Below are 55,534 nucleotides of genomic sequence, written 5' to 3'. Positions count from 1 at the left end.
CCTCCCTGTGGTCGCGGCCGACGCCGTGGTGGTGGGAGATCGTGCCCCCGGCCGTGATGATCGCCTCGTTGACCGACCGCTTGGCCGCATCCCACTGCGCGAGAGGGTCGGCGGTCTGGGCCGTGACGACCGTGAAGTAGAGCGAGGCGCCGGTGCCGTACACGTGGGAGATGTGGCACATCACCAGCGGTGAGCCGAGGGAGGCGTGCAGCGAGAGCCGTACGGCGTCGTAGAGCCGGGGAAGGTCGGACCAGAACCCCGCCGTCTCCAGCGTCTCCACGGTGGCTCCCTCGGCCAGCAGGGAGTCGCGCAGGTAGGGCGCGGAGTAGCGCCCGTGTGCCCAGGACTCGCCGGGGCCGGCGCCGAGGTGGACGCCGCCGAGCCCGGACAGCACGGCGGAGGCGCGCTCCCGCTGGAGCCCCACCTCCTCCGCGGTGCCCTCGTAGCCCGCGATCACCAGGCAGCCCGCGTCGGCCGCCAGGCCGCCGAGCTCGCCCGGCTTGGCCAGGCCGATCATCGTCTCGGTCTCGTCGGACAGGCGCAGCACGGTGGGCAGCGGGCCGTCCTGGGCGAGCCTGCGCAGCGCGGCCGAGCCCGCCGCGAACGACCCGAACCGCCAGCCCTCGTAGACCCGCTCGGCGGGGGCCCGCCGTACGCGGAGTCTCAGAGAGGTGATCACCCCGAATGCGCCCTCGGAGCCGAGGATCACCTGGCGCAGGTCGGGGCCCGCCGCGGACTTGGGCGCGCGGCCGAGGTCGAGGGTGCCCCGCGGGGTGGCCACGGTCAGGCCGACGACCATGTCGTCGAAGCGGCCGTATCCCGCCGAGGCCTGCCCGCTGGACCGGGCCGCGGCGAAGCCGCCCAGTGTGGCGTATTCGAACGACTGGGGGAAGTGACCCAGGGTGAGCCCGTGTGCGGCGAGGAGTTGCTCGGCCTGCGGCGCGCGCAGACCCGGCTCCATCTCGACCACCATCGACTCGGCGTCCACCGAGATCAGCCGGTTCAGCCGGGCCAGGTCCAGCGCGACGACGCCGGCGAAGCCCTGCCGGGCGGCCACCAGGCCGCCGACGACCGAGGTGCCTCCGCCGAAGGGGACCACCGCGACGCGGTGCTCGGCGCAGATCCGCAGCAGGTCCAGCACCTCGGCGTGAGAACCCGGCAGCACCACGGCGTCGGGGGCGTCGGAGCCGTCTCCCAGGCGCATGCGCAGCAGGTCGGGAGTGGACTTGCCCCGGGTGTGGCGGATGCGGGCCTCGTCGTCGAGACGCACGTGGCCGGCGCCGACGACATCGCTCAGCTCGGCGAGGACGGACGGCGGGAGCGCCACGGCGGGCAGCCTCACCTCGTCGAAGCTCACGGCCGGGGTCTCCGGCGAGCGCACGCCCAGCATGTCCTGCAGCAGCCGGCGGATCGGTTCGGGCAGCTCGGAGGCTTTGGCGGGATCGCCCCACCCTGACCAGAGCATGGGTTCAGCGAGATTCGTCGGAGTTTCCACGTCTACACTGTGACATATGGCGTCTATTCGTCACAATACGGCTATGGACAACAGCGACCCGGTCCTCGACGCCGCCCGCGAGATGGTGCTCGCGGTCGGAGTGAGAAAGACCACGCTCACCGACGTGGCACGGCGAGCGGGGGTGTCCCGGATGACGATCTACCGCCGCTGGCCTGACGTGCGCAGCCTGGTCGCCGACCTGATGACCCGAGAGTGGGTGCTCGTCGCGGACCGGTTCGCCACCGAGGATCCGGTCACCGCGGCCGTCGCGGTGGTGCGGGCGCTGCGCGACCATCCGCTCTGGCGCAAGATCGTCGAAGTCGATCCCGAGCTGCTCCTGCCGTACCTGCTCGAGCGCAGGGGCTCCAGCCACGAGGTCATGCTCGCGCTCGTCGAGTCGGCGATCGCACGAGGCCAGGACCTGGGCACCGTACGGCCCGGCGACCCCGCGGCCCTGGCCAGGGCCGTGCTCCTGACCGCCCAGTCGTTCCTGCTGTCCGGCCCGACCATGCTCGTCCCCCTCACACAGGACGACCTGGACGGCGAACTCACCACACTCCTGGAGAGGTACCTGCAACCTTGAACTCCTCCCTCAACGCCGCCCGCCGCTCGCGCGAGCTCGCCGAGGTCCGCGATCTCGTGGTGGACGTCCTGGTGGTCGGGCTGGGCGCCACCGGCGCCGGAGCGGCGCTCGACGCCGCCTCCCGGGGTCTGTCCGTGGCCGCGATCGACGCCCACGACCTGGCGTTCGGCACCTCCCGATGGAGCTCCAAGATGATCCACGGCGGGCTCCGCTACCTGGCCAAGGGCCAGATCGGGGTGGCGCACGAGAGCGCGGTGGAGCGCGGCATCCTGCTCAGCCACACCGCCCCGCACCTGGTCAGGGCCGCGCCGTACCTGCTGCCGCTGACCCCGGAGGTCTCCAGGGCCCAGGCGGCGACGGTGATGACCGGCTACCGGCTCGGCGACGGGCTGCGGATGGCGGCGGGCACGCCCCGCCGGGTGCTCCCCGGCCCCTCACGGATCTCGGCCCGGCGGGCGCTCGGCCTCGCCGCCCCCCTGAGCCGGGACGGCCTGCGCGGGGCCCTGCTCTCCTGGGACGGGCAGCTGGTCGACGACGCCCGGCTGGTGGTCGCCCTGGCCAGGACGGCCGCCTCGCACGGCGCCAGGATCCTCACCCGCTGCCGCGCGCTGGAGCTGACCGGGGACGGGGCCCAGGTCCGCGACGAGCTCGGCGGGGACACCTTCACGATCCGGGCCAGGGCCGTGATCAACGCCGCCGGGGTGTGGGCGGCCCAGCTCGACCCGGCCATCTCGTTGCGCCCCTCACGCGGCACCCACCTGGTGCTCCGGCCGGAGACCCTTCCCGGGCTCAGGGCGGGGCTGCACGTGCCGATCCCGGGCGAGAGCAACAGGTTCGTCCTGGTGCTCCCCCAGGCCGACGGCCGGATCTACGTCGGGCTCACCGACGAGCCCGTGGAGGGGCCGGTCCCCGACGTCCCGCAGGCGCCGGAGGAGGACGTGACGTTCCTGCTCGGCGTGCTCAACTCGGTCCTGGACGTGACGGTCAGGCGGGAGGAGGTGGCCGGGACCTACGCCGGGCTGCGCCCGCTGCTCGGCGGCGAGGGCCGCACCGCCGATCTGTCCAGGAAGCACGCGTTGCTGGCCTCCCCGGACAAGGTCGTCACGATCGTGGGCGGCAAGCTGACCACCTACCGGCGGATGGCCCAGGACGCGGTCGACCTCGCCGTGCGGCTGCGGGGGCTGGACGCGGGCGGGAGCCGTACGGCGCGGCTGCCCCTGGTCGGGTTCACCCGGGGGAACGCCGAGGCGCCGGGGCGGCTGGTGAGGCGCTACGGGAGCGAGGCACCGGCCGTGCGGGCGCTGACGGCGGAGGATCCCTCGCTGGCCGAGCCTCTGCCGACCGGAGTCACCGGCGCCGAGCTGGTCTGGGCGGTCAGGCACGAGGGCGCGCTGGACGTCGGCGACCTGCTGGACCGCCGGACGCGGATCGGCCTGGTGCCCGAGGACCGGGCGGCGGCTCTCACAATGGCACGGACCGCGCTGACCTGTTGACACCTTGACTCTTGACATCGGGACGCCCGTAAAACCCCGCTGACAGGCCGATCTGCCTATTGACATCGGCCTGTCAGCGGGTTTATGGCTTTACCCGCCCCCGGTCTCCGCCGCCCCCGCACCACACCCTGTGAAGCATTAGGTTAGTCTTACCTAAGTCACAAGAGGGGGAGTGCGTGTCCACGGGAGGCCTTGCGGCTATGGCGGTCAAGGGTTGCGAGCACCCCCTGGGGTGCCACACGGGCGGCCTGCCGACTTTCGCCAGCGCGACCGTGGGCGCCCGGTTCTGGCTGCTCATCGAGCATTCCGGGCCGTGGGCCTCCCACCTGGAAGACTGCAACCTCCCCCAGGAGGTGCACACCCTTATCAAACGGGCCACGAGCCTCGGAATCCGGCCCCAGCTCATCCGCCGTCCGGGGCGGCGAAACCCCGCGGGAACCGGCATTCACGTCATGGTCGCCGACTCCACCGCTGCCGAGCCGTGGCTCGCCGAGGGCGTCATCGCAGGTCCAGACGATCTTGACATGGACGCCTTGATGGCCGGAGTGGTCCCGGAGTCCTGCATACTTGTGAGTGAGCCGGTTTTTCTGGTCTGCACGCATGCCAAGCGCAACGCGTGCTGCGCCCGCATTGGACTACCCCTCGCTCGTTCCCTGGCAGAAGTTTTGCCGGACAGAGTATGGGAAACATCACATGTTGGCGGCGATCGATACGCCGCCAACCTCGTGTGCTTGCCACACGGGCTTTACTACGGCAGCATGTCTCAGGCTGCTGCGATCGCGGCAGCGAATGCGTACCGGTCCGGCGAGGTCATCCTCGACCGTTTCCGGGGACGCGCGGGCATCCCTGAGCCATTGCAAGCCGCTGAGCATTTCGTCCGTGCCCACACGGGTGAACTCTCGGTTGGCGGAGTGGCCGTGGAGTCCTCCAGGTCGGACGGCGACACCACCGAGGCGATCGTGCGCGGTAGTGAAGCTCGTTTTCGGGTAGTGGTTGAACCCATGACGCTCACAACGCCATGTGGTACGGCTTGCGCCGACACGATCACTACCTATCGGCTGGTCGCACTGGACAGGCTCGTGCCTGTGCGGTACGCCACGCCCGCTCTGACCTGATCCGAGGGAACATCACGGCCAATCCAGGCGTTGGACACAGGGACGTCGTAAACGTCCAATGCGGCATCAACCCGAATTACCTCTCACTAAAAGGTGGTTTTCTCATGTCTCAGGTACGTCGGCAGACCGCCCGGCCTCGGCCCAGCTGGGGATGGCAGGACGACGCCGCGTGCCGGGGCGAGGACCTCGTGCTCTTCTTCGGCCCTGACGGCGAGCGTCAGCCCGAGCGCGACATTCGCGAGCGTAAGGCCAAGGCCATCTGCGGCCAGTGCCCCGTCCGCTCCGAGTGTCTCGACTACGCGCTGTCCCGCCCCGAGAAGTACGGCACGTGGGGCGGTCTGAACGAGGACGAGCGCGCCTCCGAGCGTCGCCGTCGCATGCGCCGCGCCGCCAGCGCCGGTATCAGCGCCGTCGCCTGAGCAGTACCTCCACCCGGCTCTCCCCTCGCGTGTGATCTCGCTGTTTCCCCCTGCGAGATCACACGTCGTCGCAGCGCGGTCCGGGAGTCCCGCACGATGTGCGCCACGCCCCAGCCGCGCCGATCATCCGCGGGCGATCAGCCTTGCGGGGGAATCCCCGGAGTGCCCCGTCGGCCGCGCGACGGCAGCGGCTTCACCTGGGACGCCGAGCAGTTCGGGCAGGTCTGGTCCACCCACGGCGGTGTGGTGACCAAACCCTTCCTGCGCCACATGACCGGGCGCCCGTCGTCCGCGTGACAGGCCTCATAGAGGTCTTCCCAGACATACAGGCAGCGCAGGCACTGGAACTCCCAGTCCTCGGCGACGGCATGAATCTCTCGCATGTGCTCTCTCCTCGCATGGGTGCTGTGCTGATCCGGACGGCGAACCGCCGGATCTATATGCGAGAGACACTCAGCAAGATCAGCCGATCGGGTCCTGTCGCCGGCACGACCGGCGAGATCCCGGAATTCCCCTTCCGATTGGGTTGCCCGCTCGCGGGCGGGTTCGTCACGACGACGGCGGGCACCTCGGGCCTGTCGGCCTGAACACGCGGTTCACGCCTGTCCCCGATGTCACGGGGTGCGGGTACGGCGGGCGACTCGTCGAGGGGATGCGCATCGCCCGCGACGGCCTCGACGACGGGTCCGCCGACCAGGCCCGGAACGCCCGAGTCCCACCCCAGGCAGAGCCCGAGACAGACGAGGATCGCGATCCACGACGCCGCCCAGCGGCGCCGGGGCAACCCGCATCCGCGCGAACCGGCGATCACATTCGAAAGATTGCCTACGCAGAGTAGCTAAAACACTACTCACAGCAATATTCACCGGACCGCCGAGCACGCAACCCTCGCTGAACAGGTGAAACGAAAAGCCCCATGGCGGACCGGCGCGGACGCGCACCCGCTCCACGCGGGAGCGGGTGCGCGTCCCGGCGCGCACGGGCGTCACGGGCGGTTACGGACGGTTACGGCCCGGCTTCCGCATCTCCTTGTGGATGACCTTCCACTTGTTCTGCAGCTCCTTGCGGAGCCGCGCGTCGGTTCTGGACGCCATCCAGGTGGCCTCGCGCTGGAGTTTGTTCCAGCTCTCCAGCCGCCGCTCGGGAAGCGTGCCGTCCTCGATCGCGGCGATCACCGCGCAACCGGGCTCGCTGTCGTGGCCGCAGTCGGCGAACCGGCATCGCATGGCGAGGTCCTCGATGTCGGAGAAGACCATGTCCACGCCCTCCCCCATGTCGTACAGGCCGACGCGGCGGATGCCGGGGGTGTCGATGACGAGGCCGCCGCCCTTGAGCGGGATGAGCTCGCGGTGCACCGTGGTGTGGCGGCCCCGGCCGTCATTGGCCCTGACCTGCTGCGTCTCCATCACCGTCTCCCCCGCCAGAGCGTTGACCAGCGTGGATTTGCCCGCACCCGAGGCGCCGAGCACCACGGCGGTGCGCGTGCCCTCCAGGTAGCCGCGCACGATGTCGACGCCCTCGCCGGTGACGGAGCAGATCGCGTGCACGTCCACCCCCGGCGCCGCCGTGGCGACCTCCCCCATCAGGAAGTCGAGACCCTCGCCGATGAGGTCGGACTTGGTGATGAGCACCACCGGCGTGCCCCCGCTCTCCCAGGCCAGCGCGAGCAGCCGCTCGATCCGGCCCAGGTCGGCGGTGTCGGTGGAGTGCAGAGCCGGCTCGGCGACGAACACGACGTCGACGTTGGCGGCGAGAACCTGTCCCTGGGAGTCTCCGGAGAGGCCGCCCCGGGAAAGCCTGCCGACGCCGCCGCGCACGAACGCGGTGCGGCGGGGCAGGAGCGTTTCCAGCTCGAAGCGGCCCTCGGGCAGCCTCCGGAGCGCGGCCCAGTCCCCGACGCAGGGCAGGGCGACGGGATCGGTGGCGGCGGCCCGCCGTACCTGGGCGCTGTAGTGGGCCTGGACGTGACCGTCGGCGGACAGCACCTCGGCGGCACCGCGATCGACGCGGGCCACCCGGGCGGGGATCAGACCGGCGGGAAGCTCGGCGGCGAGAGAGTCGTTCCAGCCGAGCGAGAACAGAACAGAAGAAGCAGAGCCGATTGGCGAAGACAACGTGGGTACACCCTTTTCGAAGGCCGGGTGCCCCGTTGGAAGTCGGTCAGACGGGCACCCGGAGGTTGATGGACGGCAGGTTCGTCAGAACAACCCGCATAGATCCTCACCTCCACAGTTCGGGGTCGCTTGTCTTCGCGACCGGCGTCGTGGGAAAAACTCTAGCGCAGCCCCGCCCACCCCACGCAAACCCATTTATCCGTGTCCCGGCCGCAGTCGCGCGAAGGGCCCCGGAACCTCGCGTCCCGGGGCCCTCGCGGATCAGCTCACAGACCCGGGGCCGGGAAGTGCGAGGTCAGCTCCCTGACCTCGCCGTGAACCCGGGTGATGACGTGCTTGACCTCGTCCTCGTCCTTGGCCAGGGCGGTGACGACCTGGTCGATCCAGGCGCCGATCTGGCGCATCTCGGCCACGCCCATGCCCCGGCTGGTCACACCGGCCGTGCCGATGCGGATGCCGGACGGGTCGAACGGCTTGCGCGTGTCGAACGGCACGGTGTTGTAGTTGGTCTCCAGACCGGCCTTGTCCAGGGCCTGGGCGGCGGGCTTGCCGCCGATGCCCTTGGGGGTCAGGTCGAGCAGGATGAGGTGGTTGTCGGTGCCGCCGGAGACCAGGTCGAACCCGCGGCTGCTGAGCTCCTCGGCCAGCGCCTTGGCGTTCATGACCACCTGGCGGGCGTAGTCCTTGAAGCCGTCGGTCGCCGCTTCCTTCAGCGCCACCGCGATGGCCGCGGTGGTGTGGTTGTGCGGACCGCCCTGCAGACCCGGGAAGACGGCCTTGTTGAGCGCCGTGGCGTGCTCGTCGGAGGTGGCCATGAGCATGGCGCCACGGGGGCCGCGCAGGGTCTTGTGGGTGGTGGTGGAGATGACGTCCGCGTGGCCGACCGGCGACGGGTGGGCGCCACCGGCCACCAGACCGGCGATGTGGGCGATGTCGGCGGCGAGCACGGCGCCGACCTCGCGGGCGATCTCGGCGAAGGCCGGGAAGTCGATCGTGCGCGGGATCGCGGTGCCACCGCAGAAGATCAGCTTGGGCCGCTCGCGGAGAGCCAGCTCACGGACCTCGTCCATGTCGATGCGGCCGGTGTCCTGGCGGACGCCGTACCGGACCGGGTTGAACCACTTGCCGGTGGCCGAGACCGACCAGCCGTGGGTGAGGTGGCCGCCGAACGGCAGGCCCATTCCCATCACGGTCTCGCCCGGGTTCAGGAAGGCCATGTAGATGGCCAGGTTCGCGGGCGAGCCCGAGTAGGGCTGGACGTTGGCGTGGTTCACGCCGAACAGGGACTTGGCCCGATCGATCGCGAGGGTCTCGATCTGGTCGATGACCTGCTGACCCTCGTAGTAGCGCTTGCCGGGATAGCCCTCGGAGTATTTGTTGGTGAGAACGGTGCCGGTGGCTTCGAGAACGGCCTTCGAGACGTAGTTCTCCGACGCGATCAGTTTGACGGTGTCGGACTGACGGCGCTCTTCGGCCTTGATGAGCTCGGCGATCTGCGGATCGACGTTAGAAAGAGAACTCATGGCGCCTTCACTCCCCTGTCATCGTGGACATCGCGCGCGAGACCCAGGCGCACGGCCTTGCGCTATTACGCTCCCCGGTGGTCTCTCCCACCCAATGCGCCAGTCGCGCTTTAGACGATAGCGGACTAGGCGGCCCGGCTGACGCGGCCCGCGCCGTCCGCAGGCCAGAGCCGGTCCACTTCGGCGTTGAGCGTGGCTCCGATAAGCACGGCCAGCGCGGTGATGTAGAGCCACAGGAGCACCGCGATCGGGGCGGCGAGAGAGCCGTAAATGGAGACCGGGGAGAACCACGCGGCGAGCACCGAGCGCAGCACGGCGGCGCAGGCGATCCAGATGACGAACGCGAGCACGGCCCCGGGCAGCTCCCGCCACCAGCGGGTCCGCACCGGCACGCTCACGTGGTACAGCAGGGTGAGGAAGACCACCGAGCCGACGACGACCACCGGCCAGTAGAGGAGGTCCACCAGCACGGCGTAGTCGGGCGGCAGGGCGTCGCGCAGCGCCACGGGCCCGAGGACCAGGACCGGCATGACGAGCAGCCCGATCAGCAGGCCCGCGAGGTAGAGGCCGAAGGACATCAGGCGGGTGCGGATGATGCCGCGCTCCTCGCCGAGCCCGTAGGCGACCGAGATCAGGTCGACGTAGACGAACAGCGCCCGCGAGCCCGACCAGAGCGCCAGCAGGAATCCCAGCGAGATCAGCGAGACCTGGTTCTGCGGTTTCAGCACGTCCTCGACGAGCGGGGTGACGACGGTGTCCACGGCGTTGTCGGTGAACAGCAGGTGGGCCTGGTCGTCGATCCAGGCTCTGACGGTCTGCACCGTCTCGGGACCGAACACGGGGGTGAGCAGGCCGAGCACTCCGACCAGGCCGAGCATGAACGGCGGCAGTGACAGCAGCGCGAAGAAGGCGGCCTCACCGGCCAGGCCGGTGACGCGGTAGGTGACGCCCGCGTTCGTCGTGGCGCTGATCAGCGCCCAGACGTCCGTCCCGCGCACCCAGGACAGCCCGGCGCGCAGCCTGGCCCCGCGCCCGCGTGGTGAGCGCTTCTTGGGCCCTGGCCGGTGCGCCGGGGCATCAGTGGACGTCATGGCACACAACGGTATTCCTACCCGCGCTTGATCACGAGTCCGGTCGGCAACGATCGAATCTCGTGTCCGTTACCCGGGCTACCTGCGATAAAACGCCACCGGGTCGTCCACGTCGACGATCCGGGCGCCCAACGGCAGCAGGGAGACGGGAATCAGCTTGATGTTCGCGATCCCCAGCGGGATGCCGATGATCGACAGGAAGAGCGGAATCGAGGTCAGCAGGTGCCCGATCGCCAGCCAGATCCCGGCCACGACACACCAGATCACATTTCCCAGCGTGGACATGAGACCCGCGTCGGGGTCGCGCACCACGGTCCGCCCGAAAGGCCACAGCGCGTAGGCCGCGATCCGGAACGACGCGATGCCGAAGGGGATCGTGATGATCAGGATGCAGCAGATGACGCCCGCGACGACGTAGCCGAGAGCCAGCCAGATCCCCGCGAACACCAGCCATATGACATTCAAAAGAGTCCGCATGATCTGAGCATGTCAGAGCGGATCAGACCGGTTCTATGGGGTGTTTCCCTGATATGCCCCTGAGCCGAGCGGCGCCCGTCCCTTGCCCGGAGCCCCGGCGAAAGCCTGGGCGACCCGCATCCACGCCCGCGCGGTCTCGCCTTTCACCTCCAGCGAGGTGTCGTCGAGGTGACGGCGCTGGACCACCAGAAGGCAGAAGTCGAGCGCCGGCCCCCTGACCACGTCGGCGGCCTCGGCCGGGCCCGCCGCCCACGGCGACCCGTCGGGCATCGTCAGCTCCACCCGCACCGGATCCGCGGGCGGCGTCAGAGCGCGCATCGCGAAGCCGTACGGCATGGCCCGGACCCCGAGCGTCGCCACGTGCCTGAGCCTGGCGGTCGGGACCCGCACGACGCCGAGCGCGTCCGCCACGTCCTGCCCGTGGGCCCAGGTCTCCATCAACCGCGCGGTGACGAAGGACGCGACCGACATGTCGGGCCCGTACCAGGGCAGCCTGGCCTTTGCGTCCAGCCCGGCGAAGACCTCCAGGCTGCGGGCTCTGGAGGTGCGGAACCAGTCGTAGACCCGGGCGGGCGCGAGGTCGCGCGCGGCGACCGCGAGCTCGTCGACCATGGAGTCCCCGCGGGCGAGGAGGGCCGGCAGCGCGGCGCGGAAACCCTCGGGGTCGGTCGCGGCGGTGACGGCGGCGTCGTCGAACCAGGCGAGATGGCTGATCTGGTCGCGTACCGCCCAGCCCTCGGCGGGGGTCGGCAACTCCCAGGCCTCGGGATCGAGTCCTGGGATCATGGCGTCGAGCTCGGCGCTCTCCGCGCGCAGATCGGCCAGCAACTCGTCCATCAGGCCCACGGCGCCTCCCTCGTCCCGGCTCAGGCAAGGTTAACCGAGCGATGTTCTAGAGGGAACAGCCGCACAATGGAAAGGTGATCTGCGAAGAGTGCAAGGAGCACCGGCACGACAGGTGCCGGGGCGGCTCGTGGTGCGACTGCCAGCACCAGGCCGCCGAGAAGCCCAGGGAGTCTCCTCTGGGCTGGCAACGCCAAGGTTGAGTCTTGGCGGAGTCCAGAGTGTGGACGAGATATTGGACATCTCAGACCATCAAGGTATCGTCAGGGACATGCCAGCGGACCCATTGCTCGTCGTGCGACGCCACGTCGACCTTCTGCGTGTCCGCAGTGCCATCTGTTGTGACGTCCGTTGACCGTCGCCCCCCGCTGATTTCACCCAGCTCGGGCGCGTCGTCAGGCGTCCTCATCTGAGTAAACCGGCCCCCGCACTCAACGATGAGGCGGGAGGTGCCGCCTTGCCTGCGCGCGTCTGGAAATCACCCACCGATCCACAAAGGACGCGCACATGACAACCCCGGCCAGACCGGCTAACCGCCACCACAAGCGCCCGCGTGGCGAAGGCCAGTGGGCACTCGGCTACCGCGAGCCCTTAAACAAGAACGAAGAGAACAAGAAGAACGACGACGGGCTCAACGTCCGTCAGCGGATCATCGACATCTACGCCAAGGGCGGCTTCGACTCCATCGACCCGGCCGACCTGCGGGGCCGGATGCGCTGGTACGGGCTCTACACCCAGCGCAAGCCCGGGATCGACGGCGGCAAGACCGCGATCCTGGACCCGGAGGAGCTCGACGACCGCTACTTCATGCTCCGGGTCCGCATCGACGGCGGCCGGCTCGACCTTGAGCAGCTGCGCACCATCGCCGACATCTCCAACCTGTACGGCAGGGGCACCGCCGACATCACCGACCGGCAGAACGTCCAGTTCCACTGGATCGAGATCGAGGCCGTCCCGGACATCTGGAAGCGGCTGGAGGCGGTGGGCCTGTCCACCACCGAGGCCTGCGGCGACACCCCGCGCGTCATCCTGGGCTGCCCGCTGGCCGGGATCGACAGCGAGGAGGTCATCGACGCCACCGCGCAGATCCGCGAGATCCACGACACCTACATCGGCGACCCGGCGTTCTCGAACCTGCCGCGCAAGTTCAAGTCCGCGGTGAGCGGCTGCCCGGCGCACTGCACCGTGCACGAGATCAACGACGTGGCGTTCGTGGGTGTGGTCAACGAGCGGGGCGAGAGGGGCTTCGACCTGTGGGTGGGCGGCGGCCTGTCGACCAACCCGATGCTGGCCAAGCGGCTGGGCGTCTTCCTCACCCCGGAGCAGGTCGCCCCGGTCTACGGCGGTGTGATCGGCATCTTCCGTGACTACGGCTACCGCCGCCTGCGGCACCGGGCCCGGATCAAGTTCCTCATCAACGACTGGGGCGTCGAGAAGTTCAGGGAAGTTCTCGAAACGGAATATCTCGGCTACACCCTGCCCGACGGACCCGCGCCCGAGCTGCCGCGCGGCGGCCGTAGGGACCACGTGGGCGTCTTCCCGCAGAAGGACGGCAACTTCTACGTCGGCTTCGCTCCCAAGGTCGGCCGCCTCGACGGCGACAGGCTCCACCTGATCGCCGACATCGCCGAGCGGCACGGCTCCAACCGGGTGCACACCACGGTCGAGCAGAAGATGGTCATCCTCGACGTGGCACCCGACCGGGTGGACAGCATCGTCGCCGAGCTGGAGGCCAACGACCTGCGGGTCAACCCCTCCACCTTCCGCCGCCAGACCATGGCCTGCACCGGCATCGAGTTCTGCAAGCTGGCGATCGTCGAGACCAAGGCCACCGCGGCCAACCTGATCGACGAGCTGGAGCGGCGCCTTCCGGACTTCAAGGAGCCGCTGACCATCAACGTCAACGGCTGCCCGAACTCCTGCGCGCGCATCCAGGTGGCCGACATCGGCCTCAAGGGCCAGCTCGTCGTCAACGAGGCGGGCGAGCAGGTCGAGGGCTTCCAGATCCACCTGGGCGGCTCGCTGGGCGTCAACCCGGGCTTCGGCCGCAAGGTCCGCGGCCTGAAGGCCACCGCTGAGGAGCTCCCCGACTACGTGGAACGCGTCGTCAAGAACTTCGAGAAGCAGAAGAACGAGGGCGAGACCTTCGCCGACTGGGTCCAGCGTGCCGACGAGGAGGACCTCAAATGAGGCGGCACGGCGGGCGGGCCGCCGGGCACGGCGCCATCTCGCGAACGGACCCGGCGAACCGCGGGGTGAGGAGGGGCCATGAGTGAGCGAGCGGTTCCCTTCCACTGCCCCTACTGCGGTGAAGAGGACCTCGAACCCTACGAGGGCGACGGCGGCTGGTACTGCCGCTCGTGCGTCCGCGCCTTCAAGCTGAAGTTTCTCGGAATCGGAGTGCGGTTGTGAACCGTAGCGAACTGGGAGTGGTGAGCAACCGATGACACTGGTGGACATCGAGATCGGGCTGCGTCAGCAGCGAAGTGCGTTCGACCTGCAGGACATCGTCGAGTCGGCCTCGCGGTTCCTGGAGGGCGCCCCCGCCCGCGAGATCATCCGCTGGGCGGCGGCCACCTTCGGCGACCGGCTCTGCCTGACCTCCTCGATGAGCGACGCCTTGCTGATCGACCTGGTCAGCAGGGTCAAGCCGGGCGTGGACGTGCTGTTCATCGACACCGGCTACCACTTCGCCGAGACGATCGGCACCCGTGACGCCGTGCGGCAGGTCTACGACGTGAACGTGATCGACGTGAAGCCGTCGCGGACGGTGGACGAGCAGGAGCGCGACCTCGGTCCGCGCCTGTTCGGCCGCAACCCCGACCTGTGCTGCTACCTGCGCAAGGTCGAGCCGCTGAACCGGGCGCTGGAGCCGTACCTCGCCTGGGTCTCCGGCATCCGCCGCGACGAGGCCACCACCCGCGCCGGTGTCAAGGTCGTGGAGTGGGACGCCAAGCGCCAGATGGTCAAGATCAACCCGATCGCCTCCTGGACGCAGGAGGACGTCGACAACTACATGACCGACAACGGCGTGCTCATCAACCCGCTGCACTACGACAACTACCCCTCGATCGGCTGCGCCCCCTGCACCCGCCAGGTGGCCCCGGGCGAGGACCCGCGCAGCGGCCGCTGGGCCGGAATGGCCAAGACGGAATGCGGGCTGCATCTATGACGTGGCACGTCCGCGATGCCGCGTCCGCGCCACCGCTGATCGCGGTGGCGCACGGATCGCGTGATCCGCGCGCCGCCGCGACCGTGGAGGACCTGCTCGACCTGGTACGGCTGGCACGCCCGGAGATCCCCGTGCGCACCGCCTACCTCGACCACGCCCCGCCGACGCTCGCCATGGCGCTGTCCGGGCTGACCGAGGCGGCGGTGCTGCCGCTGCTGCTCACCGAGGCCTACCACAGCCGTGTGGACATCCCCGGCGCGCTGGCCGAGGCGACGGCCCGCCGTCCGCTGCTGCGCGTGCGCAGGGGCGCCACCCTGGGCCCGCACCCCCTGCTGGTCACCGCCCTGGAGCGGCGCCTGGCCGAGGCCGGGGTGGAGCCCGGAGACCCCGGCACCGCCGTGGTGCTGGTCTCGGCCGGTTCCAGCGACCCGCGGGCCAACGCGACGGTCGCCGGGATCGCCGGAGACTGGGCCAGGCGGCGCGGCTGGTGGTCGGTGACCGCCGCCTACGCCTCGGCCGCCGAGCCCACCCCCGAGCAGGAGGTACGGCGGCTCCTCGACGCCGGAGCCCCCCGCGTGGTCGTGGCCCCCTACCTGCTGGCCCCGGGCTACTTCGCCGACAAGATCCGCGCCACCACCCTGGCGGCGGGAGCCGAGGTCGTCGCCGACGTGCTCGGCGCCGCCCCGGAGCTCGCGGCCGTGCTGGTCGAGCGCTACGAGCAGGCCCTGCGCACCGAGGACCGGTCAGCCACCGCCTGACGCCGGGCCGGGGCGAGCCGAGCTCTCATCCGCGAAGCGGCAGTCCGTACCGCTGTCACACGGTTCGTACCGGGTGGCCATGATCACGATTCTCATGTCGGCGCGGCTCTTTCCGGCATCCCTCACGACCTGCCGGGCGTCCCTGTCGTCGATCAACGCCCGGCCCAGCTTCTTGATCGAGCCCGGCGGGACCACCGCGACTTCCAGGCGCCTGGTGTCCGAGTCCACATCCGGCAGGCCGACCACGGAGACCCGTTCCCCTTCCTTCGTCTCCTCCACCACTCCGTCGGTACACGGGCGGGCGGTGTGGTAAACGCCGTCCTCCCAGTAGAGGACCTCTGACTGGAACGGGCAGTAGACAATGACCGACGACATCCACTCGCGCCGCCGTTCAGGGAGGTCGAAGGCGACCCGCTCACCCATGGCCGAGAACCTCTTCACCATGATGGTGTCGGTGATCGCGCGGGCGCCGTACCGCGGCGACGGCTGGGCCATGACCCCGGTCCAGATGTCGTCGGGGACCGCGACGGTGCCGCCCCCGGGCAGGGTGAACGCCGCCGCGACGGCGAGTCCCGCCGCGACCGCTCCCCCCAGTGCCCGGAGGCGGCGGCGCTTGATCCTGCGGACGCGCCGGTCGACGTCGGCGACGGTCACGCCCCTGTGCAGACCGTCTTCGCTCTCCCGGCTCAGGATCTCGCGCAGGTCGGATTCGGTGATCGTCATCTCAGCTCCCCGTGGTGATCGCGGCGATCGCCGCGGGATCGACGCGCAGCCTGGCCAGCGCCCGGCTGGCCTGGCTGCGAACGGTCGCCACCGAACAGCCGAGAACCTCGGCGATCTGCGGGTCGGGCAGGTCGGCGAAGTAGCGCAGGACGATCACGGCCCGCTGCCTGCCGGGCAGTACGGCGAGAGCCTGCCGGACCGCCTCCCGCGTCCCGACCGCGCCCGTCTGGTCCTCTCCCGCCACGTCGGGCAGGGCGCCGGTCGGCACCTCGCCCCGCCACCTGCGCCGCCACCAGGAGGCGTGGGTGTTGGCCAGGATCCGGTAGACGTACGGGTCGGGGTTGTCACCCACCCGCCGCCAGGCGAACCACGCTTTGGCCAGCGCCGTCTGCAGAAGATCCTCCGCCGTACCCCAGTCGCGGCACAGCAGGTAGGCCGTCTGCAGCAGGCGGGCCGAGCGCTGCTCCACATAGCGCTCGAAATCGGCCCGATCTCGCATTCGGGGTCCTCACTTTTCGGTGTCCGTCACCGATCACTACGCGCTGGCCGCCCTGAGACGTTGCACGCGTCCGGGACGTCTTGCCGAAGAGTGAGGAAACGAGCCGGGCGTTCAGCCCCTCAGTGACCCGGGGGTTGCGGGGGCTGTGGTGGATATGGAGGTTGCGGGGGCTGGGGTGGCTGCGGGGGCTGGGCCGGGTGGAACTGGTGGGGGTGCGACCCGTGAGAGGACGGCCCGTGGGAGTAGGGCAGCTGGTGGTGCGGGCCGGACGGCGGCAGGGGGTGCCCCGGTTCGCCCATGAGCTCGCCGCGCATCTCGCGCCACTGCTCCCGCCAGGCGGCCCAGGCCTTCTTGACGGGCTTGGCCTTCGAGTCGCCGATCACCTTGACGTCGCCCATCAGCACGTAGGCCCTGACCCGGATGAGCGGCACGGTCATGCCGGGGGGCGCCTCGACGACCTGGACCTTCTTGTCTCCCATGATCGCGATTCCGTCGAGCTCGACATCCACGCCGTCCGGAACGATGATCTTCACGTCGCCCATGACCGCGGTGGCCACGATGTCCACCACGCCGGTGCGGACCTCGGCCTCGCGCAGGTCGAGCACGACGTCGCCCATGACGGAGACCGCGCCGAGCCCCTGGTCGATCCGCCACTTGCCCTGGCGCTTGGAGTCGCCCATGACGGCCACGAACCAGCGCCGTGCCCGGCCCTCCCGAGGCTCGGTGGCCTGGGCCGGCGTGTAGGCGGGCGCCGGCGCCTGACCGGATGACGGCAGGTCGGAGGTGATGACGGCCAGCTCCGCCTGGGTCACGGCGGTGTAGGCGGCCTCGGTGCGCTCGGTCAGCTCCCCGAGGGTCAGGCGCCCCTCGACGGAGGCGACGCGCAACCGCTCGACGACGGCCTCCCGCTCGGCGTCCGAGGCCCGTATGGCACCGGGATCATTCATAACTCACAACATATCGCGAGTTGTCCTCGCGCTGGATCCTTCGGAAGGAGGAGGTTGCGGCCTACTCCTCCAGCCGGCGCGCCCCACCTGGCCCGGCGGGACCGGACGGCCAGCGCCTATGATCCGGAGGCATGTATGAAGAACTCCTGGACGCGGTGGCAGGCAAGGACGCCGAGCGGGTCGAGCGCCTGCTCCAGGGCGGGACGAGCGCGGATCCGGAGGGCGAGGCGGAGGCGACGGCGCTGTACCGGGCCTCGGTGGGCGGCCATGTGGCGATCGTGCGCGCGCTGCTGGCCCACGGCGCCGATCCCAACCGGATCAGCGGCGGCGAGGACGAGGGGCTGCCCCTGTGCGGGGCCGCGGCCTGGGACCGCGTCGAGGTCGTGGAGATGCTGCTGCGGGCCGGGGCCTACCCGAACCGCAGGGAGAGCTTCGGATGGACCGCCCTGCTCTGGGCCGCCTCGAACGGGTGGGCCGACACGCTGCAGGCGCTGCTGGAGGCCGGAGCCGACCCCGAAGACGCCAACGTGGGCGGTGAGCCCGCCCTCACCCTGGCCACCCGGCGCGGGGCGCTGGGCGCCGTGCGCGTGCTGCTCGACCACGGAGCCGACCCCGGCCGGCCGGACGGCGAGGGTGACACCCCGCTGGACATCGCCTACGACTGGCTGGGCACGCAGCTGGAGAGCGCGCTGCTGGAGCAGCTCACCGAGACGGCCCCCGAGGGCTCCCAGTTCGTCGTGGGCCGCACCCGCGCCAAGGACGGCACCGACCTGGTGACCGTCACCGCCGTGGGACCGGACGGCAGGCCCGGGATGGAGGTTCGGTGCCAGCGCGGCCACGCGGCCATCGCCACCCTCCTGGAGGACGCGACCGAGCGGCGGCTGCCCTTCGACGAGCTGGTCGAGCGGGCGCTGCCGTACCGGGACATCGACGAGGAGGCCGAGACCTGGTGGACGGTGGCGAGCTCGCTGAGCCGCCGGGGAGACGAGGAGACCTTCGACGCCGCGGCCCGGTTGTGCGTCAGCGAGGACCCGCGCAAGCGGGAGTTCGCCGTCGACGTGCTCGCGGAGTTCGGCTTCACCGAGGACGACAAGCCCTACCTTGAGCGGACGCTGCCCATCCTGCAGCGGATGGCGGCCACCGAGGGCGACGAGCGGGTGCTGCGCTCGGTGCTCGGCGCGCTGGGCCACCACGCCGACCCGCGGGCCCTGCCCGCGGTCCTGGAGATCGTCACCGCCGAGGGCTGGACCCGCACCCAGGCCGACCCCGCCGCGCTGGCGGCCGTCCTTCCCCCGGGCCATGCCGAGGGGCTCGCGTTGCTCATCTCCATGACGGAGGACCCCGACGAGGAGGTGCGCGACTGGGCGACCATGGGCCTGGCGGGGCTGCCGGAGGACACCGGGCAGATCCGTGACGCGCTGGCCGCGCGGCTCGACGACGAGGACCTGACCACGGTGGCGGAGGCGACGCGGGGCCTGGCCAGGCGGGGCGACCCGCGCGCCCAGAGGGGCGTGGCGCGCGTGCTCGCCGAGAGCGACGAGGACGACGACTACGTCCGCGACATGGTGAAGAACCCCTAGAGCACCGGGCCGGGCGAGGGTCCTCGCCCGGCCCTTGCTTCGGGGTCCGGCCTCCCCGAAGTCGCGTGCGCCGCCTCCAGCACCCACCCGGGGGTGTGGAGATCCGCCGGGAGTGCTGAGATGAGTGGCAGAAACCGGCGCGAGTTCAGACGAGTCCATCGGAGGCCGCACGTGACCCATGACGTCTTCAACCAGGTTCCCCCGTTCACCGGTCATGACGTGTCCGCGGACGCCGCGCTCCTTTCGGGCGTGGTCCGCGAGAACGCCGACTGGGCCGTGGGAGACCTGCGCCGGCTCGGCACCCTCGCCGGATCGGAGCAGGCCGGGGAGTGGGGACGGCTGGCCAACGAGCATCCGCCCGTCCTGCGCACCCATGACCGGTACGGCCACCGGATCGACGAGGTCGAGTTCCACCCCGCCTGGCACGAGCTGATGACCGTCGCGGTCGAGAACGGCCTGCACGCCGCCCCGTGGTCGAGCGCGCGGCCGGGCTCGCACGTGGCCCGCGCGGCCAAGTTCTACATCTGGAGCCAGGTCGAGGCGGGGCACGGCTGCCCGATCTCCATGACCTACGCCTCGGTCGCCGCGTTGCGCCACAACCCCGTGCTCGCCGCCGAGTGGGAACCCCTGCTGGCCTCCCGCAGCTACGATTTCGGGCTGCGTCCGCCGCTCGGCAAGCGCGGGGTGCTCGCCGGGATGGCGATGACCGAGAAGCAGGGCGGCTCCGACGTCCGCGCCGGCACCACCCGCGCCGAACCCCTGAGTGACGGAAGCTACGCCCTGACCGGGCACAAATGGTTCAACTCCGCCCCGATGTGCGATGTGTTCCTGGTTCTCGCCCAGGCTCCCGGCGGGTTGTCGTGCTTCCTGCTCCCCCGGGTGCTGCCCGACGGCACCCGCAACGCCATGCACCTGATGCGGCTGAAGGACAAGCTGGGCAACAAGTCCAACGCCAGCGCCGAAGTGGAGTACCACGGCGCCGTCGCCTGGCTGGTCGGCGAGGAGGGCCGGGGGGTGCGGACCATCCTGGAGATGGTCAACATGACCCGGCTCGACTGCGTGATCGGCTCTGCGGCTGGCATGCGGTACGGCGTGACCCGGGCCGTGCACCACGCCACACACCGCGGCGCGTTCGGCAGGAAGCTGATCGACCAGCCCCTGATGCGCAACGTCCTGGCCGACCTGGCCCTGGAGTCCGAGGCCGCGACCACCCTGATGACGCGGCTGGCCGGAGCCACCGACCGGGCGATCGCCGGAGACCGGGACGAGAGCGCGCTGCGCCGTACGGCACTGGCCGTCGGCAAATACTGGGTGTGCAAGCGCGGCCCCGCCCACGCCGCCGAGTCGCTGGAGTGCCTGGGCGGCAACGGTTATGTCGAAGAGTCGCAGATGCCGCGGTTGTTCCGCGAGTCGCCGCTCAACGGCATCTGGGAGGGCTCGGGAAACGTGGCGGCGCTGGACGTGCTGCGCGCCCTGGGGCGCGAGCCCGAGGCCCAGGAGGCCTTCTTCACCGAGGTCTCGCTCGCCGCCGGGGCCGACCGGCGACTGGACGAGGCGGCCGACCGCCTGCGCAAGTCTCTGGGCGACCTGACCGACATCGAGGTCCGTGCCCGCCGTATCGCCGAGGACATGGCCCTGGTCCTGCAGGGCTCCCTGCTCGTACGGCTGGCGCCTCCGGCCGTCGCCGACGCCTTCTGCGCCTCCCGCCTGTCCGGTGAGGCGGGCCGCGCCTTCGGCACGCTGTCCTCGCGCCTGGACCTGGACGCCCTCATCGAGCGGGCCGTCATCTGACCCAGCCCTGACGTCTCTGGTGGTAGGCCGCCACGGCCGCGGCGGCCCTGCCATCGTCGGCCAGTAACCGGGTGAGCCGGTCGACCCTGCGGCTCGCGCACAGCGCATAGGTCTCGGCCCACCATTCGGACGGGCGGTCCCGGTAGCGGTCCAGCGCGAGCAGCGGGCGGCAGAGCTTCATGATCCGCTGCCATTCCGGGGTCTCGTCCATCTCGTCCAGGTCGCACAGCACATGTCCGATCATGTGGTGGACCAGCGCTCCCGAGGAGTGCGCCCCGCCCGCGATGACGATCGTGCGCCCCATGTAGACCCCGGCGGATCCGGCCGCCACCCGGGCGTCGCAGGAGTCGTCCGGCTCGGGGAGCTCGGGGAGCACGTCGGCGCCGAGCCAGATCCCGTCGAGGTCCTCGGCCAGCCGGGTCGCCAGATGAACCGGCAGGCCGGCCAGCTCGTCCACCGCGACCACCAGTTCGCGCCGCGGCGTTCCGGACCAGCCCCGGTGGATCACCCGTTCCAGCACCCCGCAGTCTCTGCTGCCGTCCCGCGGCAGCGGGTCGCGGTGTCTCGTGCGGCTCGAAGGGGGGGTCCTCATCCGGAGTTCTCCGTCCTGCCGAAGAAATGTTCCCGGTGATAAACGTCCGGTGGGGGATTGTTCATTACAGGCGGTCGCGTGAACATTCGCTGGGGCAAAGAATGCGATTCCTTACCGACGCCTCGCCCGCCCCTGGTCTACCCTCTGCCCTCGAAAGCCGATCGGCCATCGCAGTCGCGAGCGATTCCCATCAAAAAGGACTAATCATGAGAATAAGCCCGAAGGAACTGAGCGCGGCATGCACCATCCTCTTCGCAAACATCCTTTTCGCACCGGCGCCGGCCTCCGCCGCGGACCACCCCTCCCCCTGCCAGAGCGACATCGCCCGAGCGGTCGGGGAGCAACTCGCGAAAGCGCCGGGCGGCACGTTCATCCCACCTGACGTGGTCGCCTATGACGACGGCGGAGAGGTGATCACGTTCCGCCCCCCGTCCTGCGGCCCCGCGCGCCGGGACACGGAGCACGACTGCGACGAGGACGGCATCCCGGGCAACGCGGTGTGCCTGTACGACCGCAGGGCGTTCGAAGGGTCCCGCCAGGCCGTCAAGGTGACGGGGACGAGAAAACTAAACGGGACGATAACCATAATGTCCATAAAAAACGACCGCCCGTTTGTCTTCTTCGTCAAGAAGAGCAAATACGACCAGGGAACCTGCTTCCTTTCCATGGAGGGCTACGGCGACGCGGGCGACGTCAGCGGGCAGCACTGGGTGAACGCCCATCCCAATCTGCGCGAATGCCACTGATCGCCAGACGGTTGAATTTTCCGGTTTTTGAGCGGGGCGCCGATCATGTGGCGCTCCGTCTCGCGGCCCGCCGGTCACGAGGTCTCCCCGACACCGCCCACCCATCTGCCGATGACATATGTCCGGTATTCCTCGACGACGGGACGGCGGATCTCGTGACCGCGCGTGCGCGCGACCCGGATGAGCTCGGTCGCGAGAAGACCCCCGGTCGCCGAGCTGACGACGAGCACCCCCAGCAAGGGCCCGTCCTCGAACCCGAACGCCTGCCCCGGCCTTCCCCGCCGGTCCCTGACCTGCCCGAGCGACCTCAGGTCGTCCTGAGCCGCCAGGACCCGCCACAGCACCGCCGTCAGCGCCGGCTCCACCACGTCATGGGAGTGCAGGTTCTCCACCGCCCTGACGAGGCGCCGCGTCCGTGTCATCGTGACCTGCGGCTCGGTGCCGAGGAGCTGGTCGCGGAGCACCGGCCCGGACCGCGACAGCGCGTTCGCCCTCGGCCGCAGATCCGCCACGCGCCCCTCCTCCCGGGACGGCGCGGGAATCGACCGCCCGGCCTCCGGCGGGATTCCCTCCCAGCCGCCGCCCTCGAACGGCCTGCCCGCCGTCCGCACCCTCCGGCAGGTGCCCTTCCCGCTCACCGGCGTCCACCGCTGGACCAGCCACGGCACGACCCGTGAGGCCGCCCCGCCGGTTTCCACCGTGGTGGACATCAGCCACTCCTCGGTCGCGACGTAGCTCCACGGCCCGGCCGGGGGGCGCGGCCGGGCCGCCGCGAGAGCGGCCAGCTCCAGCAGCTTGGGCGAGGCCTGTGGAAAGGACGACATCGGGCGCGGCGACGGGTCCGGCAGGGGTTCGGTGTTCGAAATGTGGGTGATCCTCGCCAGATCCTCCAGGATCTCCGGGCCGACGCGACCGGCGAGGCCCGGGGGCGACAGTGCGGCCGTGGCGGGCGCCGGGGCCCGCCGGTCGCCGGACGGGACATGGACGGAGATCAGCACCGTCGCGACGGCTCCCAGGGCGGCGGCGAGAGCGGCCGGTCTTCTTCGCCTCGCCCGCGACGGGGCGTCACCGCACAGTATCCGCCGCAGGACCTCCTCCTCCTCGGGACCGAGCACCCGCCTCCCCACCTCGTGCGGGGGAACCGGGTTGTGCCGGACCATCAGCTCGCGGACCCTGTCATGACCTCGCATCACTGCCCCCTTCCTCGCACCGCGGGCGCATCCCTCGCAGGGACTCGCTCAGCCGCAGCCGCGCCCGGCACAGCCGTACGCGGACCGCGTTGGGGGTCAGGCCGAGGATCCCGCCGATCTCCTCGACCCCGAGATCCTCCCAGTAGTGCAGGCGGAGGATCTCTCCGTCTTTGGGGCGCAGCAGCGCCATGGCCGTCTCCATCGCGGTCCGGACCTCCTCCTCGTGGTGGGAACCGCCCTCGGGCGGATCGGACGGCAGCTGCCTCAGCAGCCCCAGCAGCCGCTGCCTGCGGCACTCGCCACGGGTCGCGTTTCTCACGTGCCCCCAGGCCACGCGGTACAGCCAGGCGATGATGGCCCGGTCGTCGTCCTTGGGAATGCGCCGCCTCTTCCGCCAGGCGGTCTGAAAGGTGCAGGAGACGATGTCGTCGGCCGCCGCGAGGCCGACACGGCGTGCCGCGTATGCCCATATGGGCTCATAGAAAGTGCGGAACGCCCAATCGAACCATTTCTCCTCGTCATCCTCCGACACGGCCGCCCCTTCCCACCTGCCGTCATGGTTCTTACGTCCGACACCAAGGATTTGATTACAGATTCCATTCAAACGGCCACGGAAAGTCATCATCGACCTTTCCACCGAAGACCGGGGGAAGGCGGCGAGAGGGCGCCACGGGCACCGGAAACGAGCATCGCGGCCCGGGAGCCGCCCTCTGGACCCTCGGCCCAGGCAAAGATCCAAAGGACGCTCTCCGGACGAGTAGGGTCGTTGGTGTTAACGCATCGTGATCGAAAGGACATCGCCATGGCGACGACACGTACCGCGACGACTCACTGGAAGGGCGCGCTGCTCGACGGCTCGGGCATCGTCTCGCTCGACTCCTCCGGGGTGGGCACGTTCGACGTGTCCTGGCCCTCACGGGCCGAGCAGGCCAACGGCAAGACCTCGCCGGAGGAGCTCATCGCCGCCGCCCACTCCTCCTGCTTCTCGATGGCCCTGTCCCATGGGCTGGCGCAGGCGGGCACCCCGCCGCAGTCGGTGGAGACCAGGGCCGATGTGACCTTCCAGCCGGGCGAGGGCATCACCGGGATCGTCATCTCGGTTCGCGCCCAGGTTCCGGGCCTGTCCGCCGAGGAGTTCCAGACGGCGGCCGAGACGGCCAAGGCCAACTGCCCGGTGAGCAAGGCCCTCGCGGGAACGACGATCAGCCTCAACGCCGAGCTGGTGAGCTGATCGCCGCTCTCGCGTGACCGCGCGTGTCCCGCCGGGGGGCACGCGCGGCCACGAACGGGCGGCCGCGCCCCGGCTCCTCCCCCGCCACCGCGAGGGCCCCGGCTCGCGTCCCCGGCTCGCTGCGGTGAACCAGCACGTCACAGCCTCGCCAAGCGTTTCGCCCAGTCGGCCGGGGCACATACACTCAGGCAACCTCATCCTGCCGGAACACCACCCGGAGGCCGAGGCGCCCGGCGACGCCGTGCCCCCCGGTCGCGACCCCCCGGCTGCGGGCCGCACATCCGGTCGGTGACGATCGACAGCAAGCAGCCGAAGAAGACCGTGCGCCTCGCGAGCTTCCCCCGATGCTCCGGCGAGGCAGGCCAGGTCAGTCCGTCCATTCGTGATCCCCCGCCGCATGAGGGTGACAAGAACGAAAACACCCTGCACACGAAGGCGTAACTGAAGGAGAATAGGGCCACATGCGCGAAGTCTGGCCGGGAGAGCCGTATCCACTCGGTGGCACCTGGGATGGCGTGGGCACCAACTTCTCGGTGTTCTCCGAGGTGGCCGAGCGTGTTGAGCTGTGCCTTTTCGACGACGACGGCCGCGAGGAGCGCTTCGACCTCCCCGAGGTGGACGGGTTCGTCTGGCACGGCTACTTCCCGGGGATCATGCCGGGGCAGCGCTACGGCTATCGCGTCCACGGCCCCCACGAGCCCTCCCGGGGGCACCGGTGCAACCCCTCCAAGCTGCTCCTGGACCCCTACGCCAAGGCCATCGAGGGTGAGCTGGCGTGGAGCGAGGCGTTGTTCTCCTATCCGTTCACCGATCCGACCAGGCGCAACGACGCCGACAGCGCCCCCTTCATGCCGAAGAACGTGGTGATCAACCCGTTCTTCGACTGGGGCGCCGACCGGCTGCCCCGCACGCCGTACCACCAGACCGTGATCTACGAGGCGCACGTGCGCGGGCTCACCATGCGCCACCCCGCGGTGCCCGAGGAACAACGCGGCACCTACGCGGGGCTGGGCCATCCGGCGGTCATCGAGCACCTGCTGAGCCTGGGCGTCACCGCGGTCGAGCTGATGCCGGTGCACCAGTTCGTGCCCGAGCACGCGATGGTCGCCCGGGGGCTGACGAACTACTGGGGCTACAACACGATGGCCTACCTGGCCCCGCACGGCGCCTACTCCAGCTCGGGACAGCGCGGCCAGCAGGTGCTCGAATTCAAGGCGATGGTCCGGGCGCTGCACGAGGCCGGGATCGAGGTCATCCTCGACGTCGTCTACAACCACACGGCCGAGGGCGACCACATGGGCCCCACGCTGGGTTTCCGGGGCATCGACAACGCGGCCTACTACCGGCTGCACGACGGAGACCGGCGCTACTACCTCGACTACACCGGCTGCGGGAACTCCCTCAACGTCCGCTCCCCGCACGCGCTGCAGCTCATCATGGACTCGCTGCGCTACTGGGTCCTGGAGATGCACGTGGACGGGTTCCGGTTCGACCTGGCCGCCGCCCTCGCCCGCGAACTGCACGACGTGGACCGGCTGAGCGCGTTCTTCGACCTGATCCAGCAGGATCCGGTGATCTCCCAGGTGAAGCTGATCGCCGAACCGTGGGACGTGGGTCCCGGCGGATACCAGGTCGGCAACTTCCCGCCCCTGTGGACGGAGTGGAACGGAAAATACCGCGACAGCGTGCGCGACTTCTGGCGCGGAAACGGGTCCGCGCTGCCCGAGTTCGCCTCCCGGCTGACCGGGTCCGCCGACCTCTACGCCTCCTCCGGCCGCCGCCCGGTGGCCTCCATCAACTTCGTCACCTGCCACGACGGGTTCACGCTGACGGATCTGGTCTCCTACAACCGCAAGCACAACGAGGCCAACGGGGAGAACAACCGCGACGGCACCGACGACAACCGCTCGTGGAACTGCGGCGCCGAAGGCCCCGTGGACAGTCCGAGCATCATCAGCCTGCGCCGCCGCCAGCGCCGAAACTTCCTGACCACCCTGTTCATCTCCCAGGGCGTGCCGATGCTGCTGGCGGGCGACGAGTTCGGCCGGAGCCAGAACGGCAACAACAACGCCTACTGCCAGGACAACGAGACCTCCTGGCTCGACTGGTCACTGGCCCAGGACGAGCAAGACCTGCTGGCCTTCGTCAGAGGACTGTCCGATCTGCGCCGCGAGCACCCCGTCTTCCAGCGGCGCAGGTTCTTCCACGGCCGCAAGGCCGAAGACGGCACCCGCGACATCGTCTGGCTCACCCCGTCCGGCGAGGAGATGTCGGCCTCCGACTGGCACACCGGCTACGCCAAGTCGCTGACCGTCTTCCTGAACGGCGATGCCATCACCGAGCCGGGCTCGCGCGGCGAGCAGATCGTGGACGACTCGTTCCTGCTGCTGATCAACGGCCATCATGAGGACCTGACCTTCACCATCCCCGGGATGAAGTACGGGACGAAGTGGCAGGCCGTGCTGGACACCGCCGACGACGGACCGGGAGAAAGGCCGCTCCCCGACGTGTTCTGGCCGGCGGAGGCCGCGGTCACGGTCACCGCGCACTCCATGCAGATCCTCCGCTGCCGCCGGGCCTCCACCGGGCCGGGAGCGGGATCGCGCCGGGGCTAGAAGGAGACTAGAGGCCGGTCGCGACCGCGGCGGCGAGCAGCACCAGGACGAACGTGGCCACCCCGGCGACGCCGTGCAGCAGGACGGCGAACACGGGGAGGCGCTGCTCGGCGCCGCGTGCGTGGCGGCCGCCGCCCAGCCAGCGGGTGAACATGGCGAAGCCGAGCAGCGCGACCGCCGCGAGCATCCCGAACGAGGCCCAGGCGAAGGCTCTTTCGGAGGTGAGCATGTAGGCGACCCAGCAGCCCAGGGCGGAGACCGCCAGGGCCGGATGGGCGAAGATCAGCACGGCGGGAAATCTGGTGACCTTGGTCGCCTGCCGGCTCAGGCCCCCGCCGGACAGCCACAGATACAGCAGGTAGACCCCGACCATCGCGGTGATCAACCACGTCACGAGTGTGACCAGCCCCACACGGCCTCCCTGATCTCCAGGGAATCATGTAACGAGAGTCAGCCGAAGTCACTAGGGATGTCGAATCCGTTATCGCCCGCGCCGGGAACGCTCGCGGTTCGCCGTCCCGTCCGGCTGTGCCAAGGTAGGAGAATGCGGCTCATTCACCCTGTGACCTCCGACGACGTCGACATCGCGCGGGCCTACGCCTACCCGGGCGGCCGGTGCGTCCGGCTCAACATGGTCGCCAGCGCCGACGGCGGGACCTGGCTGGAAGGGCTGTCCGGCGGGCTGTCCGGCAAGGGCGACCGCCGCGTCTTCGGGGTGCTGCGCGGGCTGGCCGACGTCGTCCTGGCGGGGGCGGCGACCGTGCGGGCCGAGGGGTACCGCCCGGCCCGGCCGCGGGAGTCGTGGCGCGCGCTGCGCGAGGGCCGTCCGGCCGCCCCTCCGGTGGCCGTGGTCACCCGCGGACTCGACCTGGACCTGACGAGCCCGCTGTTCACCGAGACCGAGCCGGACGCCCGGACGATCGTCATCACCTGCGACGCCGCCCCCAGGGAACGCCGCCAGGAGGCCGCCAGGCACGCCGACGTGATCGTGGCCGGGAGCGAGCGGGTGGACCTGGCGCTGGCGATCAAGGAGCTGGCCGGGCGCGGTCTCGGCAAGGTGCTGTGCGAGGGCGGACCGAAGATCAACGCCCAGCTCGCCGCGGCGGGCCTGGTCGACGAGCTCTGCCTGACCCTGAGCCCGATGCTGATCGGCGGGGACGCCGCCCGGGTTCTCGACGGGCCGGGCTCGCTGGCCCGTCTTCGCCTGGTGCACGTGTTGGAGGAGGACGGTTTCCTGTTCACCCGATATGCTCGGGCGTCCTGACGGGCGAGCGAAGCGGGGCCGCGGCCGGGCGCGGCGGCCGGGGTTCGTTCGCCGCGGACCTCACGGCAAGGCGGCACGTCGACTTCCTCCCCGCGGCCTGAGGCCCGGGGTCTCCCAGGCCCAAGGAGCTGCGATGAACCTACCGGTGGAGCCTCCGATCGCGCCGATGCTGGCCAAGCCCGTCAAGGGCCTGCCCGCACAGGACGGCACCCTGTTCTACGAGCCCAAGTGGGACGGCTTCCGATGCGTCGTGTTCCGCGACGGGGACGAGGTCTATCTCGGCAGCCGCAACGAGCGGCCGTTCACCCGCTACTTTCCCGAGCTGGTCGAGGCGGTGAAGGCCGAGCTGCCCGACCGGGTGGTGGTGGACGGGGAGATCGTCGTCCGCGGCGGCCAGATCCTCGACTTCGACGCCCTGCAGCAGCGCATCCACCCGGCCGCCTCGCGGGTGAGGCTGCTGGCCGAGCAGACTCCGGCGTCGTTCATCGCCTTCGACCTGCTGGCCCTGGGCGACGACTCCCTGCTGGACTCCCCGTTCTCGGCCCGCCGCGAAAGACTTGAATCGATCTTCGACCGGGCGGGCGACGCGGTACGGCTCACGCCGATCACCACCTCCGAGGAGCAGGCGGCCGAGTGGTTCCGGACCTTCGAGGGCGCCGGGCTGGACGGCATCGTGGTCAAGCCGGGGAGCCTGCCGTACCAGCCGGACAAGAGGGTGATGTCCAAGGTCAAGCACGAGCGGACGGCCGACGTGGTGGTGGCCGGATACCGGGAGCACAAGTCGGGCCCCGTGGTCGGGTCCCTCCTCCTGGGGCTTCACGACTCCGAGGGCGTGCTCCGCCATGTCGGCGTCGCGTCCTCCTTCCCGATGAAGCGCCGGGCCGAGCTGATCGAGGAGCTCGCCCCGTATGTGAGCGAGGACGGCCATCCCTGGAGCGCCGACTCGCTGCCCGGCGCGATCTCCAAGTGGAGCGCCACCAAGGACCTGTCGTTCGTGCCGCTCCGGCCGGAGCTGGTGCTGGAGGTCGCCTACGACCACATGGAGGGCGAGCGGTTCCGGCACATCGCCCAGTTCCGTCGCTGGCGGCCCGACCGCACCCCCGACTCGTGCACCTACGAGCAGCTCGAACGCCCGGTCTCCTACGACCTCGACGACATCTTGGCCCGCTGAGGCGAAGGCCGCCTGAACACCACGGCCAAGAACAGATCCCGACAAAACCCTCGATCACGGATCCCCCGCTTCCGCGACCCGCTAAACCAAGCGTACGCTTGTTTGCGTTCCCAGTACGCCTGACGCGGGAGATGAAGCGTGAACGAGTACCGCAACCTGATCGGCGGCCGGCTGGTGGCGGCGGCCGACGGCCGCACCCTGGACTCGGTCAACCCCGCCACCGGCGAGGTGTGGGCCCGCATCCCGGCCAGCGGCAAGGCTGACGCCGAGGCCGCCGTGGCCGCGGCGCGCGCGGCGTTCCCGATGTGGTCGGGCATGCCCGCGCTCGGCAGAGCCCACTTCCTGCGCAAGGTGGCCGAGACCTTCACCCGGCACGCCGAGGAGCTGGCCAGGATCGAGACCACGGACAACGGGCGCATCCTGCGGGACACGCTGAAGAAGGACCTGCCCGGCATGACCCATCTGTGGCAGATCGCCGCCGGTCAGGTGATCGACGCGGTCAAGGGCGAGACCGTGATCCTCGGCCCCGACAGCATGGGGCTCACCCGCCGCGAGCCGTACGGCGTGGCGCTGTGCATCATCCCGTGGAACTCCCCCATCTCCACGTTCTCCGCCAAGGTGGCCTTCGCGCTCGCGGCGGGCAACACCGTGATCGTCAAGCCCGCCGAGCAGGCCTGCGCCTCCGTGCTGCGACTGGGCGAGTTGCTGGCCGAGGTGTTCCCGCCCGGCGTGCTCAACATCGTCAGCGGCCTGGGCGAGGACGTCGGCGACCCTCTGGTACGGCACCGCGGGGTCAACAAGATCAGCCTCACCGGCTCCACCCAGACCGGCCAGGCCATCACCCGGGCCTCGGCCGACAACCTGAAACCGATGACGTTCGAGCTCGGCGGCAAGTCGCCGAACATCGTCTTCCCCGACGCCGACCTGGACGCCGCCGCCCAGGGCGTGACGGTCAACTCGGTCTACACCGGCAACGCCGGGCAGGTCTGCGTGGCCGGATCCCGCATCCTGATCCACCGGTCGATCTGGGACGAGATGATCGGGCGGATCGCCTCGATCGCGGCGCACATCAAGCTGGCCGACCCCCTCGACATGAGCACCACGATGGGCCCGATCGTCTCCGCGGGCCAGTACGAACGGGTCGTCTCCTACCTGGAGATCGCCGAGAAGGAGGGCGCCGAGCTGGTGTTCGGCGGTCAGACCGGAGCCGACGTGGTCCCGTCCATGCCCGACGGCTACTGGGTGGCGCCCACGCTGTTCACCACCTCGGACAACGCTCTGCGCATCTGCCAGGAGGAGATCTTCGGCCCGGTGGCCGTGGCCATCCCGTTCGACAGCGACGACGAGGCCCTGGCGATCTCCAACGACTCCTCCTACGGGCTCACCGCGGGCGTGTGGACCCGCGACCTCGGCCGGGCCCAGCGATTCATCCGCGACCTGCAGAGCGGCACCGTGTGGGTGAACACCTTCCGCCAGATGCCGCCGGGCCTGCCGTTCGGCGGCACCAAGGACTCCGGCTACGGGCACGACGCCGTGCTGGAGTACACCCGCGAGAAGGCCGCCATCATCCAGATCTGACCCCCGCCCGGACGTCCCGGAGAACCCGATCCCCGAGGCGGCACGGCCGGGGCCGATCTCCCCCTTACGATGAACCGAATATCGTTCTAGAGTCGGCGCATGGGCATCGGACTGACCGAAGAGCACCGGGCGCTGGCGGCCTCCGTCCACGGCTTCGCCGAGCGGAACATCACGGCGCGGAACATGGACCACGAGCCCTTCCGCGCCGCTCTGGCCGCGCAGGGACTCCTCGGGCTCCACCTGCCCGAGGAGCACGGCGGGCAGGGCGGAGGCCTGCTGGAACTGGCCGTCGCCCTCGAAGCCCTCGGCGAGCACCTCGCCCCCGGCTCCCACCTTCCCACGGTCCTGGCGTCGGCGATCATCGCCCGCGCCCGGCCGGCGTCGGCGCCCGGCCTCCTCCGTTCCCTGGCGGACGGCACCATGACCGCCGCCGTCGCCCTGCCCGGCGGCGTCCGCGCGGCCCTGGCGGAGCGGATCACGACGGACCGCGCCCTGATCGCGCTCGGCTCCTCCGACGCCGGCCTGTTCGTCCTGCCTCTCCCCGACGGCCGCTGGGCCGCCCTCGATCGGTCCGGCTGCCAGGCCGAGGACGCGAGCGGCGTCGACCTGTCGCGCCGGCTGGTGGCCGTGACCGCGCGGGCCGTACCGGAGGAGCGCGTGCTGGCCGGGGTGACCTCGGATCTCGTCGCGGACCTGGCGGCCGTCCTGCTCGGTGCCGAGGCCTGCGGCGTGGCCGCCTGGGCGGTGGCCACCGCCGCCGCCCACGCCAAGGTCCGCGAGCAGTTCGGCCGTCCGATCGGCCAGTTCCAGGGCGTCAAGCACCGCTGCGCCACCATGCTCGTCACCCTTGAACAGGCCCGCGCCGCCGTCTGGGACGCCGCCAGGGCCCTGGACGCCGGCCGCCCCGGCGACGAGGCCGCGCTGGCGGTGGGGACGGCCGGGGTCCTCGCCGCGGATGCCGCCGTGCGGTGCACGGCGGACGCGATCCAGGTGCTGGGGGGCATCGGCTACACCTTCGAGCACGACGCCCATCTCTACTACCGCCGCGCGCTGTCGCTACGGGCGCTGAGCGGCGACCCCGGGGAGTGGGCCGAACGCGTGGCCAGGCTGGCGGCCCGCGGAGTCCGGCGGCCGATGGAACCGGACCTGCCGGAGGAGGCCGCGGCACTCCGGGAGGAGATCCGGGCCGAGGCCGCGTCGCTCGCGGCCGAGGAACCGCTGACCCGGCTGGCCCGTTTCGCCTCCGAGGGCTGGATCATGCCGCACCTGCCCAGGCCGTGGGGCCGAGGGGCCTCCCCGCTGGAGCAGGTCGTCATCCACCAGGAGTTCGGGGAACTCCAACGCCCGAACCTCGGCATCGCCGCCTGGGCCGTCCCCTCGATCGTCCGCTACGGCACGCAGGAGCAGCGGGAGCGCTTCCTGCCCAGGACGTTCACCGGCGAGATCGTGTGGTGCCAGCTCTTCAGCGAGCCGGGCGCCGGATCCGATCTCGCCTCCCTGTCCACCAAGGCCGTCCGGGTGGAAGGCGGCTGGTCCCTGAGCGGCCAGAAGATCTGGACCTCCTTGGCCCAGTGGGCCCACTGGGCGATCTGCCTGGCCAGGACGGATCCCGACGCGCCCAAGCACGAGGGCATCACCTACTTCCTGATCGACATGTCCTCTCCTGGCGTCACCGTCCGCCCCCTGAAGGAGATCAACGGCGACGAGATCTTCAACGAGGTCTTCCTCGACGACGTCTTCGTCCCCGACGAGATGGTCGTCGGCCAGGTCGACCAGGGCTGGCGGGTCGCCCGCGACACCCTTTCCCACGAACGCGTCGCCCTCGGCGACACCTGGGGACCCGGCTCCCAGCACACCGACATGGTCAGGCTGATCGACGACCTGGGCGGCCCCGGCACCCTGCGCCCGGCCGCCCTGGAGGAGTCCGGGCGTCTATGGGCCCGCGGCCAGGCCCTGTCCGCCCTCGGCCTGCGCATCACCCTCTCCCAGCTCTCCGGTGCCGGCCCCGGCACCGCCTCAAGCGTCCGCAAGCTCCTCGGCATGCGCCACTCCCAGGCCGTCTCCGAGTTCTGCTGGTCCCTCGCCCCCGCCTCGCCGTACTGGAACCGGATGATCCTCACCACCCGGGCCTTCACCATCGGCGGCGGCACCACCGAAGTCCAGCTCAACATCATCGCCGAGCGCGCCCTGGGCCTGCCCCGCGACCCCTGACCTTCTTCACCCTTCACCTCGCGGCGCCGCCCTCCCGCACGGAGCATCCGTACGGCTCCCGCCTCCGGACGGCACTCCGCCGTTCACCTCGGCGGGTGAGGACGGTAACCATCCCGCCGAAGGATGGGGACGCGGATCAGACGTCACATCCCTGGAGCGTGCGCGGTGAGACAGACCAACGCCGCCTTCGGCGGTCCCAGCGGTTCCGGCGGTTCCGGCGGTTCCGGCGGTACGGCGCTGCTGCGCGAGTTCCTGCGGGCCCCGCTGCTGACCGCGACGGTCGCCCCGAGCTCGCGGCGGCTCGCCGAGCAGATGGTCACCCCGATCCCCTGGCGCGGGCAGCCCACGGTCGTGGAGCTGGGGCCCGGAACCGGAGCGTTCACCCAGGTCATCCAGGAGCGGCTGGGAGGCCGGGGCCGCCATCTCGCCGTCGAGCTCAACCCTCGGCTCGCCGGTCCCCTCAGCCGCCGCTTTCCCGGAGCCGAGGTCGTGCACGCCGACGCGGCCGAGCTGCCCGCCCTGCTGGCCGAACGCGGCCTGTCCGCCGACATCGTGATCAGCGGCCTGCCGTGGGTCGCGTTCCGCGCGACGGCGGACGTGCCGCTGCTGCCGCTGGTGGCGGCCTCGCTGTCCCAGCATGGCGTGTTCACCCAGTTCGCCTACTGCTGGACCCGGTGGGCGCCACCCGCGCGACGGCACCTTCGCGACCTCCGTACGACGTTCGAGGAGGTCGTGCTGAGCCGGACGGTGTGGCGCAACCTGCCACCGGCCCTGGTGTATCTCGCCCGCCGCCCCCGTTGACGGGACGCCCCGGCAGGAAGGACCGGTGACGGCGGGACAAGATCAGCCACACGTCAGGACATGTCAGGAATCGTCGCGCGCCTTGCTGGGCTGCACCCGCTTCGGCTCCCCGGGCATCTTCGGGTAGTTCGGCGGGTAGGGCATGTCACCGCGGTCGTCGCCCTCGAACCACTCCAGAAGGGTCTCGATCGAGTAGGCCTGGTCGTCGATCGCGGCGTGCACGTCGCCCAGCTTGGCGAACCGGGCCGGAACCGTCCGGATGTCGAAGTCACGCGGATCGGCGTCCACGAGCTCGTCCCAGGTGAGCGGGGTCGAAACCGGGGCGTTCGGCCGGGCCCGCACCGAGTAGGCGGCGACGACGGTCCGGTCTCGGGCGTTCTGGTTGTAGTCGATGAAGACCCGCTCCCCCCGCTCCTCCTTCCACCACGCGGCGGTGGCCAGGTCGGGCAGGCGGCGTTCCACCTCGCGGGCGAAGGCGATCGCGGCGTGCCGTACCTGGATGAAGTCCCAGCGCGGCTCGATCCGCACGCTGACGTGGATGCCCCGGTTGCCGGAGGTCTTGGGGAAACCGGTCATGCCGAGCTCTTGGAGGATCTCGCCGGCTGTGAAGGCCACCCTGCGCGCCTCCTCGAAACCCGTGCCGGGCTGGGGATCGATGTCGATGCGCAGCTCGTCGGGATGGTCCACGTCGGAGGCACGGACCGGCCAGGGATGGAAGTCGATGGTTCCCAGGTTCGCGCAGTAGGCGATGGCGGCGACCTCGGTCACCCGGAGCGCCTCGGCGGTGCGGCCGCTGGGAAAGCGGACCGTGACCGTCTTCAGCCACTCGGGATGCCTGGGCGGCATGCGCTTCTGGTAGATCGCCTCGCTCTCGACGCCGTCGGGATGGCGCTTGAGGTGGGTGGGACGGTCGTACAGGGCCCGCAGGGCGCCCTCGCCCACGCTGACGTAGTATTCGACCAGCTCGCGCTTGGTCGCCCCGATCTCTGGAAAATAGATCTTGTCGGGGTTGGTGACCTTGACGATTCGCTCCCCGACCGGGAGTTCGATGTACGGCGACGCCATGCATCCGACCGTACTCCTCGAACCAGGAATGAGCGCGCAAATAGAGGGTGGGTCCGCCCCGGAGCCACCGCGGCGGCGGGACCGGGCTCTCTACGGGACGGACCGCATTGACCACCCGTCTCGCTCTCCGGTTCCGGGCGCTGGCGCGCCACCCGGCCGGCGGCATCTCGACCTTCCAGCTGATCATTGGAAGGCTGACAGATGATCTCACCCTTCAATGGGAAGGCGAAAGCCCTCCACATCCATAAAGACGCCAAATCGGTCATCAATGGATGCTTCCCCCTTAAAGATTTTTTTCGGGCATCCCGGAACGGTGCCCCGTCCCTTCGGGAGCCGCGCCCCAAGAGCGCATAGGCTTGGGAGATGGACAAGGTGGTCAAGAGCGAGGGCGAGTGGCGTGCCCAGCTCTCTCCCGAGGAGTTTCACGTGCTCCGCCAGGCAGGCACGGAGCGTCCCTACACCGGGGAATACGTCGACACCAAGACCGTGGGCGTCTACAGCTGCCGTGCCTGCGGCGCCGAACTGTTCCGATCGGACGCCAAGTTCGACAGCCACTGCGGCTGGCCCAGCTTCTACGAGCCCTCCCAGTCCGACGCGGTGACCCTGATCGAGGACCGCTCACTCGGCATGACCCGCGTCGAGGTCCGGTGCGCGGCGTGCGACTCCCACCTCGGCCACGTGTTCCACGGCGAGGGCTACCCGACGCCCACGGACGACCGCTACTGCATCAACTCCGTCTCCCTGCGGCTGGAACCCGCCGAGCAGTGACCTGATCATCGCGCTCACGCGGGTCACCCGGAGCCCATCGGCACGATCCGCCCAGCCGCGATCCGCCACCTTCCCGCGGGGCGCCTCCCCGTTCACGAACACCGACATGAGGCGCCCCCGGCTTTCGGTGGCCGCGCACCATACTCAACCGTTCCCGGAAGGTGGAAGGGGGCGAAGGCCGGGTAGAGCGAAACCACGCACAGTGTACGGACATCTCCGTACCGTGTTCTTCCTCAAGGAGTCGCCGTGCATCTCCGGCACAAGTGGGAGATCATCGAGACCATCGGCCGGGTGATCACCCAGCGCTGCACGGTCTGCGGCAAGACCCGGGTCCGGGTGACCTGATCAAGCGGAACGCTCCACTACCCACCGGGCTCGGGGTGGGTGACGCGGCAGTCGGAGTCGTCCGGACCGATGACGTTGGCCAGCACCGGATTGCCGTTCTCCCCGAACTTCGCCTGGACGAAGACCACGGGGCTGGGCACGCCGAGCTCTCCGACGAGATAGTCGACACCCGTCTCGCACAGTTCGAGCGCCTGCTTCGAGTTGCTCGCCGACTCCGGAAGATCCGTATATATCCGGAGATATCCACCGACTACGCGGATGTCCCTCACCCGCTTGGCCGCCTTGCGGCCCTCGAAGTAGGCGAGCGCCCTGTTGTCGCTGTGCCTGGACGGCCCCGCGGCCTTGGCCTCGTCCGCCGCCCGCTTCTTCGCGTCGGGCTCGACGGCCATCATCGGCCTTCCCCCGGCGGCCTCCATCGGAGTCGCCGGAACCCCCCGCTCCGTCTGCCCCCCGGACGGCGGAGCCGGCCGCAGGAGCGATCCGCCCAGGGCCAGCCCCGCGACCGTCAGCGCGGCGGCCCCCACCGAGATCTCGAAAATGCGTGATCGGGCCTTCTTCCTGCGGCGCCCGGCCCGGCGCCTCGTGGACCGTGCCAGGACTTCGCCCCGTTTCACCCTCGGCCTCACATAGACAGGTGATTTTTCCCGAGTATGACAAACGCCGGAAGATGAAATCGAGCGTTTCCCGGGATTCGGCCGAACATCTCCCCGGCGCCCGCGGGTACGGGTCACGCCCGCGAGGGGAGCGGGAGCGTCAGGCCCACCTTGATCGGGCGCATCACGATGCTGGTGGTGAACCGTCGCACGTTGGTGTTGTCGAAGAACGTCCGCTGGGTGAACTCCTGGAAGTCCTCCATGTTCCGGGCGATCACGATCAGCACGAAGTCGTAGGCGCCCGTCACGTAGTAGCACTGCTGAACATTCTCGTCGGCGTCCATCTGGTAGCGGAACGCGTCGAGCACCTCCGATCTCTCGCGTTCCATCTCCACCTCCACGATGAACGTCATCAGCTGACCGAGCGCTTTCGGATTGAGCACCGCCACCTCGCGCGCGATCACACCGGTCTCGCGCAGTCGCTTGATCCGGCGCTGGACCGCGGCGGTGGACATGCCCACCTCGACGGCGATCGACTCGGCGATCGTCCGGGCGTCCCGCTGCAGGCGGTCGAGGATGGCGTAGTCGAGCTGGTCCAGGTCCGATGCGCGCATGAACCGCAGATTACCGCTGGTACATGCGGCTGAACCGCGAAATTCCGCCCCAAGTCGAGGAACAGCCGCACGTGCGCTCTCTAGCGTTCTCCCATGGAGAAAAGCTGGCTGAACACGGCGCGAGACGTCTACACCGCGAAGGAACGGGAGCTGATCGGGGTCGGTCACACGGCCCATGCCCGCTCCTTCTTCCGGCGTCATCCCGCCTACAGCCCCAGCCCGCTGCGTCCTCTCCCCGTTCTGGCCGGCACGGCGGGCGTCGCCTCGATCCAGCTCAAGGACGAGAGCAGGCGCATGGGACTGGGCAGCTTCAAGGCTCTGGGCGGTATGTACGCCGTCGCCCGGCTGGTGCGGGCCGAGGCCGAGGAGCGCCACGGCCCGCGGCCCACCGAGGAACAGCTACGGGCGGTCGCCGCGCGCACCCCATTCGTTTGCGCCAGCGCCGGCAACCATGGCGTCTCCATGACAGCCGGGGTGCGCGAGTTCGGCGGCACTCCCATCGTGTTCCTCAGCGAAGACGTCCCCGAGCGGTTCGCCCACCGCCTGCGCTCGCTCGGCGCGGAGGTACGGCGCAGCGGAAGTGACTACGAGCAGAGCATGGCCGCGGCCCTGGAGGCCGCCGAACGTCATGGCTGGCGGCTGATCTCCGACAGTTCCTGGGACGGCTACACCGCCGTCCCCCTCGACGTCATACGCGGCTACACCGTCCTCTTCGACGAGGTCGACGACACGCCCACGCACGTGTTCGTCCAGGCCGGCGTGGGCGGACTGGCGGCCGCCGCCGCCGGCTACGTGCGCGACCGCTGGGGCGAGCGGCCCAGGATCGTCGTCGTCGAGCCTCAGGCCGCCCCGTGCCTGCTGGTGAGCGCACGTGAGGGCAGGATGGCGAGGGTCGAGGGCGGCCGGACCGTGCTCGGGCGCCTGGACTGCCGCGAACCGTCCCTGCTCGCCTGGCGGCTGCTGTCCCGTCTGGCCGACGCTTTCGTCACCGTCACCGACGAGGAGGCCGAGACCGCCGCGCGGCTCCTGGCCGCCGAGAACGTCCGTGTCTCGGCCTGCGGCGCCGCCGGGGCGGCGGGCCTGCTGTCCCTGCAGCCGGCCACCCGCACCGCCCTGGGCCTGGGACCGGACTCACGCGTCCTCGCCGTCGGGACCGAGGGAGCGCTCTGACGGCCTCGCCCGGCGCTGCCCGCGCGAGCGCCCCGAAACCGTCCCCACCGGCGACCTCACGGTCCAGTGCCGCCCTGACGCGCCGCCGTCACGCACCGGCGCGTCAGGGCAGCGCGGCGATCAGCTCGCTGACGGGCTTGCGGACGCCGGTGTAGAAGGGGGTCTCCTCCCGGGTGTGCCGCCGGGCCTCGGCCGCGCGCAGGGTCCGCATCAGGTCGACGATGCGGTGCAGCTCGTCGGCCTCGAAGGCGAGCATCCACTCGTAGTCGTTCAGGGAGAAGCAGGCGACGGTGTTGGCCCGGACGTCCGGGTAGTCGCGAGCCATCCTGCCGTGCTCGGCGAGCATCCGGCGGCGGTCGGCGTCATCCAGGAGGTACCACTCGAGAGAGCGGACGAACGGGTAGACGCTCACGTAGCGGCGCGGCTCCTCCTCGGCCAGGAAGGCCGGGATGTGCGACTTGTTGAACTCGGCCGGGCGATGCAACGCCATGGCCGACCAGACCGGATCGGCCAGCCGTCCCAGGTCGGTGCGGCGGAAGCGCGAGTAGGTCTCCTGCAGATCCTCGGCGGTCGGGGCGTGCCACCAGAACATGAAGTCGGCGTCGGCGCGGAATCCGGCCACCTCGTACAGCCCGCGCGTGACCACGTCCTTCTCCGCCATCTGCGCCAGAAGGTCCTCGACCTCCTCGGCCAGGCCCTCGCGGCTGGCCGGGCAGTGCTCGCGCATCCTGAAGACCGACCACATCGTGTAGCGGATCACCTGGTTCAGGTCACGCGCCTTGGGCCGCGGGTTCGCGTCCGTCGTCCTCACCCCTTTGTCAGCTCCGTCAGGGAATCTGCTTTCCCCTGCCATTCTCCTCCGGGATCCAGGTGGTCCAGAATCCGGGCCGCCGCGGTGCGGGCGGTGGAGATGCAGGCGGGGATGCCGATGCCGTCGTAGGCGGCGCCGCACAGGGCCAGGCCGGGCTGGGCCGCCACGGCCGCGCGGACCCGGGCGATCCGATCGAGGTGGCCCACCTCGTACTGCGGCAGGGAGCCGCCCCAGCGGGTGACCCGGGAGTCGCGCGGCAGCCCGCGCACGCCCATGACCTCCACCATCTCGGCCATGGCCAGGGCGACCAGCTCGGCGTCGTCACGCTGGAGCACCGCCTCCTCGCCGAGACGGCCGATCGAGCATCGCAGCAGGATGAGGTCGGGATTCGCCTCGACCAGGTGCGGCCACTTGACCGAGCTGAACGTGGCGGCCTTGACCGGGCGCCTGTCAACGGGCGGGACCAGGTATCCGCTGCCCGTCGGGAGCTCGGGGAACGCCTCCCGGGGGTAGGCGAGGGTGACGACGGCCATGCTGGAGTATTCGATCCTGGCCAGTTCGGCGGCCGCCCGGGGCACTTCAGCGGCCAGCAGGCGGCTCGCCGAGGGACCCGGGGTGGCGACGATCACCGCGTCGGCCTCGATGATCTCGGGCTCGGGCACCGGCCCGGCCACGAGCCGCCATCCGGTCTCCGTCCGGCTCAGCTCCCGGACCATCACCCCGGTCCTGATCTCAGCGCCGGAGGCGGCCGCCACGGCCTCGGGCAGCGAGCCCATCCCTCGCCGCAGGGTGGCGAAGACCGGCCCGGCGTTCTTGGGCGTCTCGGCGGCGATCTCCCGCGCGGCGGTGAGCAGCGACCGCTCGGAGCGGGCCACGGTGGCGATCTTGGGCATCGTCGCGTCCAGGGAGAGCCTGTCGGCCTGGCCCGCGTAGACGCCGCCGAGCAACGGCTCGATCAGGCGCTCGACCACCTCGCTGCCCATCCGGGCACGGATGTAGGCGGCCACGGAGACGTCGGTGGTGGGGAGCGTGGCCGGCAGGATCTGGTCCAGCGGCACGCGTGCGAGGCCGCCCGGGCTGAGGATGCCCGACCGGGCCAGCCCGAGCAGGTCGGACGGGACGCCCATGACGGTCCCCGCGGGCATGGGCCGCAGGGCACCCCTGGTCAGGATGGCCGCCTGGGTGGTGCCGGGATGCCGCAGCTCCTCCCCCAGGCCGGCCATCCGGGCCAGGTCTTTGCCCTCGGGCCGCCGCGCGAGCATCGCCTCGGCCCCGACATCCGCCGAAACTCCCCCGACCTCGGCGGCGAGAAGCTTGCCGCCGATCCTCCGGGCGCCGTCGAGCACGGTCACCCGGACACCTTCGCCGCCCTGTCGCAGGTACCACGCGGCGGCCAGCCCCGCGATCCCGCCGCCGACGACCACCACATGGCACCGGTTGCCTTCCATGCCTCCTGACCGTACCGCCCCCCATGCGCGGTCGTGCGCCCAGCCACCCCGTGATCCGCCGGTGCGGAGACCGTGATTCCATCGTGATCCCTCACGTCAAACCCCACCGGTGCGATTCCCGTCATGAAGGACATGAGCAGATTCCGGTACGGCTTACGCCTGGCGGCCCCCCTGGCGGGCCTGGCACTGGTGGTGTCCGCCTGCGGCGGGAGCGCGAGCGTTGAATCGGCCTCCGCGCCCGCCTTGGCTCCGGCAGCCCCCGCGGACGCGGGCGGGGGAGCCCAGGCGGATTACCAGCAGGAGGCCGACGCGGGCAAGCGCGCGCCTGCCTCGGATTCTCAGGGCAAGCCCGCGCAGGCCGAGCAGGTGAAGCTGGTCCCGCAGGATCGGGCGATCATCTACACGGCCGAGATGACGGTGCGGGCCAAGGACGTCGCCGCGGCGTCCGACAAGGCCCGGCAGATCGTCACCACCGCGGGCGGTCACCTGGCCACGGAGAAGTCGGATGCCTTCTCCCGTGGCGAGGGCTCCGCGAGCCTGGTCTTCAAGATCCCGCCGCAGGCCTATCCCGGCGTGCTGGACCGCCTGGGCAAGGACCTCGGCACACGCGAGTCGCTGCAGCAGAACACCGAGGACGTCACCGAGCAGGTGGCCGATGTGGAGAGCCGGGTGAGGTCCGCGCAGGCGACGCTCGACTCGCTGCGCACGCTGTTGAAGAAGGCCGACACGATCGGCGAGGTGCTGGAGGTCGAGCGGGAGATCTCCGGCCGCGAGTCCGAGTTGGAGGCGCTCCAGGCCCGGCAGAAGTCGCTCGCCTCGCGGACGAGCCTGGCGACGCTGACGCTGAACCTGATCGGCCCGGCGGTCGTGGTCCCCGAGATCGAGGAGGAGCCGTCCGGCTTCCTCGGCGGGCTGCGGTCGGGCTGGAAGGCCTTCGTCACGGCCGTCAAGATCGGCCTGACGGTCCTGGGCGTGCTGCTCCCCTGGCTGGTCGCGGCCGGGCTGCTGTGGCTGCTGGTGGCTTTCCTGCTTCGCCTTCGCCGCAGGAGGAACGACGCCTGGGTCACGACGCCGTCTTCCCCGGCCCGTTCCGGCGAGCCCGAGAAGGCGACGGATCCCGTCGAAGCCGGGCGACAGGACGAGACCGGCCGGCGTGACGAGACCGGGCGACAGGACGAGGCCAGACGGCAGGACGCGCCGGACCTGCCCGAGCGGTCATGAGTTCCCCGCTCCGGGTCGCGCCTGCGGGGGCCGCGACCCGGAGCACCGTCCCGCCCGGCACCGGTGACCGGGCCACGGGCCGTCGCGCTCCGGGGAGGACGATCGCCGGGTGCGGGGCTCGCCGTGCCGCCGGTGCGCGGAGCGTCAGCGGGCGGAGGCCTCGTGCACGAAGTCGGTGAGGCGGGCGAGCTGGTCGGGGTCGGTGCCGGGCGGCACGCCGTGGCCGAGGTTGAAGACGTGGCCCTCGGCCTTGGCCCCGCGGGTGAGGATGTCGCCCGCGCGGCGCTCGACGACCTCCCACGGGGCGAACAGGATCGCCGGGTCGAGGTTTCCCTGCAGCGCCTTGCCCGGCCCGACCCGCCGGGCTGCCTCGTCGAGCGGGACCCGCCAGTCGACGCCGACCACGTCGGCACCGGCCTCGCCGAGCAGGCCGAGCAGCTCGCCGGTGCCGACGCCGAAATGGATGCGCGGGACGTCGAGGTCGGCCAGGCCGGCGAAGATGCGGCTGGTGTAGGGGAGGACGAACTCGCGGTAGTCCTCGGGGGCGACGGCGCCGACCCAGGAGTCGAAGAGCTGGACGGCCGAGGCGCCCGCGTCGGCCTGGATGCGCAGGAAGCCGAGAGTGATCTCGGTCAGCCGCTCCATCAGGGCGTGCCACAGGTGCGGCTCGCCGTACATCATCGCCTTGGTGTGGTCGTGGCTCTTGGAGGGGCCGCCCTCGATGAGGTAGGACGCCAGGGTGAACGGCGCGCCCGCGAAACCGATGAGCGGGGTGGAGCCCAGCTCACGGGTGAGCGCCTGGACGGCGTCGGTGACGTAGGAGACGTCTCCGGGCTCGAGCGCGCGCAGCGTATTGATCGCGGCGACGTCCCTGATCGGCTCGGCCACCACCGGGCCGACGCCGGGCTTGATGTCGAGGTCGATCCCGATCGCCTTGAGAGGCACCACGATGTCGCTGAAGAAGATGGCCGCGTCGACGCCGTAGCGGCGAACCGGCTGCATCGTGATCTCCACGATCAGGTCCGGGGTGGCGCACGCGGTGAGCATGGGCACCCCTTCGCGCACGGCCCGATATTCGGGCAGCGAGCGGCCCGCCTGGCGCATGAACCACACGGGCGTGCGGGAAACGGGCTGGCGGCGGCAGGCGCGCAGGAACGGAGAGTCGGCAAGCTCGGGAGTCACTCTCCCAGAGTGCCATGTCAGGGAGTCGGTCCGCTCACCAAGGCCGTCAGGCGGCGTTCTGGGGGTGAAATCACCGGTTATTCAATGAGATCGCCCCTAACAACACCCAGACACTTTCAAGTCGTGATGACGATAGGGTTCTGCCGGTTTCGAGTGCTTCGTCCGCCAGAAACCGATGCCGCCAGGCCTCCGGCGACGCCGGACAGCGCGAAGCGATCATGTTTCCGGGTACAGTTCCTCCCATTGACGAACCTGGTCCTCCCCCCGGCTGGTCCAAATGTTCGCCAAGTCACCGCGCGGCATCGATTCCGGCACCACTTTCGGGACACGCCGAGCACGTTGCGCGGAAATGTCGGCGCGACGTGCCAACGTCGGACCACGACCCGACGAAAGGCCCGTGCGATGTCCACAATGTGGAGTTCACCCGAACACCGCGGTGAGCACTGTGCTTCCTGTGCCGGCAAGCGGGTTTTCGAGCAACCCCCCTGCCTCGACGGCCACGCACCGGGCGAGTGCCCCGAGCGGGCCCGCGTCGAGTGCGGTCACATGTCGTTCCTCGGAGTCTCCGTCCGCGAGAGCACACCCGCTCCACGTCGGCCGATGGCAATAGCTTGATCGGCTCCCATGGCTCCTACACGCACCCCAGTGGTCCCCATGCACTCAATTCCGACCTACCCTTCCGATATGACCCTCGGTGACGCGCCGCCCGCTCCCGCCGCCTTCCGGCGCGCAGCGGCCACCCTGCGCCCCGCCGAAGTCAGGCCGGAGGTCGAGTTGGAGGACATCCCGGCGCCGCAGCGCCTGGCCCCCTACTCGGCCGCCGTCGGCGCGTCGGTCTACCGCAACGACGACGAACTGGCGGTCGGCCGCCTCATCATGCTCTTCGACCCGGACGGCCAGCGCGGCTGGGACGGCCCGTTCCGGCTGGTCGCCTACGTCCGGGCGGACATGGAGCCGGAGATCACCGAGGACCCGCTGCTCGGCCCCGTCGCCTGGAGCTGGCTCACCGAGTCGCTCGACGCCCACGGCGCCGGCTACGCCGCCGCCGGGGGAACGGTCACCCGGGCGGTCTCCCAGGGCTTCGGCAACAAGGCCGATGACCCGGTGACCACGGAGCTGGAGCTGCGCGCGTCCTGGTCTCCGCTGGAGGAGGACCTCTCCGGCCATGTCGCCGCCTGGTGCGATCTGATGTGCCTCGCGGCGGGCATACCACCACTGCCACCCGGTGTGACGACCCTGCCGCCACGCCGTCGCGAAGATCCGGAGCCCTTCCGAACGTGACCGACGAAACAACCATCGTTCCGCTGCTGGAGCCGCGTGAGGGAATCCCACCCGTCATCGACGACCCCGCCGGCCTCGCACGCGTCGTGCGCGCCTTCGCCGAGGGCACCGGGCCGGTCGCCGTGGACGCCGAGCGCGCCTCCGGCTACCGCTACAGCGGCCGCGCCTACCTGGTGCAGCTGCGCCGCGCGGGCGCGGGCAGCGCGCTGATCGACCCGACCCACTGTCCCGACCTGTCAGAGCTCGACGCGGCACTGGCCGACGCGGAGGTGGTGCTGCACGCGGCCTCCCAGGACCTCCCCTGCCTGGCCGAGCTGAACTTCCATCCGCGTGAGCTGTTCGACACCGAGCTGGCCGGTCGCCTGCTCGGCTACGAGCGGGTCGGGCTCGGCATGATGGTGGAGAACGTCCTCGGTCTCAGGCTGGAGAAAGGCCACTCGGCCGCCGACTGGTCCACCCGCCCGCTGCCGGAAGCCTGGCTGCGATACGCGGTGCTCGACGTCGAGGTCCTGGTCGAGCTGCGGGACATCCTCCACGAGGAGCTGAGCTCCAGCGGGAAACTGGCGTGGGCGCAGGAGGAGTTCGCCTCGGTGCTGGCCCACAAGGCTCCCGCGCCCCGCTCGGATCCGTGGCGGCGCACTTCCGGAATCCACAAGGTCCGTTCGCTGCGCGGGCTGGCAGTGGTCCGGGAGCTGTGGACGCTTCGTGACGAGTTCGCCCGCGAGCTTGACCTCGCGCCGGGCCGGGTCCTGCCCGACGCCGCGATCGTCACCGCCGCCCTGGAACAGCCCCGCACCACCAAGACCCTCACCGAGATCCCCGCGTTCACCGGCCGCAGCGCCCGCAGGCACCTGCGCGACTGGCTGGCGGCGATCAACCGGGCCCGCACGCTGCCCGAGTCACAGCTTCCGCAGCCCAGCACGCCGGGCGACGGTCCGCCACCTGCCAACCGGTGGATGGACCGCGACCCGGTGGCCGCACGGCGGCTGGCCGCCGCCAGGGCCGTTGTCGCCGCGCTCGCCGACGAGCACCACATGCCGACGGAGAACCTGCTCCAGCCGGACGCCGTACGCCGCCTGACCTGGGAGCCTCCCTCGGTCATCGACGACGACACCGTCGCGGCCAGGCTGCGGGAGCTGGGTGCCCGGGAGTGGCAGATCGCGCTGACCGCCCATCCGATGGCCAAGGCGCTGACCCGGCTGGAGACCAAGGGCGAGATCTGATCGGCTCAGCGGACGGTGATCGTCCGGGTCGGGCAGTGCGCCTGGGCCTTGAGCACGGCCTCGCGGAGCTCCTCGGGCGGATTCGGGTCCAGCAGGACCACCAGCCCGTCCTCCTCGCTCTGGTCGAAGACCTCGGGCGCGGCCAGCACGCACTGCCCGGCGCCGCAGCACCTGGCCCGGTCCACGGTGACGCGCGGCGGGGCGTTCACCACGTCACCGGCAGACTGTGCATGCCGTAGATGGCCATGTCGTCGCGGAAGGGGATCTCCTCCAGCGACACGGCCAGCCGCAGCTCGGGGAACCTGCGCAGCAGCGCCTGGTAGGCGATGTCCAGCTCCAGCCGGGCGAGATTCTGCCCGAGGCACTGGTGCGGGCCGAAGCCGAGGGCGACGTGCGCGGTCTTGGGGCGGGTGACGTCGAGCCTGTCGGGGTCCTCGCACAGCTCGGGGTCGCGGTTGGCCGCCGACAGCGAGGCCAGCCCGAACTCCCCCGCCCTGATCTCCTGTCCGCCCAGCGAGAGGTCTTCCTTGGCCACCCGGAACATCACCAGGTCGACGATCGACAGGTAGCGGAGCAGCTCGTCGGAGGCTCCCGGCGCCCCCTCCCTGACCAGGGCGAGCTGGTCGGGATGCTGGAGCAGCAGGAGGGTGCCGAGGCCGATCATGTTCGCGGTCGTCTCGTGCCCGGCGATCAGCAGCAGGGTCGCGATCTGGACCAGCTCCCCGTCGGTGAGGGTCTCCTGCCGGATGAGCTCTCCGAGGAGCGCGTCGTCCGGCTCGGCCCGCTTGGCGGCGACCAGGCCCGCCAGGTAGAGGCCGAGCCGGGCCATGGCGGCCTCGCTCTCCTCGGCCGTGGAGTTCTGGTCGAGGATCGTGCGGCCGGTCTCCTGGAACCGGGCCCGGTCCTCGTACGGCACGCCGAGCAGCTCGCAGATGACCAGTGACGGCACGGGCAGCGCGAACTCGGCGACCAGGTCCACCGGCCTGGGCAGGCGCTCCATCGCGTCGAGGCGGTCGGTGACGATCTGCTCGATCCTCGGGCGGAGCCGGTTCATCCGCTGGACGGTGAAGTGGGCGGTGAGCATCCGCCGGTAACGGCCGTGGTCGGGGGCGTCCATCTGGATGAACATGCCGGGTTCCGGCTCCTGCGCGCGCAGCGGATGCTCCGGATCGGAGCCGCCCTCCACCGACGAGCTCCACCGGGGGTCGGCGAGCATCCGGCGGACCAGCTCGTGCCGGGTGACCAGCCAGACCTCGCTGCCGTCGGCCGGCAGCACCGCCCGGCTCACCGGCCGGGTGTCCCGAAACTCCGCCAGGGCGTCCGGCGGGTCGAACGGGCAGGTTCTCTTAGTCGGAAGCGTTGTCATGCCCCCCACGATGGGCGAGGGCGCGCACCGCGAGCGGACCGGGCGCTGACGTCCACCGTGTCAGCGCGGTGAGCGCCTCGTCAGAGGTCATCTCCGCCCCTCGCCGGTAGGCCTCCTCGTAACCGGGATCGCCCAGTGCCTCCCGGGCGAGGGTGACCGTCGCCGCCGTGTCGGGATCGACCGAGGCGAGCCCCCGCAACGCGCACGCCGTACCCAGCAGGAGGGCGGCACGTCCCGCGTCGCCGCAGGTCAGGGTGAGGCTGGCGAGGCCTTCCGCGGCCAGGGCCGCGGACGGGCGGTCACCGGTGCCCGCCGCGAGGTCGAACGCCTCGCGGTGGCGCCGCAGCGAGGTGCCGAGGTCGCCCTGGCTCTCCGCGGTCCGGCCGAGGCCGACCAGGATCCGTGTCTGGAACTGTTCCACCCCTCCCCAGCGCGCTCCGCAGTCGCCCAGCGCCAGCTCGTACAGCTCGGCGGCCTCGGCGGTCCGGCCGCTCGCGCGGGCCACGTTGGCCATGCTCAGCCGGACGAGGATCCGGATCTCGGGAATGTCGAGCAGGCGGGCGAGCCGGAACGCCTCCTCGCAGTCGGCGGCGGCGGCCTCGACGTCACCGGCGCGGAGCCATTCGGCGGCCCGGTGGCACAGGACGGTCGCGCGGTCCTCCGCCGAGCCGAGACGGCCGACCAGCTCCATGGCTTGTTCGATGGTCTCCATGGCGGCCGCGTGCTCGCCCCGCCATCCCTGCGGCTCGGAGATCGCGAGCAGCGCCTGCGCCATGGCCCACCCGTCGCCCTGGACGGCGAACCCGTCCAGGGCCCGGGTGAACTCCCGCTCGGCCGCCGCCACCTGGCCGGAGCTCAGCCGGGCGAATCCGAGAAACAGCCGGGCCAGCGCGCGAGTCCACGGGTCGGAGCTGGTCGTGGCCCGCAGGAGGTCCTCGTCCTCGGCTCCGATGACCCCCTCCAGCATGGCGACCAGGGGCCTGACCAGCATCATGATCGGGTCCCCCGGCTCGCGGGTCAGGGCCCTGGCGAGCAGGTCGAGCTGGTCGAGCACGGCCCGGCCGGGGTTGCGCACGGACGCCACGACGAGCACGCATAGGACGTATTCGGTCTCCAGCCCGCGCGGGGGTGTCCAGCCGACCATGCCGAGCGCGTCCTCCGCGAACGCGTAGCCCTCCAGCCGCAGGCCGCGCAGCACCCAGTACCACCACAGACCGGCCACCAGCCGCAGCGCCCGCCCGCTGTGCCCGGCGTCGATCGCCCAGCGGAGCGCGGCCTGCATCTCGTCGTTCTCGGCCGTCACGCGTGGCAGCCACACCAGCTGGTCCCGTCCGCGCAGCTCGGCGTCGGCCCGCTGGGCGAACGCGATGAAGTGGTCGGCGTGGTCCTCCCGCAGCCGCTCCTCCTCCCCCGCCTCGGCCAGGCGCTCGGCGCAGAAGGCCCGGATGGTCTCCAGCATCCGGTAACGGCCGCAGGCCACCTCGATCAGCGACTTGTCCACGAGCGCGGCGAGCAGGTCGAGCGCGTCGCGGCCCTCCAGGGCGTCGCGGCCACCCCACGCGTCGCCCGCGCAGACGTGCTCGGCCGCCTCCAGCGTGGCGCCGCGCGCGAACACCGCGAACCGGCGCGCGAACACCCGCTCCGGCTCCTCCAGCAGGTCCCAGCTCCAGGCGACGACCGCGCGGAGCGTGCGGTGCCGGGGCAGCGCCGTACGGCTGCCGCCGGTGAGCAGCCGGAACCGGTCGTCCAGCCGGTCGGCGACCTCCTCGGCGTCCAGGAAGCGCAGCCGGGCGGCGGCCAGCTCGATCGCCAGCGGCAGCCCGTCCAGCGCCCGGCAGATCCGCAGCAGGACGTCCTCGCCCGCCGCGAGATCCGGCCGTACGGCCGCCGCCCGGTCCCGCAGCAGCCGCAGGGCGACGGCCTCCGGCAGCGGGCCGACGGGGAACAGTCGCTCCCCGGTGATCCCGAGCGGCTCCCGGCTGGTCGCCAGCACCCGGATGCCGGGGCAGCTCGCCAGCAGCCGGTCCGTCAGGTGGGCGACGGCCTCGACGACGTGCTCGCAGTTGTCCACGACCAGCACCAGGTCCCGGTCGTGGAGCGCGGCGGCCAGCCGGTCTTCCGGGGCGGGCCCGCGGGTCATGCTCAGCGCGGTCTCCCTGACGCCGAGGGCGCCCAGCAACAGCTGCGGCAGCTCCCGGCCGTCGCTCAGGTGGGCCAGCTCCGCGAAGCAGACCTCGCCGTCGAACCCGGCGGCCGTCTCGGCGGCGAGCCTGGTCTTGCCCACCCCGCCGGGGCCGGTGAGCGTGACCAGCCGCCGCTCCAGCAGGAGCTCGCGGACGCTCCGGACGTCGTCCTGCCGCCCGACGAAGCTGGTCAGCTGGGCCCGGATCCCGCGCTTGACCGGCTCGGCCCCGCGCAGGATCGCCAGGTGGATCTCGGCCAGGGTCGGCGAGGGGTCGGCGCCCAGCTCCTCGGCCAGCACGCCCCGGGTGTGCTCGAACGCGGTCAGCGCCTCGGCCTGCCGTCCCTGGGCGATCAGTGCCCGCATGAGCAGCCCGCACAGCCGCTCCCGCAGCGGGTGCTCGGCCAGCAGGGCGCGCATCTCGGCGACCGACCCCCCGCCCGCCTCGAACCGGTCCTCCATCGCGCCGAGCCACACATCCTCCATGTGGGTGGCCAGCTGCTCGGGGGCCGGGCCCCGCCACAGTCCCAGCGCCTCCTCCAGGAGCGCGAGGGCCCGGCGGTGCTCGCCCGCCTCCAGGGCGCGCCGTCCGTCCTCGGCCAGCCGCTCGAACCGGTGGGCGTCGACGTCGCCGGCCTCCGCCGCGATCCGGTAGCCCGAGGGGCGCAGCTCGACGGCGACACCGAGCTTGCGGAGCCGGGAGACCTGGGAGTGGAGCGACTGCAGGGCCCCGGGCGGCGGATCTTCGCCGTGCAGGGCGTCGATCAGGCGCTCGGCGGAGACGGTCGCCCCGGGTTCGAGCAGCAGCAGGACCAGCAGCGCGCGCAGCCCCGGCCCGGCGACCTCGGCGGGCCTGCCGTCCTCGCCCACCACGCGGATGGGGCCCAGCACCTCGAAGCGCATGCATCGATTCTCACCCACGAGATCATCACCCGCGTGGAAGTGGCACGCCGGAGGCCTCGGTTGCCTGGCGCCTGCCGCTTGGCGCTTGGCGCTTGGCGCCGGTCCGTCCGCCCGTCCGCCCGCCCGTCTGCGGGTCGGCGGGTCGGCGGGCACCCTGGTCGCACGAGATATTGTTACTGGCGAGTAGCATAGTCGGGAAGCTACCCAGCAACGAGGAGCCAACCCGTGCCTTCGTCTCGTGACGTCGTATTCGTCGACGGTGTGCGCACGCCCTTCGGCAAGTCGGGCCCCAAGGGCCTGTACGCCGAGACGCGCGCCGACGACCTGGTGATCCGCGTCATCCGCGAGCTGATTCGGCGTAACCCGAACCTGCCGCCGGAGCGCGTCGACGAGGTGGCCATCGCGGCCACCACGCAGATCGGCGACCAGGGCCTGACCATCGGCCGTTCCGCCGCCGTGCTGGCCGGGCTGCCCAAGAGCGTGCCCGGCTACGCGATCGACCGCATGTGCGCCGGCGCCATGACCGCGGTGACCTCGGTCGCCGGAGGCATCGCCTTCGGCGCCTACGACGTCGCCATCGCCGGCGGCGTCGAGCACATGGGCCGCCACCCGATGGGCGAGGGCGTGGACCCCAACCCCCGGTTCCTGGCCGAGCAGCTCGTGGACGGCTCCGCCCTGGTCATGGGCATGACCGCGGAGAACCTGCACGACCGCTACCCCACCATCACCAAGGAGCGCGCGGACGCCTTCGCCCTCGCCTCACAGGAGAAGGTCGCCAAGGCCTACGCCGACGGCAAGATCCAGCCGGACCTGGTCCCGATGGCCATCCGGTCGGCCGAGAAGGGCTGGGGCCTGGCGACCGCCGACGAGGCTCCCCGCCCCGGCACCACCCTGGGCGGGCTCGCCGGGTTGAAGACCCCGTTCCGCCCGCACGGCCGGGTCACCGCGGGCAACGCCTCCGGAATCAACGACGGCGCGACCGGCTGCATCGTGGCCGCCTCCGACGTCGCCGAGGAGCTGGGCCTCGCGCCCAAGATGCGCCTGGTCTCCTACGCCTTCGCGGGCGTGGACCCCGAGGTCATGGGCGTCGGCCCGATCCCGTCCACCGAGCGGGCGCTCCGCCTGGCCGGGCTGTCCATCTCCGACATCGGCCTGTTCGAGATCAACGAGGCCTTCGCCGTACAGGTGCTGGCGTTCCTGGAGCACTTCGGCATCGCCGACGACGACGCCCGCGTGAACCCCTACGGCGGCGCGATCGCCTTCGGCCACCCCCTGGCCTCCTCCGGCGTGCGGCTGATGACCCAGCTCGCCCGCGAGTTCGGCGAGCGCCCCGACGTCCGGTACGGCGTGACCACGATGTGCGTCGGCATGGGCATGGGTGGAACGGTCATCTGGGAGAACCTCGCCTGGGAAGGTGCGAAGTGACGGACATCAAGGAACTGTTCGGCGACGAGGTCGTCACCTCGGCGATCGTCCGCGACGTGGAGCTGCCCTACGGCGCGGGCACCATGGCGCTGATCACGCTGGACAACGGCTTCGACCACACCAAGCCGTCCACGTTCGGGCCCGGAGGTCTCACCTCCCTGAACGAGGCCCTCGACTCGATCGCGGGCCGCGGGGACCTGGCCGCCGTGGGCGTCGTCGGCAAGCCGTTCATCTTCGCGGTGGGCGCCGACCTCAAGGGCGCCGCCCTGGTCGCCGAGCGGGAGCAGGCGCTCGCGATCGGCAAGCTGGGCCACGACGTGTTCCGCCGCCTCGGCGAGCTGGACGTGCCGTCGTTCGCGTTCGTGAACGGCGCGGCGATGGGCGGCGGCCTGGAGGTCGCCCTCCACTGCACCTACCGGACCATCTCCTCCGGCGTGCCCGCGGTGGCCCTGCCCGAGTGCTTCCTCGGCCTGCTGCCCGGCTGGGGCGGCACCCAGCTGCTGCCCCGCCTGATCGGCCCGGCCGCGGCGATCAAGCTGATCATCGAGAACCCGCTCTCGCAGAACCGCATGATCAAGGGCAAGGACGCCTTCGTCCTGGGCGTGGCCGACGCGATGTTCGAACCGGCCGACTTCCTGGAGGAGTCGCTGCGCTGGACCGCCCAGGTGCTGCGCGGCGAGGTGACCGTCTCCCGTACCGACCACACCGCCGAAGACTGGTCCAAGACCGTCGCCGACGCCCGCTTCCTGGTCGACATGAAGCTGCACGGCGCCTCCCCCGCCCCCTACCGGGCGCTGGACCTGATCGAGCTGGCCCGCACGGCCTCGCGCGACGAGGGCTTCGACGCCGAGGACCAGGCTCTGGCCGACCTCCTCATGGGCGACGAGCTGCGCGCCGGGCTGTACTCCTTCGACCTGGTGCAGCGCCGGGCCAAGAAGCCCGCCGGCGCCCCCGACAAGGCGCTGGCCCGCAAGGTCACCAAGGTCGGCGTCGTCGGCGCGGGCCTGATGGCCTCCCAGATGGCGCTGCTGTTCGCCCGCCGCCTGGAGGTCCCGGTCGTGCTGACCGACCTGGACCAGGCCCGGCTGGACAAGGGCGTCGGCTACGTCCACGCCGAGGTCGACAAGCTGCTCGGCAAGGGCCGCGTCTCCGCCGACCAGGCCAACCGGCTCAAGGCCCTGGTGACCGGCTCGCTGACCAAGGACGCGTTCGCGGACGCCGACTTCGTCATCGAGGCGGTCTTCGAGGACATGAAGGTCAAGCAGAAGGTGTTCGCCGAGGTGGAGGAGGTCGTCTCCGCCGAGTGCGTGCTGGCCACCAACACCTCCTCGCTGTCCCTCACCGAGATGGCCTCCGGGCTGAGGCATCCCGAGCGGGTCGTGGGCTTCCACTTCTTCAACCCGGTCGCCGTGATGCCGCTGCTGGAGATCGTCCGAGGCGCCGCGACCGACGACGCGACGCTGGCCACGGCCTTCGCCGTCGGCAGGTCGCTGAAGAAGTCGTCCGTGCTGGTCAAGGACGCGCCCGCGTTCGTGGTCAACCGGATCCTGACCCGGTTCATGGGCGAGGTCATCGGCGCCGTCGACGAGGGCACCCCCCTGGAGGTCGCCGACCACGCGCTGGACGGGCTGGGCCTGCCGATGACCCCGTTCGCGCTGCTCCAGCTCGTCGGCCCGGCCGTCGCGCTGCACGTCGCCGAGACCATGCACGCCGCCTTCCCGGCCCGCTACGGCGTGTCGGAGAACCTCGCCAGGCTGGTCGCGGCGGGCAAGCCCGGCGTCTACGCGCCGGACTTCTCGCTGGACGCCGAGGCCGTGGCCTTCTTCTCCGGCGGGACCTCCCCGTCGACCGCGGAGGAGGTACGGCTGCGCGCGCTCCGGGCGCTCGCGGAGGAGATCCGCATCATGCTCGACGAGGGCGTGGTCGCGGCGGCCCAGGACATCGACCTGTGCATGATCCTCGGCGCCGGCTGGCCGTTCCACCTGGGCGGCGTCACGCCGTACCTGGACCGGACCGGCATCGCCGAGCCGCGCTTCCTGCCGCCGGGTGTGGCCTCCGTGCCCGCCTAACCGCCGCTTTCCGGCTGACCGCCCCCTGCCCGCGAACCGGTCGCGGGCAGGGGGCGGAACGCTGCCCGTGACCGGTTCACGAGGGTGGAACGCCGCCCGTGACCGGTTCGCGGGGCCGAACACCCCCCCGACCGGCTCGCGGGGGCCGAACGCCGCCCGTCGCGGCGGCGGGCTTTCGCGATCGGCGACCGCGGGCCGGTCTCAGAACATGGTGTTCGCGTTCGCGGCGTGCTCCGGCACGGCCTGCACCACGTCCCAGTGCTCGACGATGCGGCCGTCCTCAAGCCGGAAGATGTCCATCGCCGCGCTCCCGCGGTCCTCGGCCGACACCTTCAACAGGCTGTGGGCGACCACCATGTCGCCCTCGGCGATCATCCGCCTGATGTCGATGCTGACATCCGGGAACCGGCCGACGAACCCGGATATCGCCGCCACGAACCCTTCGGGCCCGTCCGCCGCGTGGGGGTTGTGCTGGATGTACTTGTCCCCGACATGCCTGGCCGCCGCCTCCGCGGGATCCTTGGCGTTGAAGGCCAGATCGAGATAGGCCCGCACGGCCTGCTTGTTGCGCTCAAGATCAATCATGGTGTGGTTCCTCTCACCCGGTCGCCGTACGGCCCTCACTCCACCAGACCCGTCCGGCACCGGGGAAACACCGCTTCGGTCCCGCGCAATACCCTACGGGTATGGTCGATCTCGAAGTCCGCGAGCTTCGCTACTTCCAGGCCGTGGCCGAGGAACTCAACTTCACCCGCGCCGCCCGGCGGCTCGGGATCGCGCAGCCGCCGCTCTCCAAGGCGATCCGCCAGATGGAGCGCCGCCTCGACGCGAGCCTCTTCGAGCGCGACAGCCACCGGGTCACCCTCACCCCGGCCGGGCTGAGGCTGCTCGACGAGGCGCGCCTCGTCCTCGACGCCGTCTCCGCCGCCGTGCACCGCACCCGCAGAGCGGCACGTTCGGCCCTGGTGATCACGGCGAAGCCGTGTGTGGCGACCGATCTCCTGCGCCACATCGTGTCGGCGGTCGCCGCCCTGCCCGACGCCCCGCACGTCGAGGTCGCCGTCAGCGGTTACGGCGAGCAGTCCGGCATGGTGCGCGACGGCCGCGCCGATCTGGCCCTGCTGGGCTCGCCGTACGACCTGCGGGGCCTCGACTCCGAGCCGCTCCTCGCCGAGCCGAGGATGGCGGCGCTCCCGCGCGCCCACCCGCTCGCCGCCCGCGCGGACCTGGCCTGCCGCGATCTCGCCGGTCTGCCGATGCCGCGGTGGCCGAGCGCGAACGCCGCCGAACGGGACTACTGGGCGGGCCGTGACACCTTCCCGGGCGGCGAGCGGCCGACCGGCCCGACGGTCCACGACAACTCCCAACTCCTGGAAGCCGTCGCGCTCGGCCAGGCCGTCGCCCTGGTTCCCGCTTCGTTCGCGGAGCGGTACGCCCGGGACGACGTCGTGTACCGTCCGGTGCGCGACGCGAGCGAGTACACGATCGCCATCGCCTGGCGTGAGGGCCTGCGCGACCCGTGGATCGCCCGGGTGCTCCACACCGCCGTCACGGTCGCGGCGCAGCGGGCGACGGAGACGCTCGGCACGGGCCTCGGAGAGCCCCCAAGCCGGAGAACGCCGGAGAACGTGACTCCTCCGCTCCCTAAGGGAGCGGCTTCTCGCTAAGCCGCTTGCGCAGCCTGGCGAAGGGCAAGCCCTGCCCGGAGAATATTGCGGGCCGCGTTCACGTCGGCGTGCGCGGCATGCCCGCACGCCGTACACCGGAACACCGCCTGGCTGACACGGTTCTCCGCAGCGCAGTGCCCGCAGCGCGAGCAGGTGCGGGAGGTGTTGGCGGGGTTGAC

At 71.0% G+C, this 55,534-nt stretch carries 53 protein-coding genes and 1 riboswitch (1 of these 54 cut by a window edge); of the genes, 27 read left to right on the top strand and 26 right to left on the bottom strand.

From position 1 onward, the window contains the following. Nucleotides 1–1,465 carry the 5' portion of an FAD-binding oxidoreductase gene (locus ACFY2X_RS36425; RefSeq protein WP_389947673.1) on the bottom strand. 110 nt of this gene lie to the left of the window's left edge, so only the first 1,465 of its 1,575 coding nucleotides appear in the window; the start codon lies at nt 1,463–1,465; the stop codon falls past the left edge of the window. Between the two features lie 46 nt (nt 1,466–1,511). On the opposite strand from ACFY2X_RS36425, the gene ACFY2X_RS36420 reads away from it, so the two are divergent. From ACFY2X_RS36420 to ACFY2X_RS36405, 4 genes are all read left to right on the top strand, one after another. Beyond that, on the top strand, nt 1,512–2,078 hold the full coding sequence (locus ACFY2X_RS36420) for a TetR/AcrR family transcriptional regulator (RefSeq protein WP_389947622.1): 567 nt from the start codon (nt 1,512–1,514) through the stop codon (nt 2,076–2,078). Beyond that, on the top strand, nt 2,075–3,571 hold the full coding sequence (locus tag ACFY2X_RS36415) for a glycerol-3-phosphate dehydrogenase/oxidase (RefSeq protein ID WP_389947621.1): 1,497 nt from the start codon (nt 2,075–2,077) through the stop codon (nt 3,569–3,571). Before ACFY2X_RS36420 ends, ACFY2X_RS36415 begins: the two co-directional genes overlap by 4 nt. A 200-nt stretch (nt 3,572–3,771) precedes the next feature. Beyond that, nucleotides 3,772–4,686 (top strand): sucrase ferredoxin, encoded by a 915-nt coding sequence (locus tag ACFY2X_RS36410; protein ID WP_389947620.1) that lies wholly within the window; start codon nt 3,772–3,774, stop codon nt 4,684–4,686. Between the two features lie 104 nt (nt 4,687–4,790). Then, the gene (locus tag ACFY2X_RS36405; protein ID WP_389947619.1) at nt 4,791–5,105 is read left to right on the top strand and encodes a WhiB family transcriptional regulator; all 315 of its coding nucleotides are present in this window, start codon (nt 4,791–4,793) and stop codon (nt 5,103–5,105) included. Between the two features lie 137 nt (nt 5,106–5,242). Here the strand turns inward: ACFY2X_RS36405 and ACFY2X_RS36400 are convergent, their stop codons facing one another. Beyond that, the gene (locus ACFY2X_RS36400; RefSeq protein WP_389947618.1) at nt 5,243–5,488 is read right to left on the bottom strand and encodes a hypothetical protein; all 246 of its coding nucleotides are present in this window, start codon (nt 5,486–5,488) and stop codon (nt 5,243–5,245) included. Between the two features lie 24 nt (nt 5,489–5,512). On the opposite strand from ACFY2X_RS36400, the gene ACFY2X_RS36395 reads away from it, so the two are divergent. Then, nucleotides 5,513–5,692 (top strand): hypothetical protein, encoded by a 180-nt coding sequence (locus tag ACFY2X_RS36395; RefSeq protein ID WP_389947617.1) that lies wholly within the window; start codon nt 5,513–5,515, stop codon nt 5,690–5,692. A gap of 408 nt (nt 5,693–6,100) precedes the next feature. Here ACFY2X_RS36395 and rsgA read toward each other — a convergent pair whose 3' ends face one another. From rsgA to ACFY2X_RS36370, 5 genes are all read right to left on the bottom strand, one after another. Then, on the bottom strand, nt 6,101–7,219 hold the full coding sequence (rsgA, locus tag ACFY2X_RS36390) for a ribosome small subunit-dependent GTPase A (RefSeq protein WP_389947616.1): 1,119 nt from the start codon (nt 7,217–7,219) through the stop codon (nt 6,101–6,103). Between the two features lie 266 nt (nt 7,220–7,485). Further along, complete coding sequence (glyA, locus tag ACFY2X_RS36385; RefSeq protein WP_389947615.1) at nt 7,486–8,742, bottom strand: serine hydroxymethyltransferase; 1,257 nt, start codon at nt 8,740–8,742, stop codon at nt 7,486–7,488. A gap of 34 nt (nt 8,743–8,776) precedes the next feature. Continuing rightward, a riboswitch (ZMP/ZTP riboswitch) is annotated at nt 8,777–8,859 on the bottom strand. Between the two features lie 8 nt (nt 8,860–8,867). Further along, nucleotides 8,868–9,833 (bottom strand): YihY/virulence factor BrkB family protein, encoded by a 966-nt coding sequence (locus ACFY2X_RS36380; RefSeq protein ID WP_389947614.1) that lies wholly within the window; start codon nt 9,831–9,833, stop codon nt 8,868–8,870. Between the two features lie 78 nt (nt 9,834–9,911). Further along, nucleotides 9,912–10,310, bottom strand: a complete 399-nt coding sequence (locus ACFY2X_RS36375; RefSeq protein ID WP_389947613.1) for a YccF domain-containing protein — start codon at nt 10,308–10,310, stop codon at nt 9,912–9,914. 33 nt (nt 10,311–10,343) lie between these two features. Next, nucleotides 10,344–11,147, bottom strand: a complete 804-nt coding sequence (locus tag ACFY2X_RS36370) for a TIGR03084 family metal-binding protein (RefSeq protein ID WP_389947672.1) — start codon at nt 11,145–11,147, stop codon at nt 10,344–10,346. Between the two features lie 513 nt (nt 11,148–11,660). Here ACFY2X_RS36370 and ACFY2X_RS36365 point away from each other — a divergent pair. From ACFY2X_RS36365 to ACFY2X_RS36350, 4 genes are all read left to right on the top strand, one after another. Beyond that, nucleotides 11,661–13,343, top strand: a complete 1,683-nt coding sequence (locus tag ACFY2X_RS36365; protein ID WP_389947611.1) for a nitrite/sulfite reductase — start codon at nt 11,661–11,663, stop codon at nt 13,341–13,343. 78 nt (nt 13,344–13,421) lie between these two features. Further along, complete coding sequence (locus ACFY2X_RS36360; RefSeq protein WP_389947609.1) at nt 13,422–13,565, top strand: Insertion element protein; 144 nt, start codon at nt 13,422–13,424, stop codon at nt 13,563–13,565. A 31-nt stretch (nt 13,566–13,596) separates the two neighbouring features. Continuing rightward, the gene (locus ACFY2X_RS36355; protein ID WP_389947607.1) at nt 13,597–14,325 is read left to right on the top strand and encodes a phosphoadenylyl-sulfate reductase; all 729 of its coding nucleotides are present in this window, start codon (nt 13,597–13,599) and stop codon (nt 14,323–14,325) included. Then, nucleotides 14,322–15,083: a sirohydrochlorin chelatase gene (locus ACFY2X_RS36350; protein WP_389947605.1), complete on the top strand. Its 762-nt coding sequence runs from the start codon at nt 14,322–14,324 to the stop codon at nt 15,081–15,083. Before ACFY2X_RS36355 ends, ACFY2X_RS36350 begins: the two co-directional genes overlap by 4 nt. Here the strand turns inward: ACFY2X_RS36350 and ACFY2X_RS36345 are convergent. From ACFY2X_RS36345 to ACFY2X_RS36335, 3 genes are all read right to left on the bottom strand, one after another. After that, nucleotides 15,069–15,806, bottom strand: coding sequence for a hypothetical protein (locus ACFY2X_RS36345; RefSeq protein WP_389947602.1), 738 nt, complete (start codon nt 15,804–15,806; stop codon nt 15,069–15,071). The two genes, ACFY2X_RS36350 and ACFY2X_RS36345, sit on opposite strands and share 15 nt — an antisense overlap. A gap of 1 nt (nt 15,807) precedes the next feature. After that, nucleotides 15,808–16,305, bottom strand: coding sequence for a SigE family RNA polymerase sigma factor (locus ACFY2X_RS36340; RefSeq protein WP_389947600.1), 498 nt, complete (start codon nt 16,303–16,305; stop codon nt 15,808–15,810). Between the two features lie 119 nt (nt 16,306–16,424). After that, a complete protein-coding gene (locus ACFY2X_RS36335) occupies nt 16,425–17,252 on the bottom strand; it encodes a DUF1707 domain-containing protein (RefSeq protein WP_389947599.1) in 828 nt (275 codons plus the stop codon). A 131-nt stretch (nt 17,253–17,383) separates the two neighbouring features. On the opposite strand from ACFY2X_RS36335, the gene ACFY2X_RS36330 reads away from it, so the two are divergent. Further along, a complete protein-coding gene (locus ACFY2X_RS36330; protein WP_389947597.1) occupies nt 17,384–18,832 on the top strand; it encodes an ankyrin repeat domain-containing protein in 1,449 nt (482 codons plus the stop codon). A gap of 171 nt (nt 18,833–19,003) precedes the next feature. After that, nucleotides 19,004–20,623, top strand: a complete 1,620-nt coding sequence (locus ACFY2X_RS36325) for an isovaleryl-CoA dehydrogenase (RefSeq protein ID WP_389947595.1) — start codon at nt 19,004–19,006, stop codon at nt 20,621–20,623. On the opposite strand, the gene ACFY2X_RS36320 is transcribed toward ACFY2X_RS36325, so the two are convergent. Then, nucleotides 20,616–21,215, bottom strand: a complete 600-nt coding sequence (locus ACFY2X_RS36320; protein ID WP_389947594.1) for a hypothetical protein — start codon at nt 21,213–21,215, stop codon at nt 20,616–20,618. The two genes, ACFY2X_RS36325 and ACFY2X_RS36320, sit on opposite strands and share 8 nt — an antisense overlap. 206 nt (nt 21,216–21,421) lie before the next feature. Here ACFY2X_RS36320 and ACFY2X_RS36315 point away from each other — a divergent pair, with 206 nt between their 5' ends. After that, a complete protein-coding gene (locus tag ACFY2X_RS36315; RefSeq protein WP_389947592.1) occupies nt 21,422–21,961 on the top strand; it encodes a hypothetical protein in 540 nt (179 codons plus the stop codon). A gap of 74 nt (nt 21,962–22,035) precedes the next feature. Here ACFY2X_RS36315 and ACFY2X_RS36310 read toward each other — a convergent pair whose 3' ends face one another. Both ACFY2X_RS36310 and ACFY2X_RS36305 read right to left on the bottom strand, forming a co-directional pair. Next, nucleotides 22,036–23,151, bottom strand: a complete 1,116-nt coding sequence (locus ACFY2X_RS36310) for a hypothetical protein (RefSeq protein WP_389947590.1) — start codon at nt 23,149–23,151, stop codon at nt 22,036–22,038. Next, nucleotides 23,138–23,683 (bottom strand): RNA polymerase sigma factor, encoded by a 546-nt coding sequence (locus ACFY2X_RS36305; RefSeq protein ID WP_389947588.1) that lies wholly within the window; start codon nt 23,681–23,683, stop codon nt 23,138–23,140. Before ACFY2X_RS36305 ends, ACFY2X_RS36310 begins: the two co-directional genes overlap by 14 nt. A 270-nt stretch (nt 23,684–23,953) precedes the next feature. On the opposite strand from ACFY2X_RS36305, the gene ACFY2X_RS36300 reads away from it, so the two are divergent. Both ACFY2X_RS36300 and glgX read left to right on the top strand, forming a co-directional pair. After that, entirely contained in the window at nt 23,954–24,382 is a 429-nt protein-coding gene (locus ACFY2X_RS36300) for an OsmC family protein (protein ID WP_389947586.1), read from the top strand. Nucleotides 24,383–24,843: 461 nt separating this feature from the next. Then, entirely contained in the window at nt 24,844–26,997 is a 2,154-nt protein-coding gene (gene glgX, locus ACFY2X_RS36295; protein ID WP_389947584.1) for a glycogen debranching protein GlgX, read from the top strand. A 7-nt stretch (nt 26,998–27,004) separates the two neighbouring features. Here the strand turns inward: glgX and ACFY2X_RS36290 are convergent, their stop codons facing one another. Next, nucleotides 27,005–27,409: a hypothetical protein gene (locus tag ACFY2X_RS36290; protein WP_389947582.1), complete on the bottom strand. Its 405-nt coding sequence runs from the start codon at nt 27,407–27,409 to the stop codon at nt 27,005–27,007. A 132-nt stretch (nt 27,410–27,541) separates the two neighbouring features. Here ACFY2X_RS36290 and ACFY2X_RS36285 point away from each other — a divergent pair, with 132 nt between their 5' ends. The 5 genes from ACFY2X_RS36285 (at nt 27,542) to ACFY2X_RS36265 (ending at nt 34,022) form a co-directional block, all read left to right on the top strand. Further along, entirely contained in the window at nt 27,542–28,261 is a 720-nt protein-coding gene (locus ACFY2X_RS36285; RefSeq protein ID WP_389947580.1) for a pyrimidine reductase family protein, read from the top strand. A 133-nt stretch (nt 28,262–28,394) separates the two neighbouring features. Continuing rightward, nucleotides 28,395–29,432, top strand: coding sequence for an ATP-dependent DNA ligase (locus ACFY2X_RS36280; RefSeq protein ID WP_389947578.1), 1,038 nt, complete (start codon nt 28,395–28,397; stop codon nt 29,430–29,432). 138 nt (nt 29,433–29,570) lie between these two features. Further along, nucleotides 29,571–31,010, top strand: coding sequence for an aldehyde dehydrogenase family protein (locus ACFY2X_RS36275; RefSeq protein ID WP_389947576.1), 1,440 nt, complete (start codon nt 29,571–29,573; stop codon nt 31,008–31,010). 99 nt (nt 31,011–31,109) lie between these two features. Then, nucleotides 31,110–33,221, top strand: coding sequence for an acyl-CoA dehydrogenase (locus ACFY2X_RS36270; RefSeq protein WP_389947574.1), 2,112 nt, complete (start codon nt 31,110–31,112; stop codon nt 33,219–33,221). Nucleotides 33,222–33,386: 165 nt separating this feature from the next. Next, nucleotides 33,387–34,022, top strand: a complete 636-nt coding sequence (locus ACFY2X_RS36265) for a class I SAM-dependent methyltransferase (protein ID WP_389947572.1) — start codon at nt 33,387–33,389, stop codon at nt 34,020–34,022. A 63-nt stretch (nt 34,023–34,085) separates the two neighbouring features. Here the strand turns inward: ACFY2X_RS36265 and ligD are convergent, their stop codons facing one another. Further along, nucleotides 34,086–35,087, bottom strand: coding sequence for a non-homologous end-joining DNA ligase (gene ligD / locus ACFY2X_RS36260; protein WP_389947570.1), 1,002 nt, complete (start codon nt 35,085–35,087; stop codon nt 34,086–34,088). 363 nt (nt 35,088–35,450) lie between these two features. Here ligD and msrB point away from each other — a divergent pair, with 363 nt between their 5' ends. Beyond that, nucleotides 35,451–35,855: a peptide-methionine (R)-S-oxide reductase MsrB gene (gene msrB, locus ACFY2X_RS36255; RefSeq protein WP_389947568.1), complete on the top strand. Its 405-nt coding sequence runs from the start codon at nt 35,451–35,453 to the stop codon at nt 35,853–35,855. A gap of 362 nt (nt 35,856–36,217) precedes the next feature. On the opposite strand, the gene ACFY2X_RS36250 is transcribed toward msrB, so the two are convergent. Continuing rightward, nucleotides 36,218–36,814, bottom strand: a complete 597-nt coding sequence (locus ACFY2X_RS36250; protein WP_389947566.1) for a hypothetical protein — start codon at nt 36,812–36,814, stop codon at nt 36,218–36,220. A 113-nt stretch (nt 36,815–36,927) separates the two neighbouring features. After that, nucleotides 36,928–37,407 carry an Lrp/AsnC family transcriptional regulator gene (locus tag ACFY2X_RS36245; protein ID WP_389947565.1) on the bottom strand — a complete coding sequence of 160 codons (480 nt, stop codon included), beginning with the start codon at nt 37,405–37,407 and terminating at the stop codon, nt 36,928–36,930. A 93-nt stretch (nt 37,408–37,500) separates the two neighbouring features. On the opposite strand from ACFY2X_RS36245, the gene ACFY2X_RS36240 reads away from it, so the two are divergent. Then, entirely contained in the window at nt 37,501–38,577 is a 1,077-nt protein-coding gene (locus tag ACFY2X_RS36240; RefSeq protein WP_389947563.1) for a diaminopropionate ammonia-lyase, read from the top strand. Nucleotides 38,578–38,680: 103 nt separating this feature from the next. Here ACFY2X_RS36240 and hemQ read toward each other — a convergent pair whose 3' ends face one another. Next, complete coding sequence (gene hemQ, locus ACFY2X_RS36235; RefSeq protein WP_389947561.1) at nt 38,681–39,388, bottom strand: hydrogen peroxide-dependent heme synthase; 708 nt, start codon at nt 39,386–39,388, stop codon at nt 38,681–38,683. Next, nucleotides 39,385–40,836: a protoporphyrinogen oxidase gene (gene hemG / locus ACFY2X_RS36230; protein WP_389947559.1), complete on the bottom strand. Its 1,452-nt coding sequence runs from the start codon at nt 40,834–40,836 to the stop codon at nt 39,385–39,387. The genes hemQ and hemG overlap by 4 nt, the downstream gene beginning before the upstream one ends. A 132-nt stretch (nt 40,837–40,968) precedes the next feature. On the opposite strand from hemG, the gene ACFY2X_RS36225 reads away from it, so the two are divergent. After that, nucleotides 40,969–42,057, top strand: coding sequence for a DUF4349 domain-containing protein (locus ACFY2X_RS36225; RefSeq protein ID WP_389947557.1), 1,089 nt, complete (start codon nt 40,969–40,971; stop codon nt 42,055–42,057). 144 nt (nt 42,058–42,201) lie between these two features. Here the strand turns inward: ACFY2X_RS36225 and hemE are convergent, their stop codons facing one another. Next, entirely contained in the window at nt 42,202–43,239 is a 1,038-nt protein-coding gene (hemE, locus tag ACFY2X_RS36220) for a uroporphyrinogen decarboxylase (protein ID WP_389947555.1), read from the bottom strand. Nucleotides 43,240–43,659: 420 nt separating this feature from the next. Then, nucleotides 43,660–43,785: a hypothetical protein gene (locus ACFY2X_RS36215; protein ID WP_389947554.1), complete on the bottom strand. Its 126-nt coding sequence runs from the start codon at nt 43,783–43,785 to the stop codon at nt 43,660–43,662. A gap of 138 nt (nt 43,786–43,923) precedes the next feature. On the opposite strand from ACFY2X_RS36215, the gene ACFY2X_RS36210 reads away from it, so the two are divergent. Both ACFY2X_RS36210 and ACFY2X_RS36205 read left to right on the top strand, forming a co-directional pair. Further along, nucleotides 43,924–44,520 carry a DUF3000 domain-containing protein gene (locus ACFY2X_RS36210; RefSeq protein ID WP_389947552.1) on the top strand — a complete coding sequence of 199 codons (597 nt, stop codon included), beginning with the start codon at nt 43,924–43,926 and terminating at the stop codon, nt 44,518–44,520. Then, nucleotides 44,517–45,743, top strand: a complete 1,227-nt coding sequence (locus ACFY2X_RS36205) for an HRDC domain-containing protein (RefSeq protein WP_389947550.1) — start codon at nt 44,517–44,519, stop codon at nt 45,741–45,743. Before ACFY2X_RS36210 ends, ACFY2X_RS36205 begins: the two co-directional genes overlap by 4 nt. 5 nt (nt 45,744–45,748) lie before the next feature. On the opposite strand, the gene ACFY2X_RS36200 is transcribed toward ACFY2X_RS36205, so the two are convergent. From ACFY2X_RS36200 to ACFY2X_RS36190, 3 genes are read right to left on the bottom strand one after another with little or no spacing between them, the layout of a single operon-like run. Further along, entirely contained in the window at nt 45,749–45,952 is a 204-nt protein-coding gene (locus tag ACFY2X_RS36200) for a ferredoxin (RefSeq protein WP_389947548.1), read from the bottom strand. Continuing rightward, nucleotides 45,949–47,109 (bottom strand): cytochrome P450, encoded by a 1,161-nt coding sequence (locus ACFY2X_RS36195; RefSeq protein ID WP_389947546.1) that lies wholly within the window; start codon nt 47,107–47,109, stop codon nt 45,949–45,951. The genes ACFY2X_RS36200 and ACFY2X_RS36195 overlap by 4 nt, the downstream gene beginning before the upstream one ends. Beyond that, nucleotides 47,090–50,194, bottom strand: a complete 3,105-nt coding sequence (locus ACFY2X_RS36190; protein WP_389947544.1) for an ATP-binding protein — start codon at nt 50,192–50,194, stop codon at nt 47,090–47,092. Before ACFY2X_RS36190 ends, ACFY2X_RS36195 begins: the two co-directional genes overlap by 20 nt. A gap of 225 nt (nt 50,195–50,419) precedes the next feature. Between ACFY2X_RS36190 and ACFY2X_RS36185 the strand changes: the two genes are divergently transcribed. Further along, nucleotides 50,420–51,619 carry a thiolase family protein gene (locus tag ACFY2X_RS36185; RefSeq protein ID WP_389947542.1) on the top strand — a complete coding sequence of 400 codons (1,200 nt, stop codon included), beginning with the start codon at nt 50,420–50,422 and terminating at the stop codon, nt 51,617–51,619. Beyond that, nucleotides 51,616–53,688, top strand: a complete 2,073-nt coding sequence (locus ACFY2X_RS36180) for a 3-hydroxyacyl-CoA dehydrogenase NAD-binding domain-containing protein (RefSeq protein ID WP_389947540.1) — start codon at nt 51,616–51,618, stop codon at nt 53,686–53,688. The genes ACFY2X_RS36185 and ACFY2X_RS36180 overlap by 4 nt, the downstream gene beginning before the upstream one ends. A gap of 201 nt (nt 53,689–53,889) precedes the next feature. On the opposite strand, the gene ACFY2X_RS36175 is transcribed toward ACFY2X_RS36180, so the two are convergent. Then, complete coding sequence (locus tag ACFY2X_RS36175; RefSeq protein WP_389947538.1) at nt 53,890–54,273, bottom strand: nuclear transport factor 2 family protein; 384 nt, start codon at nt 54,271–54,273, stop codon at nt 53,890–53,892. Nucleotides 54,274–54,374: 101 nt separating this feature from the next. Here ACFY2X_RS36175 and ACFY2X_RS36170 point away from each other — a divergent pair, with 101 nt between their 5' ends. Continuing rightward, complete coding sequence (locus tag ACFY2X_RS36170; protein ID WP_389947536.1) at nt 54,375–55,355, top strand: LysR family transcriptional regulator; 981 nt, start codon at nt 54,375–54,377, stop codon at nt 55,353–55,355. Here ACFY2X_RS36170 and ACFY2X_RS36165 read toward each other — a convergent pair. After that, nucleotides 55,352–55,534, bottom strand: a 183-nt coding sequence (locus ACFY2X_RS36165) for a zinc ribbon domain-containing protein (protein WP_389947534.1), incomplete at its 5' end; no start/stop codon positions are given. The two genes, ACFY2X_RS36170 and ACFY2X_RS36165, sit on opposite strands and share 4 nt — an antisense overlap.

It is taken from the genome of Streptosporangium sp. NPDC000396, from assembly GCF_042898655.1.
GTDB lineage: Bacteria > Actinomycetota > Actinomycetes > Streptosporangiales > Streptosporangiaceae > Streptosporangium.
The sequence above is the reverse complement of the archived record's forward strand: the minus strand, read 5'-3'. Positions and strand labels throughout refer to the sequence as shown.

Excerpts from the sequence above, each read along its gene's own strand:
- ACFY2X_RS36380 (WP_389947614.1), bottom strand. The coding sequence starts at position 9,833 with ATGACGTCCACTGATGCCCCGGCGCACCGGCCAGGGCCCAAGAAGCGC.
- ACFY2X_RS36300 (WP_389947586.1), top strand. The coding sequence starts at position 23,954 with ATGGCGACGACACGTACCGCGACGACTCACTGGAAGGGCGCGCTGCTC.
- ACFY2X_RS36370 (WP_389947672.1), bottom strand. The coding sequence starts at position 11,147 with ATGGACGAGTTGCTGGCCGATCTGCGCGCGGAGAGCGCCGAGCTCGAC.
- ACFY2X_RS36175 (WP_389947538.1), bottom strand. The coding sequence starts at position 54,273 with ATGATTGATCTTGAGCGCAACAAGCAGGCCGTGCGGGCCTATCTCGAT.
- ACFY2X_RS36170 (WP_389947536.1), top strand. The coding sequence starts at position 54,375 with ATGGTCGATCTCGAAGTCCGCGAGCTTCGCTACTTCCAGGCCGTGGCC.
- ACFY2X_RS36270 (WP_389947574.1), top strand. The coding sequence starts at position 31,110 with ATGGGCATCGGACTGACCGAAGAGCACCGGGCGCTGGCGGCCTCCGTC.
- ACFY2X_RS36420 (WP_389947622.1), top strand. The coding sequence starts at position 1,512 with ATGGCGTCTATTCGTCACAATACGGCTATGGACAACAGCGACCCGGTC.
- ACFY2X_RS36345 (WP_389947602.1), bottom strand. The coding sequence starts at position 15,806 with ATGACGATCACCGAATCCGACCTGCGCGAGATCCTGAGCCGGGAGAGC.
- ACFY2X_RS36340 (WP_389947600.1), bottom strand. The coding sequence starts at position 16,305 with ATGCGAGATCGGGCCGATTTCGAGCGCTATGTGGAGCAGCGCTCGGCC.
- ligD (WP_389947570.1), bottom strand. The coding sequence starts at position 35,087 with ATGGCGTCGCCGTACATCGAACTCCCGGTCGGGGAGCGAATCGTCAAG.
- ACFY2X_RS36320 (WP_389947594.1), bottom strand. The coding sequence starts at position 21,215 with ATGAGGACCCCCCCTTCGAGCCGCACGAGACACCGCGACCCGCTGCCG.
- ACFY2X_RS36195 (WP_389947546.1), bottom strand. The coding sequence starts at position 47,109 with ATGACAACGCTTCCGACTAAGAGAACCTGCCCGTTCGACCCGCCGGAC.
- hemG (WP_389947559.1), bottom strand. The coding sequence starts at position 40,836 with ATGGAAGGCAACCGGTGCCATGTGGTGGTCGTCGGCGGCGGGATCGCG.
- ACFY2X_RS36245 (WP_389947565.1), bottom strand. The coding sequence starts at position 37,407 with ATGCGCGCATCGGACCTGGACCAGCTCGACTACGCCATCCTCGACCGC.
- ACFY2X_RS36330 (WP_389947597.1), top strand. The coding sequence starts at position 17,384 with ATGTATGAAGAACTCCTGGACGCGGTGGCAGGCAAGGACGCCGAGCGG.
- ACFY2X_RS36410 (WP_389947620.1), top strand. The coding sequence starts at position 3,772 with ATGGCGGTCAAGGGTTGCGAGCACCCCCTGGGGTGCCACACGGGCGGC.
- ACFY2X_RS36400 (WP_389947618.1), bottom strand. The coding sequence starts at position 5,488 with ATGCGAGAGATTCATGCCGTCGCCGAGGACTGGGAGTTCCAGTGCCTG.
- ACFY2X_RS36190 (WP_389947544.1), bottom strand. The coding sequence starts at position 50,194 with ATGCGCTTCGAGGTGCTGGGCCCCATCCGCGTGGTGGGCGAGGACGGC.
- ACFY2X_RS36335 (WP_389947599.1), bottom strand. The coding sequence starts at position 17,252 with ATGAATGATCCCGGTGCCATACGGGCCTCGGACGCCGAGCGGGAGGCC.
- glyA (WP_389947615.1), bottom strand. The coding sequence starts at position 8,742 with ATGAGTTCTCTTTCTAACGTCGATCCGCAGATCGCCGAGCTCATCAAG.
- msrB (WP_389947568.1), top strand. The coding sequence starts at position 35,451 with ATGGACAAGGTGGTCAAGAGCGAGGGCGAGTGGCGTGCCCAGCTCTCT.
- glgX (WP_389947584.1), top strand. The coding sequence starts at position 24,844 with ATGCGCGAAGTCTGGCCGGGAGAGCCGTATCCACTCGGTGGCACCTGG.
- ACFY2X_RS36405 (WP_389947619.1), top strand. The coding sequence starts at position 4,791 with ATGTCTCAGGTACGTCGGCAGACCGCCCGGCCTCGGCCCAGCTGGGGA.
- ACFY2X_RS36310 (WP_389947590.1), bottom strand. The coding sequence starts at position 23,151 with ATGCGAGGTCATGACAGGGTCCGCGAGCTGATGGTCCGGCACAACCCG.
- ACFY2X_RS36355 (WP_389947607.1), top strand. The coding sequence starts at position 13,597 with ATGACACTGGTGGACATCGAGATCGGGCTGCGTCAGCAGCGAAGTGCG.
- ACFY2X_RS36240 (WP_389947563.1), top strand. The coding sequence starts at position 37,501 with ATGGAGAAAAGCTGGCTGAACACGGCGCGAGACGTCTACACCGCGAAG.
- ACFY2X_RS36210 (WP_389947552.1), top strand. The coding sequence starts at position 43,924 with ATGACCCTCGGTGACGCGCCGCCCGCTCCCGCCGCCTTCCGGCGCGCA.
- ACFY2X_RS36365 (WP_389947611.1), top strand. The coding sequence starts at position 11,661 with ATGACAACCCCGGCCAGACCGGCTAACCGCCACCACAAGCGCCCGCGT.
- ACFY2X_RS36360 (WP_389947609.1), top strand. The coding sequence starts at position 13,422 with ATGAGTGAGCGAGCGGTTCCCTTCCACTGCCCCTACTGCGGTGAAGAG.
- ACFY2X_RS36280 (WP_389947578.1), top strand. The coding sequence starts at position 28,395 with ATGAACCTACCGGTGGAGCCTCCGATCGCGCCGATGCTGGCCAAGCCC.
- ACFY2X_RS36285 (WP_389947580.1), top strand. The coding sequence starts at position 27,542 with ATGCGGCTCATTCACCCTGTGACCTCCGACGACGTCGACATCGCGCGG.
- ACFY2X_RS36315 (WP_389947592.1), top strand. The coding sequence starts at position 21,422 with ATGAGAATAAGCCCGAAGGAACTGAGCGCGGCATGCACCATCCTCTTC.
- ACFY2X_RS36225 (WP_389947557.1), top strand. The coding sequence starts at position 40,969 with ATGAGCAGATTCCGGTACGGCTTACGCCTGGCGGCCCCCCTGGCGGGC.
- ACFY2X_RS36375 (WP_389947613.1), bottom strand. The coding sequence starts at position 10,310 with ATGCGGACTCTTTTGAATGTCATATGGCTGGTGTTCGCGGGGATCTGG.
- ACFY2X_RS36350 (WP_389947605.1), top strand. The coding sequence starts at position 14,322 with ATGACGTGGCACGTCCGCGATGCCGCGTCCGCGCCACCGCTGATCGCG.